Genomic DNA, 57,671 nt, shown 5'->3' with positions numbered 1-57,671 from the left:
CGCACGTCGATGGAGCCCCCGCCAAACAGCTCGCCCGGGAGACGGGCCTGCCGCTGCCCACCGCCTATCACCTGTTGCGCACCCTCACCCACGAGGGCTATCTCCGCCGTGAGAAGGGCGTGTTCGTCTACGGCGAGGCCGCCGAACGACTGACGCACGGCGGCACGGCGCAGAATCGTCGCAGCAAGATCGAGGAGTCCCTGGCGCACTGGCGCGATGTGATCGGCGCCCCCGTGTACTTCGCGGTCTACCGCGACGGCGAGATCGAGCTCGTCGCGGTCGCGGACACCCCTACGGCCCCGCCCGTCGACGAGTGGGACGACTTCCGCGCGACCGGCCACGCCCACGCGATCGGGCAGTGTCTCCTCAGCCAGCTCGACGAACAGGGCCGCCGTGACCACCTGGCCCGCTACCCGGTCCGACCGGTCACGCCGAACACGGTGCGTGACGATCGTGCACTTCTGGAGCGGCTGTCAACGGTGGGACGCATGGAACCGCTCATCGAGCGGGAAGAATACGCATTGGGTACGGTCTGCGCCGCCATCCCCATCACCGTGGGTTCCACAGCCGCGGCGATGGGCATTTCCGTACCGCTTCACCAGCAGGAAAGGCTGGTTCCGGCGGTCGAGCGGCTGCGTGCCGAAGTCGGGCGACTCGTGGGCTCCCTGGCGTTCTCTATCAGTATCTGAAAAATCACTCCTTGTGATCCTGTAGTCCGTACGGGACGATTCCGTCAAGAGGGCCAGTAGGGATCAATATTGGCCGTTTTTCACCTGTCGGCCTTCAACAGCCGTTGTTCATAACTGCTTCATCTACTGCGGAGTACATGATGCGTGAGTCGGTTCAGGCCGAGGTCTTGATGAGCTTCGTCGTCTCGGAGGAACTCTCCTTCAGGATCCCGGTCGAGCTCGGGTACCAGACGAAAGACCCTTACGCGGTCCGGATGACGTTCCACCTGCCGGGCGACGCTCCGGTGACGTGGACCTTCGGCCGTGAGCTGCTGCTGGACGGGATCAGCGCGCCCACCGGTGACGGTGATGTGCGCATCGGGCCCGTCGGCTCCGACGAACTGTCGGACGTCACCATCGTGCTGCAGGTCGGAGGCGACCGGGCGTACTTCCGGGCCAGCGCCCCGCCGCTGGTGGCGTTCCTCGACCGGACCGACAGACTGGTGCCCGTGGGGCAGGAGCGCTCGCTCGCGGACTTCGAGGAGGATCTGGAACAGGCACTCGGCCGCATTCTGGCCGAGGAGGCCGCGGGCTGAGACCACCCCGTCATCCGGCCCGCAGCCCAGCGCGTACAGCGCCGCAGGGCTATTTTTTGCGTCGTCGGCCCCGCCCGCCACGTGCCGCCCCGGAAGCCGCGGCGGCCTGCGCCGGGCGGTCGGCCGACACGACAAGGGCGGCCAGGACGGTGGTCACCGGAACCGAGGCGACGAGGCCGATCGAGCCCACCAGGGTCCGAACGATCTCCTCCGCCACGAGCTCGCTGGTGGCCACCATCCCCACGCTGCTGCGGGCGATCGAGAAGAGCAGCAACAGGGGGAGCGCGGCGCCCGCATACGCCAGCACCAGGGTGTTGACCACCGAGGCGATGTGGTCCCGGCCGATGCGGATACCGGCCCGGTACAGAGCACGCGGGCCCATACGCGGGTCCGCCTGGTGCAGCTCCCACACGGCCGAGGTCTGGGTGACCGTCACATCGTCCAGCACGCCGAGGGAACCGATGATGACACCGGCCAGCAGCAGACCGGACATGTCGATGTTCGGGTAGAGACCGTGGATCAGTCCCGTGTTGTCGTCCGTGTTCCCGGACAGTGACGCCCAGCCGATGAAGAGCGAACCGAGCAGCCCGATCAACAGCAGCGAGATCAACGTGCCGATCACCGCCACCGAGGTGCGCGCGGTCAGGCCGTGGCACATGTACAGCCCGATCAGCATGATCGCACTCGCCCCCACCACGGCCACGACCAGCGGATTCGATCCCTGGAGGATGGCGGGGAGGATGAAGAGCGTCAGCACGGCGAAGCTCACCGCCAGCGCGATGAGCGCCATCACCCCCTTCATCCTGCCCACCGCGACCACGGCGAGCGCGAAGATGAGGGCGAGCAGCGCGATCGGCTGTTTGCGGTCGACATCGGTGACCGAGTACTGAAGGTCATGGGGAGCGTCCGGGGCGTAGGCCACCACCACCCCCTGATCCTGCTTCAGTTGACGCGGTGCGTCCGGCTGCACGATCTCGATGAAGCGGCGTCCCTTGTCCTTGCCGCTGGTGACCTCGATCGTCGCCTTCGCGCATTTCCCCTGCTGGGCGTTGAGCGCCTCGCGCCCCTCGGGGGTCGTCGGGTTGTCGGTCGGGGGAACCTGCGCGGCATTGACGTCCCTGCAGTCCACTCGCTCGACGAGGACGACCTTGCCCTGCTCGGTCTGCCGGTCGAATCCGACACCCGTGCGCTCGTGAGCCGGCGCCCCTCCTGGCCACAGGACGGCGAGACCGACCAAAACCGCCGTGGCGAACGGAATCAACACCGCCGCGATGACCTTGCGGAGGTGCTTCGAGACGGGTGCCGCGGGGCCGTGACTGTGCGAATGGCCGTGGCTGTGTCCGTCGGGTCCGGGGGGCTGCTGGGAGGAAGTCACCGACTGATCATCGCAAGAACGGCAGGGGCCCTCTGTTCAGCGCGGCCGGGATGGCGCTAGCGTGGTGGCACCTTTGCACACGCGGGAGCTCGGAGCACCGGGCTGAGAGGGCGCTGACATCCGTACGGGCCGTACGGAGAAGGCTGCGTCGACCGCCGAACCTGTTACCGGGTAATGCCGGCGTAGGGAGTAGGTCACCATGACCGTTCAGGACGCACGCACGCCTGCCTCCAACCAGAACGACGAGGCCGGGAAGTCCATCGGATGGCACAAGGGATACGTCGAGGGCTCCCGCCCCGACCTCCGCGTGCCGGTCCGCAAGGTGCACCTCACCAACGGCAAGGACGTGACGCTCTACGACACATCGGGGCCGTACACCGACCCGAACGTCGAGACGGACGTACGCCGCGGGCTCGCGCCACTGCGCGAGAACTGGATCATCGGACGCGGCGACACCGAGGAGTACGCCGGGCGCCCGGCGCGCCCCGAGGACGACGGGATCAAGCACACGGCGCCCCGCGGCGGCCTGCGCAACCTGGACGCGGTCTTCCCCGGCCGCCCCCGTCAGCCCCGCCGTGGCCGCGCCGGCCAGGCGGTGACCCAGCTCGCGTACGCCCGTCGTGGCGAGATCACGCCCGAGATGGAGTACGTGGCGATTCGCGAGAACGTCTCGCCCGAGGTCGTACGCGAGGAGATCGCGGCAGGCCGCGCCGTTCTCCCCGCCAACGTCAACCACCCGGAGATCGAGCCGATGATCATCGGCAAGCGGTTCCTGGTGAAGGTCAACGCGAACATCGGCAACTCGGCTGTCACCTCCTCCATCGAGGAGGAGGTGGAGAAGATGACCTGGGCGACCCGTTGGGGCGCCGACACCGTCATGGATCTCTCCACCGGTCGCAACATCCACACCACCCGTGAATGGGTACTGCGCAACTCCCCCGTGCCGATCGGCACCGTGCCGCTCTACCAGGCGCTTGAGAAGGTGGACGGCAAGGCCGAGGAGCTGACCTGGGAGATCTACAAGGACACGGTCATCGAGCAGGCCGAGCAGGGCGTCGACTACATGACGGTCCACGCGGGGGTACTCCTGCGGTACGTCCCCCTGACGGCCCGCCGCAAGACCGGCATCGTCTCGCGCGGCGGCTCGATCATGGCCGCGTGGTGCCTGGCGCACCACAAGGAGTCCTTCCTGTACGAGAACTTCGAGGAGCTCTGCGAGATCCTCGCCGCCTACGACGTGACGTACTCCCTCGGCGACGGGCTGCGGCCCGGTTCGATCGCGGACGCCAACGACGAGGCGCAGTTCGCCGAGCTCAGGACGCTGGGAGAGCTCAACACGATCGCCAAGCGCCACAACGTGCAGACCATGATCGAGGGTCCCGGACACGTCCCGATGCACAAGATCAAGGAGAACATCGACCTTCAGCAGGAGATCTGCGAGGAGGCGCCGTTCTACACCCTCGGGCCGCTGACGACCGACATCGCCCCGGCGTACGACCACATCACGTCCGGCATCGGCGCTGCGATGATCGCCTGGTGGGGTACCGCGATGCTCTGCTACGTCACGCCCAAGGAGCACCTCGGGCTGCCGAACCGGGATGACGTGAAGACGGGCGTCATCACGTACAAGATCGCCGCGCATGCCGCCGATCTGGCCAAGGGGCACCCCGGTGCTCAGGACTGGGACGACGCACTGTCGGACGCCCGCTTCGAGTTCCGCTGGGAGGACCAGTTCAACCTGGCCCTCGACCCTGATACGGCACGGGAGTTCCACGATGAGACACTGCCCGCGGAGCCGGCCAAGACCGCGCACTTCTGCTCGATGTGCGGCCCCAAGTTCTGTTCGATGAAGATCTCTCAGGACATCCGGCGTGAGCACGGTGGTGCTCAGCAGGAGATCGAGGAGGGCATGGCGGAGAAGTCCAAGGAGTTCGCCGCCTCCGGCAACCGGGTCTATCTGCCGCTCGCGGAGTGATGGATCCGAACCGTTGTTTCACGTGAAACAACGCATCGCTCACCCGGGACGCAAGGCCCAGGCCGCAGGGCATGACGCTGCGGCCTGGGCCTGGCGGTAGGCGTGGGGGACCTGGTCCCGACCCGCCGAGCGTGGCCCTGGGCCCGGACGTGCACCTGGTCCGGGCCCGCACGGCCTGGGGCGGACGGGCCGCACGCCGGTCAGTCCGGCTGGTGCTCGGGGCCGCCGAAGTCCGGGCTGGTGAAGTCGGGGCTGCTGAACGTGGGGCGGGAGCTCGCGCCGCCCGCGCTCGGGCTGGAGAAGTCAGGTCCGCTGTAACCCACTTTGGGCATGCGGCCGCTCGGCAGCGGTGGTGTGCCGGAGACGGGGGGCGCGCCGGGGTCGGCCAGTGCCTCCCGCAGGAACGGCACGATGCCCCGCTCCAGCAGGGCGTGCCGCCAGGCTTCCCTGGCACGCGAGATCTCGTCGGGCAGCTCGCCTCCTGGTTCCTCGGCCGTGACCTGCGTCGAGCTGTTGCGCAGGGCGGTGATCAGCAATCCGATCGCGGCCGCCAGGATGCCGGCCGCCGTGACGGCGGTGAAGAACCAGCCTGCGGTGAGCAGAGGATCGGCGAAGGACGGCGGCGGGTCGAGCACCTTGAGGATGGATCCGACCAGAAGGAAGATCACCGCTGCGGTGCCGGCGAGGACCGGTGCGAGCACGGTGACCATCACGCCGAATCCGGCCCCGGACTCCGCTGCGGCCTCGTCGCCGCCCAGCACGGAGCTGAGGACGGAGGTGGCGGTGGGAGCCCGCGATTCCTCACGCACACGCACGAAGTAGTCGTACTCCGTGGCGGCGGCCGCGGTGATGAGCGCCGACGCGTTCAGGGCCATGGTGCGCAGTTGCTCAGGGTTGAGTCGCTGTCCGATTCCGGCGAGTTCCGGACGGTCGTGCGCGGAGCGCAGTGCATCGTCGAGGATGCGCTCGTACTCGGAGCGATCCTCGGTCAGCAGGTGCGGAGCGCTGTTCATGTGCATCCCCCGATGCTCCGTAGGGCCTGTTTGCCCGCGTACAGCGGGCAGTTGGGCAGAAACGGAGGAGAGCCTGCTACGGATAAGCCGATGGTAGAGCCGTAGAGGCAAGGGGTGACAGGGGGTTTCCGGAAATCGCCTGCCGCGGCTCCGCTCAGTGAGGCAGCGGGAGCTGGACGACCAGCAGCTTTCCGGCCATGGTCACTCCGCCGTCCATGGCGATCGCGAGTCCGTCCGCATAGACGTGCGGTCCCTCCACCGACGGCCCGGCGCTGTCCTCGCCCTCCTCGGACCCCACTTCCCCCAGCAGGTAGGGGATGGGGCTGTGGCCGTGGACGACGCGCTGCCCGCCATAGGCCGCGAGCAGCTCCTGGACGGCCTGGGAGCCGCCCTCGTCACGGAAGGCGAACCGCTTGGTGAGTTTGCGGAACAGGTCCCAGCACTCGTCCGCGTCGTTGCGGGTGAGGATCTCGTGGACGGTGTCGTTGACGTCCTCGATGGTGGAGCCGTACTCCAGGTACGCGGTGGTGTCGGAGTGCAGGAGGAGATGCCCGTCCTGCTCCACCACCGCGTCGAGCCGGGACATCCACTGGAGGTGGACGTCCTGGAGGCGGTCCATGTCGTTCTTCTGGCCGCCGTTGAGGAGCCAGGCGGCCTGGAAGGTGGCGGTGCCGGCCCCCGAGTTGACGGGGGTGTCGGCGAAGCGCTTGGCGCCGAGCAGGAGGAGCTCGTGGTTGCCCATGAGGGCCTTGCAGTAGCCGCCGGCGGCGGCCGCCTCGGCGGAGAGCCGCATCACGAGGTCGATGACCCCGATGCCGTCGGGGCCGCGGTCGGTGAAGTCGCCCAGGAACCAGAGCCGGGCGTTGCCGGCCGACCAGTTCCCGTCCGCGTCGATGAGCCCCTGCTCGCGCAGGGCGACGAGGAGCTCGTCGAGGTAGCCGTGGACGTCGCCGACCACGTACAGGGGGCCGGGCCCGTCGTCGGTCGTGACGACGGGTTCGGGTGCCTCGGACGGGGTGACGGCCACTTGGAGGGTGTCGCCCCTGTTGATCACCGGCAGGTCGCGCTCGGTGGGTGTGTAGCCCTCCGGCGGCTCCCCGTCCGGGAAGGCGTTTCCGGGGTGCGCGGCATGGTTCTGCACGGGCACCTGGGCGTACGGAGGTACGCGGAAGTCGCGCAACGTCGCCGTCCGCACCACGGGTCCTTGACCGGCCCCCTGAGTCATCGACCCCTCCACCACCGTCGCGACGCCCTACACCTCGCAGACCGGCCTGGTCGGGGCGGCCCGCGGTGTCGTGCGCCCATCATAGGAATGAGGTCGCGGCTCTGTGACGCACCAGGGGTGGTGAATCGGGGTGCACCCCAGGTTCATCGACCGTTTCGTCCGGAATGGGAAGGTCTGGGACCGGTCCGCGATCCTTGTCATTCCGGAGAGGGAGAGCGTGGAGCGCTGACGGTCGTGCGTGGCGAGCGTCGCTGGGACGACGCGCGCACGATCAGTTCCGTCGGTATCACCTGCTCGACCGGCCGGTCACCGTCGATGCCCTCGATGGCGTCGATGAGCAACTGGACGACGGCGGTCCCGATCCGGCGGGGCTTGAGCGAGAGCGTGGTGACGGGCGGTTCGGTGGCGGCGTAGACGGTCGATTCGCTGCAGCAGACCAGGAGGAGATCGTCCGGTACGCGCAGTCCGTACCGTCTGGCCGCGGCGAGCAGGTCGGTGCCGTTGGGGTCGAAGAGGCCGTAGACGGCGTCGGGCCGGTCGGGGCGGGCGAGGAGCCGGTCGGCGGCGACGGCGCCGGCGCACGGGTCGTGGGCCGGGTACGCCTCGTAGACCGGGTCCTGGCCGACGCGCTCGCACCAGTCGAGGTAGGCGGTGGTGGACAGACGGGTGTAGGTGTCGGTGCTGGTGCCGGTGAGGAGGCCGATCCGGCGGGCGCCGGCGGCGGCGAGATGGTCGAGCAGATCGAGTACGGCGGCCTCGTGGTCGTTGTCGACCCAGGCGGTGACCGGAAGCGTGCCGGCGGGGCGTCCGTCGGAGACGACGGGCAGCCCTTGGCGGACCAGCTCGGTCACCACCGGGTCATGGTCGGACGGGTCGATGACGACGGTGCCGTCGAGGGCGACGTTCGACCAGACGTCATGGCGGGAGGTGGCGGGCAGGATGACCAGGGCGTAGCCGCGGGCGAGCGCGGCGGAGGTGGCAGCCCTGGCCATCTCGGCGAAGTACGCGAATTCGGTGAAGGTGAAAGGTTCATCCCCGTAGGTCGTCACCGTCAGGCCGATGAGGCCGGACTTGCCGGTACGGAGCGTGCGGGCCGCGGCGGAAGGGCGGTAGCCCAGCCGGTCGGCGACCTCGCGGACATGGCGGCGGGTGGCGTCCGGGAGCCGGCCCTTGCCGTTGAGCGCGTCGGAGACAGTCGTGATGGAGACCCCGGCTGCGGCGGCCACGTCCCGGATGCCCGCTCGACCTTGCCGGCTTCCCCGGGTCTGTGCCCGGCTCACCTGGTGCTTCCCTGCTGCTGTCATGGCGAGCCGATAGTAGGGCGAGGGCGGGCGGTTGAGCCGTTCGCATATTCACTCGTTGACAGGCACGTTTCTGCAAGGGCGCCACCCCCTAACCGCCTTGTAATGCAAGGTAGTTGCATCAATTCGACTCGTCCCGGCGCTTGTCCTTCCCCGTGGGTCTGCCAACTGGCCGATGTCTCGTGAGGGTCTCAACTCACCTCTATGGGGGATGCGCGCCACGGCGCGAGCCACCGGCGCGCGCCGCTCGTAACAGCGCTCCCCCCTTTCTCGTCCTCCACCATTCGCAGCGGCCGGGAATCCTCATAAGGTGAGCAGTATTGGTGGTACGGACGGTCGAGGAGGACCACAGTGAGCGAGACGAGCGGGACCAGCCCCAGGCTGCGCGCCGTGCTGGACGGCATCCCCACCTACAAGCCGGGCAAGCCCGCGGCGGCCGCGGTGGAAGGCCCGGTCGCGTACAAGCTGTCCTCCAACGAGAACCCGTACCCTCCGCTTCCGGGTGTGATGGAGAGTGCCCTCGCGGCGGCGGCCCATTTCAACCGATACCCGGACATGGCGTGCACCGGCCTGATGGAGGAGCTGGCGGATCGCTTCGGCGTGCCGGTCACACATCTGGCCACGGGCACCGGCTCCGTCGGTGTCGCGCAGTCGCTCATCCAGTCCACGGCGGGCCCCGGTGACGAGGTGATGTACGCCTGGCGGTCCTTCGAGGCCTACCCGATCATCACCCAGATCAGCGGCGCCACATCGGTGCAGGTGCCGTTGACCGCGGGCGATGTGCACGATCTGGACGCGATGGCCGACGCGGTCACCGACCGGACCCGGCTGATCTTCGTATGCAACCCCAACAACCCGACCGGCACGGTGGTGCGCCGGGGCGAGCTGGAACGATTCCTGGACCGGGTGCCGTCCGACGTGCTGGTGGTGCTGGACGAGGCGTACCGCGAGTTCATCCGCGACGTCGAGGTGCCGGACGGCATCGAGATCTACCGTGAGCGTCCCAATGTGGCCGTGCTGCGCACGTTCTCCAAGGCGTACGGGCTGGCGGGGCTGCGGGTCGGCTTCGCGATCGCCCACGAGCCGGTGGCCGCGGCCCTGCGCAAGACGGCGGTCCCCTTCGGGGTCAGCCAGCTGGCGCAGGACGCGGCGGTGGCCTCGCTGCGTGCCGAGGACGAGCTCCTCGGGCGCGTCGGCTCCTTGGTGTGCGAGCGCACGAGGGTGTACGAGGGGCTCGTGGCCCAGGGCTGGACGGTGCCCGAGACGCAGGCCAACTTCGTCTGGCTCCGGCTCGGTGAGCGCACCCTCGACTTCGCTGCCGCCTGCGAGAAGGCGGGAGTGGTCGTGCGTCCGTTCCCGGGGGAGGGTGTGCGGATCACGATCGGCGAGTCGGAGGCGAACGACATCCTCCTGCGGGTGACGGAGTCGTTCCGCGAGGAAGGGATCTGAAGGAAGGGATCTCGGGGGCGTCCGGGAAGTCCCGCCTGGACCGCGACCTCCAGGTGGGCGCCGACACTTTCCGGACACTCCCCAGCGTCTCTCGTTTCGGATCGTGCCGGATCGCCGGCCTGATCCCGGGAGGGGCGATCGACCCCCATGAGCGCTCGCTCGTGGGGGTTTCTCCATGGCCATGATCGGCCGGCCGGCAGCCGGGGGGAGGAGCGGCCGCGTGGCCGGTTTCAACAGGTTGTTGAATTTTCAGGAAAGAGGGCCCCCGGCTTCCCGTGCGTATTTCATGTAGTACATAATGCTTGTGAATGTGAACGCTTTCACAAGCGCGCCTGGTTCCTCCTGCGATGCACCGGAATCGGCGGCGCGGTAAGGAGCAGATGTCGTGGACCTGGCTTTGGCGCCAGAGACGCTGGCGCGGTGGCAGTTCGGTATCACCACCGTGTACCACTTCCTCTTCGTGCCCCTGACGATCTCCCTCGCCGCGCTCACCGCCGGTCTGCAGACCGCATGGGTGCGAACGGAGAAGGAGAAGTACCTCAGGGCCACCAAATTCTGGGGAAAGCTCTTCCTGATCAACATCGCGATGGGTGTCGTCACCGGCATCGTCCAGGAGTTCCAGTTCGGCATGAACTGGTCCGACTACTCACGCTTCGTCGGTGACGTCTTCGGGGCGCCGCTCGCCTTCGAGGCGCTGATCGCCTTCTTCTTCGAGTCCACCTTCATCGGCCTGTGGATCTTCGGCTGGGACAAGCTGCCGAAGAGGATCCACCTGGCCTGCATATGGATGGTCTCGATCGGCACGATCCTCTCCGCCTACTTCATCCTGGCCGCCAACTCCTGGATGCAGCACCCCGTCGGCTACCGGATCAACCCCGGCAACGGCCGGGCCGAGCTCACCGACATCTGGGCGGTGCTCACCCAGAACACCACCCTCACCCAGGTCTTCCACACCATGTCGGCGGCCTTCCTCACCGGTGGCGCGTTCATGGTCGGCATCGCCGCCTTCCACCTGGCGCGCAAGAAGCACATCACGGTGATGAAGACCTCCCTGCGCCTCGGCCTGGTCACCGTGGTGATCGGCGGCATGCTGACCGCGGTCAGCGGTGACTTCCTCGGCAAGGTCATGTTCAAGCAGCAGCCGATGAAGATGGCCGCGGCCGAGGCGCTGTGGGAGGGCGAAGGGCCGGCGCCTTTCTCCATCTTCGCCATCGGCGATGTGGACAAGGGCCACAACAAGGTCGCCATCGAGATTCCGGGGCTGCTGTCCTTCCTGGCCAACGACGACTTCACGTCGTACGTCCCCGGCATCAACGACACCAACAAGGCCGAGCAGGAGAAGTACGGCCCGGGCGACTACCGGCCGAACATCCCCGTCGCCTACTGGGGCTTCCGCTGGATGATCGGCTTCGGTATGGCCTCCTTCTCGCTGGGCCTGCTGGGTCTCTGGCTGACCCGGAAGAAGTTCCTGCTGCCACAGGCGATGAGGGTGGGGGATGACGAGGTGCCGAACCTCGTGCTCTTCAGGAAGGCGCTGAGCCCGAAGTTCACCAAGCTGTACTGGCTCGTGGCGCTGTGGACCCTGGCCTTCCCCCTGATAGCCAACTCGTGGGGATGGATCTTCACCGAGATGGGCCGACAGCCCTGGGTCGTGTACGGCGTGCTGCGTACCCGGGACGCGGTCTCCCCCGGTGTGTCGCAGGCCGAAGTGCTCATCTCGATGATCGTCTTCACGACGCTCTACGCCGTGCTCGCCGTGATCGAGGTCAAGCTGCTCGTGAAGTACGTCAAGGCCGGCCCGCCCGAGCTCACCGAGGCGGATCTCAACCCGCCCACCAGGATCGGTGGGCACCACAGGGACCCCGACAGCCCGGACGCCGCCGACCGGCCGATGGCCTTCTCGTACTGAGGACTGGGAGCTGAGGCATGGAACTCCACGACGTCTGGTTCGTACTCATCGCCGTCCTGTGGACGGGCTACTTCTTCCTCGAGGGCTTCGACTTCGGAATCGGAGTGCTCACCAAGCTGCTCGCCCGCAACCGCGTCGAGAAGCGGGTGCTGATCAACACCATCGGACCGGTGTGGGACGGCAACGAGGTGTGGTTGCTGACAGCGGGCGGGGCGACCTTCGCCGCGTTCCCGGACTGGTACGCCACACTCTTCTCCGGCTTCTACCTGCCGCTGCTGCTGATCCTGGTCTGCCTCATCCTGCGCGGTGTGGCCTTCGAGTACCGGGCCAAGCGGCCCGAGGAGAGCTGGCAGCGCAACTGGGAGCAGACGATCTTCTGGACCTCGCTGATCCCGGCGTTCATGTGGGGAGTGGCCTTCGGCAACATGGTCCGGGGGCTGAAGATCGACGCGTCCAAGGACTACGTCGGCAGCCTCTTCGACCTGCTCAACCCCTACTCCCTGCTGGGCGGGCTGGTCACTCTCACCTTGTTCACCTTCCACGGTGCGGTGTTCGCCGCGCTCAAGACGGTGGGGGACATCCGGGGAAGGGCGCGGAAGCTGGCGCTTCGGCTCGGGCTCGTCGCGGGTGCGCCGGCGCTGGGATTCCTGCTCTGGACCCAGGTCTCCCGCGGTGACTCCTTGAGTCTGGTCGCGATGGCCGTCGCGGTGCTCGCCCTCGTCGGTGCGGTCGGGGCCATCAAGGCCGGTCGTGAGGGGTGGTCGTTCGCGCTGTCGGGAATCACGATCGCCGCTGTGGTGGCGATGCTCTTCCTGACGCTCTTCCCGAACGTCCTGCCCTCGTCCCTGGACCCGGCCTGGAGTCTGACCGTCACCAACGCGGCCTCCAGCCCGTACACGCTCAAGATCATGACCTGGTGTGCCGTGGTGGCGACGCCCATCGTGATGCTCTACCAGGGCTGGACGTACTGGGTGTTCCGCAAGCGGATCGGTACGCAGCACATCGCCGACGCCCACTAGTGGGGGATGTTTCACGTGAAACCGATTGACCCGCGTCTGCTCCGGTACGCCCGCGCCACCCGTCTCTTCCTGGCGGCGTTGGTGGCCCTCGGCCTGGTCGGGGCGGCGCTGGTCGTCGCGCAGGCGATGCTCATCGCCGAGGTGGTGGTGGGCGGGTTCGAGGAGGATCTGTCCGTCGAGAACCTGGCCACGCCCCTGGGCCTGCTGGTGGCCGTCGCGGCCGGCCGGTGCGCCGTGTCCTGGCTGACCGAGCTGGCCGCCCACCGGGCGAGTGCCGCGGTGAAGTCCGAACTGCGAGGCAGGCTGCTGGAGCGCGCGGCAGCGCTGGGCCCGGGTTGGCTCAGTGGGCAGCGGACCGGATCGCTGGTCGCCCTCGCCACGCGGGGTGTGGACGCGCTCGACGACTACTTCTCCCGCTACCTGCCGCAGCTCGGACTCGCGGTGGTGGTGCCGGTAGCGGTGCTGGCGAGGATCGTCACCGAGGACTGGGTCTCGGCGGCGATCATCGTGGGCACGCTGCCGCTCATCCCGATCTTCATGGTGCTGATCGGCTGGGCCACCCAGTCGCGTATGGACCGGCAGTGGAAGCTGCTGTCCCGGCTGTCCGGGCACTTCCTGGACGTGGTGGCGGGGCTGCCGACGCTGAAGGTCTTCGGGCGGGCGAAGGCGCAGGCGGAGTCGATCCGCTCGATCACCGCGGAGTACCGGCAGGCGACGGTGCGGACGCTGCGCGTCGCGTTCCTGTCGTCGTTCGCGCTGGAACTGCTGTCGACGCTCTCGGTGGCGCTGGTGGCGGTCGGTGTCGGTATGCGGCTGGTCCACGGGGACCTGGATCTGTACACGGGGCTGGTCATCCTGATCCTGGCGCCCGAGGCGTATCTGCCGCTCCGGCAGGTCGGGGCGCAGTACCACGCGGCGGCCGAAGGACTGTCGGCCGCGGAGGAGATCTTCACCGTCCTGGAGACCCCGGTACGTCCGGCAGGCACCGGGGCGCTGCCCTCCGGCCCGGTGCGCATCGAGCTGGACTCGGTGACGGTACGCCACGCGGGACGTACCGAACCGTCGCTGGACGCGGCGTCGCTGGTGGTGGAACCGGGCGAGACGGTCGCCCTGGTGGGGCCGAGCGGAGTCGGGAAGTCGACCCTGCTGGACGTGGTGCTCGGATTCGCCCGGCCCGAGGAGGGCGGCCGGATCCGGATCACGGCGATGGACCGTGCGCCGGCGGTGGACGGTTCGGCGGTGGACGGGCCGTCGGTGGTGGACGGTTCGGCGGGGCCCTCCTGGGATCTTTCGTCGCTGGACCTGGAGCGGTGGCGCGAGCGGATCGCGTGGGTGCCGCAGCGGCCGTACCTGTTCGCGGGCACCATCGCGGAGAACGTACGGATGGCGCGGCCCGAAGCGGACGACGACGCGGTGTGCGACGCCCTGCGGGACGCGGGGGCGCTCGACTTCGTGAGCGCGCTGCCGGCCGGGGCGGGGACACTGCTCGGCGAGGACGGCGCGGGCCTGTCGGCGGGCCAGCGTCAACGGCTCGCACTGGCCCGGGCCTTCCTCGCCGACCGGCCGCTGCTGCTGCTGGACGAGCCGACCGCGGCTCTGGACGGCGAGACCGAGGCGGGTGTGGTGGCCGCGGTACGCCGGCTCGCCGAGGGCCGGACGGTGCTCCTCGTCGTCCACCGTCCCGCGCTCCTCGGCATCGCGGACCGGGTGGTCACCCTGAGCCCTTCGCGAACCGGGACCACGGCCTCTCGGCCGTCGGCGGACAGCTCCGCGGCCGGAGCACACACCGACGCGGCCCTGACCTCGGCGGGTGAGCTCGACGAGACCTTCGGCCTGGTCGGTGGTCTGCGTACGGCTTCCGCGCCCGGCCTCGCCGGTGCGTGGGCCGAGGGAGCCGACGGGGCCGAGGGAACCGACGGCGCGGACGGGGCCGAGGGGGGAGACGCACGTCGCGGAGGACGCGGACGGGGTGTGCTCGGCCGGGTCCGGGACATCGCGGGGGAGCTGCGTGGCCGGCTCGCCCTCGCGCTGCTGCTGGGCAGCCTGGCGGTGGCGTCGGCGGTGGGGCTCATGGCCGTGTCCGGGTTCCTCATCTCGCGGGCGTCCGAGCAGCCGCCCGTCCTCCACCTGATGGTGGCCGTCACGGCGACGCGCGCCTTCGGGATCGGCCGGGCCGTGTTCCGGTACGCGGAACGGCTGGTGTCGCACGACACCGTGCTGCGGATGCTCGCGGAGCTGCGGGTCGGCGTCTACCGCAGGCTGGAACGGATCACCCCGGCAGGGCTGCGGCGGGTGCGGCGCGGCGACCTGCTGTCGCGGCTCGTGTCCGATGTGGACGCGCTCCAGGACTACTGGCTGCGCTGGCTGCTGCCCGTCACGACCGCCGCGCTCGTCGGCGCGGGGGCCGTCGGGTTCACCGCCTGGCTGGTGCCAGGTGCCGGTCTCGTCCTGGCGGCCGGGCTCCTGCTCGCCGGGGTCGTCGTTCCTCTGGTGAGCGGTGCGACCGCCCGCCGTGCCGAGAACCGGCTCTCCCCGGCGCGCGGCGTGCTCGCCGCCCGGGTCGTCGATCTGCTGCGCGGCTGCGCCGAGCTCACCGTCGCCGGAGCCCTGCGGGACCGCGAGGACCGCGCCCGCGCGGCGGACGCCGCGCTGACCCGCATCGCCTCGCGGCAGGCGTCCGCGGCCGCTCTGGGCGCCGGACTCTCCGCGCTGGTCTGCGGGGCGACCGTGGCCGGGGCCGCGTTCATGGGTATCCAGGCCGTGCGCGACGGACGGCTCGACGGGGTGGCGCTCGCGGTCGTCGTCCTGACTCCGCTGGCCGCGTTCGAAACGGTCGCCGGCCTGCCCCTGGCCGTCCAGTACCGTCAGCGCGTCAAGCGGAGTGCGGAGCGGGTTCACGAGGTCCTCGACGCTCCCGTGCCCGTACGGGAGCCGCGGTGTCCGGCGCCCGCACCGGACAGCGCCTTCCCGCTGGAGCTGCACGGGATCACCGCCCGGTACGCCGGTCAGGAACGCGACGCCCTCGCGGGGTTCGGCCTGCGGCTGGAGGCCGGCCGACGGATCGCCGTCGTCGGCGCGTCCGGCTCGGGCAAGACCACACTCGCCCAGGTGCTGCTGCGGTTCCTCGACAGCAGTGCGGGGACGTACCGGATCGGCGGGGCGGACGCTGCCTCGCTCGACGGCGACGACGTGCGCCGCCTCGTCGGGCTCTGCGCCCAGGACGCCCACATCTTCGACAGCTCCATCCGGGAGAACCTGCGCCTGGCCCGCCCCGGCGCGGACGACGACGCCCTGCTCAGGGTCCTCGAAAGGGCGCGGCTGCTGGAGTGGGCCGAAGCCCTGCCCGATGGGCTGGACACCCTCGTCGGCGAGCACGGCGCCCAGCTGTCCGGCGGCCAGAGGCAGCGGCTCGCGCTCGCCCGCGCGCTCCTCGCCGACTTCCCCGTGCTCGTCCTGGACGAGCCGGCCGAGCACCTCGACCTGGCCACGGCCGACGCGCTCACCGACGACCTGCTCGGGGCGACCGAGGGCCGTACGACCGTGTTGATCACGCATCGGCTGCGCGGGCTGGACGCCGTCGACGAGGTCGTCGTGCTGGAGGAGGGCCGGACGGTGCAGCAGGGCCCCTACGCCGAACTGGCCGCCGTCGACGGTCCTCTGCGCCGCATGCTGGAGCGGGAGCGGGCCGCCGATCTCGTACAGGCGGCTCCCGCGAATCGGTGAGGACGAGTGAGCGCGAGTGAGGACGGGTGAGGACGGGTGAGGACGGGTGACGGTCGGCGAGAGCCGACTTTCCCCCGTAAACGGGACTAACTAGGCTCAGGGCTATGACGGTGCCCGAACCGAAGGACGGCCTGGCCGCGGCGGGTCCCCGGGAGCCGGCGGACGGTCCGGACACAGGGCACTCCCCGGAACCGATGGAGGAGCCGGAGGCGGCGGCGCGGGCGCCCCGCGGTTTCGAGGGCCTGTCCACCGAGCTGACCGCCCGTGTGCCGCAACTGCTGGAGGCCATGCGGTCCGTCGGCAGCGGGCTCGAACTCGATTCCACCCTCGATCGCATCTGCGAGACCGCCGCCGAGCTGGCCGGCGCACGCTACGCCGCCATCGGCGTCGTCGACGAAGACGGGGACGGACTGTCCGCCTTCGTGACGCACGGTGTTCCCGAGGAGCTCGAACAGCGGATCGGCCGCCGCCCCGACGGGCACACCGGGCTGCTCGGCGCTCTCCTCGGCCAGCCGCAGCCGATCCGGCTGGCCGATCTGACCGCCGATCCGCGCGCTGCGGGGTTCCCCCCGGGGCATCCCCCCATGGGTACGTTCCTGGGCGTTCCCATCCGGGTGCAGGGCGAGGTCTTCGGCAACCTGTACCTGGCGGAGAAGACCGGTGGGACGGAGTTCACCGACCAGGACCTGCACATGGTCCGGGTGCTCGCGACCGAGGCGGGCATCGCCATCGGCAACGCCCGGTTGTACGAGGCCGCCCGTCAGCGCGAGCGGTGGATCGACGGTTCGGTGGCCGTGACGACCGCACTGCTGTCCGGCGGCGACGCGGACGACGCCCTCTCGATCGTCGCCGAACAGGCGCGCCGGCTCGCCGGCTCGGCAGCGGGGATCGTGCTGCTGGTGGCCGAGGAGGGCGGCCTGGAGATCGTCGCCGTCTCCTCCGACGCGCCGGCCTCTTCGCTCGGCCTGGTCGTCCCGCCGGACAATCCGGTCGTCACGCGTCTGCTGGACGGTGAGGCGGTGTTCGTGACGGACCCGGCCGCCGACGCACGGCTGCTCACCAACCTGTCGCAGGGATACGGGCCCTGCATGCTGCTGCCGTTGCAGAGCGGCGGCCGGGTGCTCGGCGCGCTCGCCACTCCCCGGACGCCGGGGGCCCGCCGGTTCAGCGCGATGGAACGCACCCTGGCCACGCAGTTCGCCTCCCAGGCCGCGCTGGCGCTGATGATGGCGGAGACGCAGCGGGACCGCGAACGATTGGCGGTGTACGAGGACCGCGACCGTATCGCCCGTGACCTGCACGATCTGGTCATCCAGCGGCTCTTCGCCACCGGCATGATGCTGGAGAGCGCCCAGCGGGGATCGGGCGTGCCCGCGGTGAGGGAGGGCGTCGGCAAGGCCGTGGACGAGCTGGACGTGACCATCCAGGAGATCCGTACCGCCATTTTCGCGCTCCAGCAAGGGCCGGCCGAGGCGCCGTCGAGCCTGCGTACCCGCGTACTCAGGGAGATCAACACGGCGGCCGTACCGCTCGGCTTCAAGCCGTCCCACCGCTTCGTCGGCCCGGTCGACACGGCGGTCGGCGAGCTCACCGGCAAGAACCTGGTCGCCGCGCTGCGCGAGGCGCTCTCCAATGCCTTCCGGCACGCGGGAGCGCACCGGATGGAGGTCGTGGTGGACGCGACCGCCGAGCTCTCGCGGGGCGTCGAGGGGGTGCGGCTGACGGTCGCCGACGACGGGGTCGGCATCCCGGAGGGGGGACGGCGCAGCGGTCTGCGCAATCTGGCCCGCCGGGCGGAGTCCCTGGGCGGAGCGAGCTGGTGCGGGCCGGGGCTCGGCGAGGGCGGTGGCGGTACGACGGTCGTATGGGAGGCGCCGCTGTAGCCGCGAGGCGGCCGCCCGCCCACTGGTACCCGCGGCAGGATCGGAACGCCCGCGCGGGCCCCGGCGAGTCGACGGAGCCGTAGGGGTGGCTCCGGACCGGCCGGGGGTGGCGCCGGTCGTGCGGGTGGTTCCGGCGCCGTGCCGGACGGTGCGCGTCCGGCCGGTCGGGTGGGTGGTCCTACCGGCTGTTCCGGAGGATGTCCTCGATGACCAGAGCCACGCCGTCCTCGTTGTTCGCGACGGTGCGCCCGGAAGCGGCGGCGATCACGTCCGGGTGGGCGTTGCCCATGGCGTACGACCTGCCCGCCCACGACAGCATCTCGATGTCGTTCGGCATGTCCCCGAAGGCGACGACCTCGTCGGCGGAGATCCCCCGTTCCGCGCAGCACAGGGCGAGCGTGCTCGCCTTCGAGACGCCCAGGCCGCTGACCTCCAGCAACGCCGTCGGGCTGGAGCGGGTGATCGTGGCGCGGTCACCGGCTGCCGTACGGGCCAGGGCCAGAAAATCGTCCGGGGACAGCTCCCGGTGCAGGGCGAGCAGCTTCAGCACGGGATCGCCGCTGCCGGGTTCGTCCTCGTGGAGCAGCTTCTCCGCGGCCGCGACGCTCGCGCCGACGTCCAGGTAGAACGGCGGGTAGTCCGGTTCGTAGTGGACGCCGGTGGTCATGTCGACGGCGAAGGTGGTGCCGGGCGCTTCGCGCCGCAGCAGCCGTACGACGTCGAGCGCGACCTCCCGCTCCAGGGGGCGGCTCTCCAGCAGCTGCCCGCCGGCGTGCAGGTCGACCACCGCGGCGCCGTTGGCACAGATCGCCAGCCCGTGGCCGTGGACGTGCTCGCTGACGATCCCCATCCAGCGGGCGGGCCGGCCGGTGACGAAGAAGACCTCGATGCCGGCTTCCTCCGCGGCGGCGAGTGCCGCGATCGTGCGTTCCGAGACCGTTTTGTCGTCGCGCAGCAGCGTGCCGTCCAGGTCGGTCGCGATCAGCCGGGGAGTGCGGTGAGCAGTCGGCTGCGGTCGGGGAGAGGTCGCTGAGGTCACGCTTCCATTCTCCCGTACGAGCCTGCACGGGCGTGCGGACAGGTGCACATTTGAGCCGCATGGGTTTGTCACCCGGTCGGCGTAGGGTCGGGTGCATGCGTCTGAGTACCGTGATTCTCCCCATCCGCCGCTGGCACGAGGGCGGCCGTGACGAATGGCTCCGGGCCGAGCAGCTCGGTTTCCACTCCGCATACACCTACGACCACCTGTCGTGGCGGACCTTCCGCGACGGCCCATGGTTCGGCGCGATCCCGACGCTGACGGCTGCGGCCTCGGCAACCGAGCGGCTGCGTCTGGGCACCCTCGTCACCTCTCCGAACTTCCGTCACCCGGTCACGCTCGCCAAGGAGCTGATCTCGCTGGACGACATCTCCGGTGGCCGGTTCGTCCTGGGCATCGGGGCGGGCGGCAACGGGTTCGACGCGACGGCGCTGGGGCAGGAGGCGTGGACGCCGCGCGAGCGGGCCGACCGCTTCGCCGAGTTCGTGCCCCTGCTCGACCGGCTGCTGACGGAGGACTCCGTCAGCCATGAGGGGACGTTCTACTCGGCGGACGAGGCACGCAACATCCCCGGGTGCGCCCAGCGGCCGCGGCTGCCGTTCGCCGTCGCCGCGACCGGTCCGCGGGGCCTGAAGCTCGCGGCCCGGCACGGTCAGGCGTGGGTGACCACGGGCGACCCGAAGCTCTTCGAGACGGGCACGCCGGAGGAGTCCCGCGAGGCGATCCGCGGCCAGATCGACAAGCTCGGAAAGGCGTGCGCGGACGTCGGCCGGAACGTCGGCGAGCTCGACAAGATCCTTCTGACGGGATTCACCCCCGACCGGCCGCTGGAGTCCTTCGACGCCTTCGTGGACTTCGCGGGACGGCATTTCGAGCTCGGCTTCACCGAGATCGTGCTCCACGCGCCGATCGCCGACTCGATGTTCGCCGCGGACCAGGCGGTCTACGAGCGGATCGCGACCGAGGGGCTCGCACAGCTCGGGCAGCTCGGGCAGTCGGATCAGGGCGCTTGCGCGAAGTAGTTCCGTCCCGTCGATCCCCGTGTCGCTGACATCTCCGCTGCCCTGCTGTCCCGCCGTCCCGCCGTCCCGCCGTCCCGCAGCCCCGTACGGGCGCTCTCCGCCGGCCGTTCAGGCCGTCCGTGCGGGGGGTGGGCGCGTGCGGGCAGCGGGGTAGCGGGCGGCCTGAACGGCCGGGTGCCGGAGAGCGCGGGGATCAGGTGGGGAAGCGCAGGTAGGCAGGCGGTACGGCGTCGGTCAGCCAGACCCCGTTGGCCGTCACGTGGAACACATGGCCGTCCCGGTGCATCGCCCCCGCGTCCACGGACAGCACCACCGGTCGTCCTCGGCGGGCACCGACGCGTGTCGCCGTCTCCCGGTCGGGCGACAGATGCACGTGGTGGCGGGCCATGGGGCGCAGGCCCTCGCCGCGGATCGACGCCAGACTGCCGGCCACGGTGCCGTGGTAGAGGTACGCGGGCGGGGTCGCGGGCGGCAGGTCGAGATCGACCTCGACGGTGTGTCCCTGGTTGGCGCGGATCCGGTCGCCGTCGATCGTGAAGCGCCGCTTGTCGTTGACGGCGACGACGTGCTCCAGCTCGGCCCGGCTGATCGCGAAGCCGTGTGCGGCGGTCGCGCGCAGCAGGTCGTCGATCCCGGTCCAGCCGTTCGCGTCGAGGGCCAGACCGATGCGCTCGGGCTGGTGGCGCAGGTGCTTCGAGAGGTACTTCGACACCTTGACGGTGCGTCTGTCGTCCATGCGGTCAGCGTGTCAGGCATCACGTGCCGGACGCCATACAAATGGTGGCTTACAGGTTTGATCCACAGCCAACTCATGTTATCCACAAGTAAATTGACAGGTCTGTGGACAACGGCTTTGTCATTTAAGCCAATTTAGATAACTCGTTCTTGTTTGCCATTATTCGCGGCAAGAGTGTCCAATGTCCTTGCGTGCAGCTCCCGTTCCGTGGCGGCGGTGATGAACGCCGAGGCGTTCTCCGGGCCGACCAGCGCGTCCACCGCGTTGACCGTCGAAGCGGGCAGGGGGACGGCTCTCGGCTCTCCGCCCGCCGGGGGCGGACCGTCCGGCGACAGGTGCAGCTGGAGGTGCCGGGTGGCGAACGTGCGCATGGCCCGGGCGAGTTCGGCATCCACCGTCTGCTGGGCGAGCGGCCTCAGGCGCCGTACCAGTGTGGCGGCTTCGGCCGCGTCCGCGTCCGTCGGCGGCCGGTGCCCGAGATAGCGGGCGAACACATGCTCCGTGGTGAACTCGAGGAATCGCGAGGCGATGTGCTCCACCTGCCCGCGAAGCTCCCGCAGATGACCGGAGATGGCGAGGAGCGGGACGCCCGCCGCGTACAACTCGGCGGCAACCGCCAGCTCCTGAGGACTCGGAACGAGGTATTCGCCTTCCCGTCCGGGGACGCGTTCCAGTACGCCGAGCTCGATGGCCTCCTCGACGGCCCGCTCGTCCGGGGTGCCCCCGAACGTGGCGTCGAGCTCCGCGCGGGATATCCGGTCGGGCTCCTCGTCCGTCCAGGGGCCGTGCACCTCGGCGACGAGCCCCAGCACCCCGCCGAGGCCACGGCCCGTGTCCCACGCCTCCAGGAGCTCCTTGATCGAGGCCAGGGTGTAACCCCGCTCCAGCAGGTCGGCGATCCGGTGCAGCCGGGACAGATGGGCGTCCCCGTACACGTTGGAACGCCCGCGGCGCTCGGGCTTCGGCAGGAGCCCACGGTCCTGGTAGGCGCGGATCGTGCGGACCGTGGTGCCGCTGTGATGGGCCAGGTCCTCGATCCGGTACTCGGCCGAGGCCGTCTGTCCGCTCTGCGCCGTCTGTCCGCTCTGCGTCACGTGTCCGGACCGTGCCCCGTGGCCCGTCGTCGGCCGCGGCTCCGCTTCCGGCCGGCCCGTACGTACCGACGGCACCTGACGCGACGCCGGTACTGGCTGCTCGTCCACACCCGCTCCCTACCCCGAACCCTCCTGCGAGGGATCGTACGACCGTCGCGAGCGCCGGCGCATGGCCGGGCGGCCGGTCACAGCGGCGGCTCCAGCCGGGCGAGGGCACGCAGCGCCCGGGGCGACAAGCGGGACAGCAGGTGGGCGCCCCGGGCCTCCGGGGTCACGGGCACCACCGCCTCGTTCCTCACGACGGCCCTCAGGATCGCGTCGGCGACCTTCTCCGGCGGGTAGTTGCGCATCCCGTACAGCCGGGCCGTCCTCTTCTGCCGACGCTTCTCCTCGTCCTCCGACACCCCGGCGAAGCGTGCCGTGGCGGTGATGTTGGTGTTCACGATCCCCGGGCAGATCGCCGAGACCCCGATGCCCTGCCCCGCCAGCTCGGCCCGCAGGCATTCGCTCAGCATCAGCACCGCCGCCTTGGAGGTGCTGTACGCGGGCAGTGCCCTGGACGGCTGGAACGCCGCGGCCGACGCCGTATTGACGATGTGCCCGCCCTGACCCCGATCCGCCATCTGCCGGCCGAAGATGCGGCAGCCGTGAATGACACCCCACAGATTGACGTCGAGGACCTTCTTCCAGTCGTCGCTCGTCGTCTCGAAGAAGGAGCCCGACAACCCGATACCGGCGTTGTTCACCAGTACGTCCACGATGCCGTACTCGTGGGCGACCTTCTCCGCCAGCTTCTCCATCGCCTGCTCGTCGCTGACGTCGACCGTCTCGCCCCATGCCCCCGGCGCCCCGATCAGCCGCGCCATCGAGGCCGTGCGGGCGGCTCCCGGCCCGTCCCGGTCCACCGCCACCACCCGTGCGCCCGCCTCGGCGAACGCGAACGCGGTGGCCCGTCCGATGCCGCTGGCCGCCCCGGTGACCAGCACCAGCTGGCCGCCGAACCGGTCGGCGTGGGGCTTGCCCGAGGCGACCGGGGCGGGCATCTCGGCGCCCTGCTCCTCGTGCGCGGACGCGAACTCGGAGATCCACGTGGCCAGCTGGTCCGGGCGGGTGCGCGGCACCCAGTGCTTGGCGGGCAGCGTGCGGCGCACCAGGTCCGGCGCCCAGTGCGCCAGGTCGTCGTAGAGGCGCTCCGATAGGAAGGCGTCACCGGTGGGGGTGATCAGCTGCACGGGCGCGTGGGCGTAGGCGTCGGGGCGCGGGTGACGCAGGCGTGTGCGGATGTTGTCCCGGTAGAGCCAGGCTCCGTGCGCCGCGTCCGAGGGGAGCGACGACGTCGGATAGTCGCCGGACGGCACCTTCTCCACGCGACTGAGGATCTTCGGCCACTGCTTGCCCAGTGGCCCGCGCCAGGCGAGCTCCGGCAGGGCGGGCGTGTGCAGCAGGTAGACGTACCAGGACTTGGCGCCCTGCCCGAGCAGCTGGCCGACCCGGCGCGGGGTGGGCCGGGTCATCCGCTTCTTGATCCAGTGCCCGAAGTGGTCCAGTGAGGGTCCGGACAGGGAGGTGAAGGAGGCGATCCGGCCCTGCGTGCGCGGCACGGTGACGAACTCCCACGACTGCACGGAGCCCCAGTCGTGCCCGACCAGATGGACCGGCCTGTCCGGGCTGACCGCGTCCACGACGGCCAGGAAGTCGTCCGTCAGCTTCTCCAGGGTGAACCCGCCCCGAAGCGGCCGCGGTGCCGTGGAACGGCCGTGGCCGCGTACGTCGTACAGCACGACGTGGAAGTCCCCGGCGAGCCGTGTCGCGACTTCGGACCAGACCTCCTTGGAGTCGGGATACCCGTGCACCAGCAGGACGGTCGGCCGTGAGGCGTCCCCCAGCTCGGCGACGCACAACTCGATCCCACCCGTGTGAACCCAGCGCTCCCGCGCGTCCCGCAGCACCATCACAGACCTCTCTCCGTCGTGTCGCCGTCGTCCCGCCGGGCCCGCCCTGCCCGCGCTCCCCACGGAGCCGGCATCCCGGCGGCCCCGGCGCGCGTCCCGCTCGTCTCGCGCATCCCGCTTCTCCCGCGCGTCCCGCTCGTCACGTGGTTCCTGACCCCCACATGACTGCCGACCCTCGTGCCCCTCGGGCCCCCGCGTCCGTCACATCCGTCAGGCCGTCACATCCATCACATCCGTTATGCCTGTCACGTCCCCCGCGGTCGCCACATCCCGCGTCTCCCATGACTCGGCCCCCCGCGTTCTTCATGACTCGGCCCAGCGCCGTACATGCGGCAGGTCGTCGTCCAGCCAGAAGGCGCTCTCCTCGGGATCCGCGGAGTCGGTGACCACCAGGATCTCCTCGAACTTGGCGCCCGTCCCCCGGAAGCCGAGGTGCGGTTCGACCGCCCACAGTCCGGGCTGCGGCGGATGGTCGGAGAAGCGGTACGGAGACCACAGGGGCGACCATCCGTCCCGGTGCCCGTGGAGCGCGTCACTCGCCAGGCCCTTCAGGGACTGCGTACCGAACCCGAAGACCGTCGGGGCCCAGCGGCGCTCCCTGACCCGGTCGACCTTGTGGGCGATGACGCCGAAGGGGTAGGCGCGGTGCCGGTTGGCGTACCCCTGCCGGACCATCAGGCGGTCCACGTCCTCGTAGATCTCCCGCAACGGGCGCCGCTCCCGCACCTCGCGCAGGATCAGCCCGCGGTGTTCCTCCAGGTCCGCCATCAGCCTGTTCTGCAGCGGGTTGAGGCCCAGCGAGCCCGAGTACCCGATGTCGGCCGTGCAGCCGCGGTACACCGGAGCCATGTCGAGGATGAACGGCATCCCCGCCTCCAGCCGCCGGTCGGTCGGGAAGAACTGGAGCGGTATGCGGAAGCCCGCGAACGCCGTGCGGTCGCCGAACCAGGCGAACGGCAGATGGAACCAGTCCCGCACGCCCCGCTCGCGCAGCCAGTCGCGCTGCATCCGTGCCGCCTCGCGCTCGGTCACACCCGGCTTGAGCAGCGCGGCGACGGCTTCCGCGCACGCGTAGGCGAGGCGCTGCACTTCCCTGAACCCGCGCAGTTCCGCGCCGAGTTCCGTCGTCACCGATGAGACCGCTGAGGCCATGCCACCCGTCCGTCCCGTGTGTGCGGTACGTGCCCGTAACTTGACACTGATGAATGTGACAATGCTCAGCGGCTACGTCAAGGGCCCTGCCGCGCCTGTGGAGAACGCCCCTCGGCGAACGGGCGCGCACGCCCCTTGAGGAGGGCTCCCCTACGGGCCCGTACGCCTGGAGTCGGACATGGATCCAGCCGCCTGGGCTGACGTCCTCTGTGGTCTGCGCCACTACCTTCGAAACGTGACTGTGATCGCGACCGAAAGCCTCAGCAAGCGGTTCCCCAGGGTGACCGCTCTCGACCGGCTCTCCCTGGACATCGGGCCCGGTGTGACCGGACTGGTGGGTGCCAACGGAGCCGGCAAGTCCACCATGATCAAGATCCTGCTGGGTCTCTCCCCCGCTACCGAGGGCAGGGCCGAGGTCCTCGGGCTCGACGTCTCCACCAGCGGCGCCGCCATCCGTGAGCGGGTCGGTTACATGCCCGAGCACGACTGTCTGCCGCCCGACGTCTCGGCCACCGAGTTCGTCGTCCACATGGCGCGGATGTCCGGCCTGCCGCCGACGGCGGCGCGCGAGCGCACCGCCGACACCCTGCGCCACGTCGGTCTGTACGAGGAGCGCTACCGGCCCATCGGCGGCTACTCGACGGGCATGAAGCAGCGGGTCAAGCTCGCGCAGGCCCTGGTGCACGACCCGAAGCTGGTCCTCCTCGACGAGCCGACCAACGGTCTCGACCCCGTCGGCCGCGACGAGATGCTCGGCCTGATCCGCCGCGTGTACACCGACTTCGGCATCTCGGTACTGGTCACGTCCCATCTGCTCGGCGAGCTCGAACGCACCTGTGACCACGTCGTCGTCATCGACGGCGGCCGGCTGCTGCGCTCCAGCTCCACCAGCGACTTCACCCAGACCACCGCCACCGTGGCGGTGGAGGTCACCGACACCGACGCCCATCCCGACGGCACGGCGGTCCTCCGCGAGGCGCTCACGGCCGCCGGAGTGACCCTCCACGCGGGCGTGGAGGACGGTCTGCCGGGCGCAGGCCACATCCTGCTGATCGAGACCACCGGCGAGGAGACGTACGACCAGGTCCGCGACATCGTCGCCGACCTGGGTCTCGGCCTCGTCCGCATGGAACAGCGCCGTCACCACATCGCCGAGGTCTTCCGCCCGGAGGCGGGGACAGCGGCCCAGGCCGCCACGGAGGTGCAGGCCCGGTGAGCATCGACACCACCCGGATCCACAACATCGGCTACCGGAACTACGACGGGCCCCGCCTCGGCCGTGCCTACGCGCGCCGCTCGCTGTTCTCGCAGTCCCTGCGCGGCGCCTACGGACTCGGCCGCAGCGCCAAGTCCAAGGTCCTGCCGATGATCCTCTTCGCGGTCATGTGCGTTCCGGCGCTGATCGTGGTGGCCGTGGCCGTGGCCACCAAGATGGAGAGCCTGCCGCTGGACTACACGCGGTACGCGATCTTCACCCAGGCGGTCATCGGGCTGTACCTGGCCGCCCAGGCCCCCCAGGCCGTCTCCAGGGACCTGCGCTTCAAGACGGTACCGCTCTACTTCTCCCGTCCGATCGAGCGCGTCGACTACGTACTCGCCAAGTACGGAGCGATGTCCTCGGCGCTCCTCATCCTCACCGGCGCGCCGCTGATCATCCTGTACATCGGCTCGCTGCTGGCGAAGATGGACTTCGCCGACCAGACCAAGGCGTTCGCACAGGGGATGGTCTCCGTGGTGCTGCTGTCCCTGCTGTTCGGCGGCGTCGGCCTGGTCATGGCCGCGCTGACCCCGCGCCGGGGCTTCGGCGTCGCCGCCGTGATCGCCACGCTGACCATCTCGTACGGCGCGGTCTCCACCGTTCAGGCGATCGCCTGGGGGACCGGTTCGCTGGGCGCGGTGAAGTGGCTGGGGCTCTTCTCGCCGATCACCCTGATCGACGGTGTGCAGACCGCCTTCCTGGGCGCCTCCTCGTCGTTCCCGGGCGAGGCGGGACCCGGCGCCGGACCCGGTGTGGTCTACCTGCTGGTCGTCCTCGCGCTCATCGTCGGCTCGTACGCCGTTCTGATGCGCCGCTACCGGAAGGTCGGCCTGTGACCGGCACGCCGTCGACCGCCGCCCCCCGGGCCACGACCGCCCTTCAGGCCACCGCTGCCCCTCAGGCCACTGCCGCCGTTGAGGCCACCGCCCTTCGGACCAGCGCCCTTCGGACCACCACCCTTCTAAGGAATGGGCCGCGCCCATGAGCACTCTCCACATCGACCACACGTCACGGTGGTTCGGCAACGTCGTGGCCGTCAACGACGTCACCATGAGCATCGGCCCGGGTGTGACCGGCCTGCTCGGCCCCAACGGAGCCGGGAAGTCGACCCTCATCAACATGATGGGCGGCTTCCTCGCCCCCTCCAACGGCTCGGTCACCCTCGACGGGCAGCAGATCTGGCGCAACGAATCCGTCTACCGGCAGATCGGCGTCGTGCCGGAGCGGGAAGCGATGTACGACTTCCTCACGGGCCGCGAATTCGTGGTGGCCAACGCCGAGTTGCACGGCCTGGGCGGAACGGAGGCGCGACGGGCCCTCGCCACGGTCGAGATGGAATACGCCCAGGACCGCAAGATCGCGACCTACAGCAAGGGCATGCGGCAGCGCGTGAAGATGGCCTCGGCCCTCGTCCACGAGCCCTCCGTGCTGCTGCTCGACGAGCCGTTCAACGGCATGGACCCGCGTCAGCGGATGCAGCTGATGGATCTGCTGCGGCGGATGGGAGCCGAGGGCCGTACGGTCCTGTTCTCCTCCCACATCCTGGAGGAGGTCGAACAGCTCGCGTCCCACATCGAGGTGATCGTCGCCGGGCGGCACGCCGCGAGCGGTGACTTCCGCCGGATCCGCCGGCTGATGACGGACCGCCCGCACCGCTATCTGGTCCGCTCCAGCGACGACCGCGCCCTGGCGGCCGCGCTGATCGCGGACCCGTCGACGGCCGGCATCGAGGTGGACGTCACCGAGGGCGCCCTGCGCATCCAGGCGGTGGACTTCGGGCGCTTCACGGAGCTGCTGCCGCGCGTCGCCCGCGCGCACTCCATCCGGCTGCTGACGGTCTCGCCCTCGGACGAGTCCCTCGAATCGGTCTTCTCGTACCTCGTCGCGGCCTGAAGGGAGCCCTTGACCATGTACAACCCCACCGTCGCCCGGCTCACCTACCGGGCCCTGCTCGGCCGCCGCCGGGCCGCGATCCTCTTCGTACTGCCCGGTCTGCTGCTGCTCATCGCGGCCGCCATCCGCGGCTTCAACGGCGCCGACGACCAGGTCGCCGCGGACGTGCTGGGCGGGTTCGCCCTCGCCACGATGGTGCCGCTGATCGGTGTCATCGCCGGAACCGGCGCGATCGGCCCGGAGATCGACGACGGCTCGATCGTCTATCTGCTGGCCAAGCCGGTGAAGCGGCCGACGATCATCTTCACCAAACTGATCGTGGCGATCGCCGTGACGATGGTCTTCTCGGCGGTGCCGACCTTCATCGCCGGGATGATCCTCAACGGCAACGGCCAGCAGGTGGCGGTGGCGTACACCGTCGCGGCGCTGGTGGCCTCGATCGCGTACAGCGCCCTCTTCCTCCTCCTCGGCACGGTCAGCCGGCACGCGGTCGTCATCGGACTCGTCTACGCGCTCGTCTGGGAGGCCGTGTTCGGCAGCCTCATCTCCGGCGCCCGCACGCTGAGCGTGCAGCAGTGGGCCCTGTCCGTGGCACAGAAGGTCAGCGGCGAGGGGCTCATCACCTCGGACGTGGGGCTGCCGCTCGCGGTGGTGCTGCTCGCGGCGGTGACGGTGGCGGCCACCTGGTTCGCGGGCCGGAAGCTGCGCACGCTGACGCTGGCGGGCGACGAGTAGCCCGCGGGCGGACGCCGTGCCGAAGGTGCCCTCCACGCGCGCGTGGAGGGCACCTTCGGCCATCGGGGGCGTTCATGCCCGGCTCTGTGCTGTGCCCCGGGGCGGCTACACCTTGCGATCGCGGGCGGCGAGCAGGCCCACGACCAGCGCCGCCGCGCACACGCACAGCACCAACGCGATGGGGACGGTCCAGCCGCCCGTCGCCTCGTGGACCGCGCCCGCCGCGAGCGGCCCCACCGCGGCCAGCAGGTAGCCGACCGTCTGCGCCATCCCCGACAGCCGCGACGCCGTCAGCGCGTCCCCGCTGCGCAGCACGATCAGCGTCAGGGCGAGTCCGACCGCGCCGCCCTGTCCGACGCCCAGCACCGCCGACCAGAGCCACGCGCCCGACACCGGCGAGATCATCAGGCCCATGTATCCGGCGGCGACCAGGGAGGTGACCAGCGCCACCAGCGGGCGCTGGCCGCGCATACGGCCGGCCAGCAGCGGCACGGCGAAGGCGCCCGCGACCTGGATGAGGTTGTTGAAGGCGAAGACGACACCGGCCGTCGAGCGGCTCATGCCGCCGTCGGTGAAGATCGTCGGCATCCAGGCGATCAGTACGTACGACCAGAGGGACTGCAGGCCCATGAAGAGCGTGACCTGCCAAGCCAGGGCCGAGCGCCAGACACCGCGCCCGGAAACCGCGGGGCCGGGGACCCGGCGCACCTCGTGGCCGGTGCGGCCCCGGGCGATCAGCACCTGCGGCAGCCAGGCCACCGCCGCCACCACGGCGAGCAGCGACCAGAACGCCAGGGACGCCTCCCAGCTGTCCCCGAACGCCTTCTCCAGGGGCACGGACGAGGCCGCCACCAGCGTCGCCCCAGCGATCATCGAGCCCGTGTAGACCGAGGTCATGGACGCGGCCCGGTCCGGGAAGTCACGCTTGATCAGGCCGGGCATCAGTACGTTGAGCAGGGCGATCGCGGTACCGACCAGGACGCCGCCGCCGTACAGCGCGTAGACCGACGGCAGCACCCGGACCAGGATCCCGGCGCCGAGCAGCAACAACGCGCACAGCAGCACCGGTTCCGTACCGAACCGCCGTGCCAGCCACGGCGCCACCAGCGCGCCCAGTCCGAGGAAGAGCACCGGCACGGACGTCACCAGCGACATCGCCGTGGACGACAGCCCGAAGCTCTCGCCGATCTCGCCCACCAGCGGCGATACGCTCGCCAGCGCCGCCCGCATGTTGAGCGAGGCCAGCACGATCCCGACGAGCAGCACCACCGGATGCGCCAGCAACGCCCTCCGGGCGGCGGCGCCCTGCGGCGAGGGCCGGACATCGGCCTCCGCGTCCAGGAGCAATCGGTCAGTATCCGGGCGTGACAAGACGAACACCTTTCACAGAACGAACCTCGACAAGCGAATCCCCCGACGCGTCCGGCAGGACGGCCCCTTGGCCCCCGGCCTCCCGGCCCCCGAAATCCCCGGCCCCCGGATTCCTCCCGCCGAATCCCGGGCCCGATAGCCCGGCCCCCGAATCCCCGCCCCCCGGCCTCCGAATCCCCGCCCCCGGCCTCCGGGGCCCTTGGGCCCCCGGTCTTTCACCGGCGCCCGGTCCACAGGTCGGCCGTCGGCGCCCGCCGCACGGCCGTCGGCGGCCGGCGAGTGGTCGGCACCGGCCGGCGACGGGTGGTCGGCACCGGCCGGCGAGTGGTCGGCACCGGCCGGCGGGCGCCGGTGGAAGACCGGGGGCGGATCACCGCCCGACGATCGCTCTGACCGTCTCCAGGGGCGCGCGCAGCAGCTCCCGCACCGCGTCCTCCGCCGTGTCCGGCTCCCCGGACTCGATCGCGGCGACCAGCGCCTCGTGCGCGTCCAGGTCGATCGCGGGCATCTCGTGGTCGCCCAGCGACTCCACGAGGCTCTCGTGCACCTGGACCGAGAAGAAGCGGTACACCTCGGTGAAAGCGGCGTTGTGGGTGGCCTCGACGACGGCACGGTGGAAGGCCAGGTCCGCGTCCGCGTCCCGGTCGCCCTCCGCGCGCAGGGTCGCCAGCGCCGCCCGCAGCCGCAGCAGGTCGTGCGTGTCCCGCCGGGCCGCCGCGAGCCGTGCGGCCTCGGCCTCCAGCGCCACCCGCAGTTCCAGTACATCGAGGGCTCCGGCGGCCCGCACCGTGCGCAGGACGGCGGCGGGATCCGCGGTGGAGCGGACGTATGTGCCGTCGCCCTGCCGGGATTCGAGCAGACCGGCGTGGACCAGGACCCGGACCGCCTCCCGGACCGTGTTGCGGCCGACTCCGAGCTGCTCGGCCAGCTCGTGCTCGGTGGGAACGCGGTCGCCGACGGCCCACTCGCCATCGGTGAGCTGTGCGCGCAACTGGTCCACGACCGTGTCCACCAGCGATGTCCGGCCCGCGGCTTTCAGCGCCATGCCGGCCCCACCTCCCGTTCACCTTTCCGGCAACCGGATTCATCCGGTTGCCCAGTCATCCTACAACTTGCCGCCGGGATTACTGTGGCCTCGTGTGCGACCACGCGCACATCGGCGCTCAGCACGTTCACAACCTGGGGAGTAAGCCATGTCAGACCGCTTCGACGTCGTCGTACTCGGAGCAGGCCCCGGCGGCTACGTCGCCGCCATCCGCGCCGCCCAGCTGGGCAAGCGGGTCGCGGTCGTGGAGGAGAAGTACTGGGGCGGTGTCTGCCTGAACGTCGGCTGCATCCCCACCAAGGCGCTGCTGCGCAACGCCGAGCTGGCGCACCTCTTCACGCACGAGGCGAAGACGTACGGCATCAAGGTCGACGGCCAGGTCTCCTTCGACTACGGCGAGGCGTTCCGGCGCAGCCGCCGGGTCGCGGACGGCCGCGTCAAGGGTGTCCACTTCCTCATGAAGAAGAACGGGATCACCGAGTTCAACGGCCGGGGCACCTTCCTGGACGCGAACACCCTCCAGGTGGCCTCCTCCGACGGCACCAGCACCACCCTCTCCTTCGACAACTGCATCATCGCGACCGGGGCCACGCCGAAGCTGCTGCCGGGCACCAGCCGCAGCGAGCGCGTCGTCACCTACGAGGAGCAGATCCTCGCCGAGGACGTGCCGCAGTCCGTCGTGATCGCCGGTGCGGGCGCGATCGGCATCGAGTTCGCGTACGTCCTGCACAACTACGGCGTGAAGGTCACCATCGTCGAGTTCCTGGACCGGATCGCCCCCCTGGAGGACGCGGACGTCTCCGCCGAGCTGGCGAAGCAGTACCGCAAGCTCGGCATCGACGTACTGACCTCCACGCGGGTCGAGACGATCGACGAGTCGGGCCCGCGGGTCCGGGTGACGGTGACCGCCAAGGACGGCTCCCAGCAGGTCCTGGAGGCGGACAAGGTGCTCCAGGCGATCGGCTTCGCGCCGAACGTCACGGGGTACGGCCTGGAGGCCACGGGCGTACGGGTGACCGAGCGGGGCGCCATCGACATCGACGGCCGCGGCCGTACGTCGGTCCCGCACATCTTCGCCATCGGTGACGTGACCGCGAAGCTGATGCTCGCGCACACGGCCGAGTCGATGGGCGTCGTCGCCGCCGAGACCATCGCGGGCGCCGAGACGATGGAGCTCGACTACCCGATGATCCCGCGCGCCACGTACTCGCAGCCCCAGATCGCCAGCTTCGGCTGGACCGAGGCGCAGGCGAAGGAGAAGGGTTTCGACGTCAAGGTCGCCAAGTTCCCCTTCATGGCGAACGGCAAGGCCCACGGCCTCGGCGACACCACCGGCTTCGTGAAGATCATCAGCGATGCGAAGTACGGCGAGATCATCGGTGCGCACCTGATCGGCCCGGACGTCACCGAGCTGCTGCCCGAACTGACGCTGGCGCAGCAGTGGGACCTGACCGTCCACGAGGTGGCGCGGAACGTCCACGCGCACCCGACGCTGGGCGAAGCGGTGAAGGAGGCCGTGCACGGTCTCGCGGGTCACATGATCAACTTCTGATCGGGGTCACGAGCAGCGGGCCGGTACGGAAACGTGCCGGCCCGTTCTTCATGACCGGGGCAAGGCCGGGTGCCGGGGCCGGACCGGGGCCGGGGTTATTCGGTGGCGCCGGAACAGGGCCCGGGGGCACAGTGGTCGAGGCGCCGGAAACGGGCGCCGAACGCCATCGGACCGGGGAGGAGCGCGACGATGACCGAGGAGAGTACGAGTCCGTCGGGCTCCCGGCAGGGCAGCGCGCGGCAGGCACCGGAGTGGTCACCGACCAGTCCGTGAACCCGCTCGCAGGCAGCTGCCCGGGGGCGACCGCTTCGAGCGCGCGTCAGCGCGGGTCGCCCCTCCCGGAGGATTGGCCGAGTGGAAAGGCACCGGCTTGCTAAGCCGTGGTCGGGGTCACCCCCGCGCGCGTTCGATCCGCGCATCCTCCGCGTGACGCTTCAGCCCGCAGCACCCATCGGCACCCGCAGCACCGGCACCGTCCTCAGCACCCATCGGCACCCGCAGCACCGGCAGCATCCGGTCGGCGCCCGCAGCACCCATCGGCGTCCGTCCCACCGGCCGGCGCGTCCGCGGAACCCTTCAGCCCGCGCCGCCAGGGCCGCCAGGTCGCCAAGCCGTTGGGTTGCCGGGCCGTTGGGGGCCGCCGGGTCGTCGGGCCGCCCGGTTCCCGCCGCGCCGTATCGACTCGACGCCGCGGGGAACCGTCAGCGGGAGAGGAGCTCCTCCAGGACGACCGCGATGCCGTCCGCCTCGTTCGAGGCGGTGATCTCGTGGGCGACCGCCTTCAGGTCGTCGTGGGCGTTGGCCATCGCGACGCCGTGCTCCGCCCAGGCGAACATCGGGATGTCGTTGGGCATGTCGCCGAACGCGATCGTCTCCCTCGCCTTCACCCCGAGACGGCGGGCCGCCAGTGACAGGCCGGTCGCCTTGCTGAGACCCAGCGGGAGGATCTCGACGACACCGGCCCCCGCCATGACCACGTCGACCAGGCTGCCCACCGTCTCGCGGGCGGCCTGCGCCAGGGCGTCGTCGCTCAGGCTCGGGTGCTGTATGTAGACCTTGTTGAGCGGGGCCGACCACAGTTCGGCCGGGTCGTCGAAGGCGACGACCGGCAGGGGGCCCTCCTGGACCCGGTAACCGGCGCCGACCAGGACCTCGCCGTCCAGGCCGTCGCGGCTGGCGGCGAGCGCCAGCGGGCCCACCTCGGCCTCGATCTTGGAGAGGGCCAGGCCCGCCAGCTGCCGGTCCAGGGTCACGGACGTCAGCAGCCGGCGTTCACCGGCGTGGTAGACCTGTGCGCCCTGGCCGCACACCGCGAGACCGTCGTAGCCGAGGTCGTCGAGGATGTGACGGGTCCAGGGCACGGCCCGGCCGGTGACGATGATGTGCGCGGCGCCCGCCGCCGTGGCGGCGGCGAGGGCGTCACGCGTGCGCTGCGAGACCGTGTCGTCGGAGCGCAGCAGCGTCCCGTCGAGGTCGGTCGCGACGAGCTTGTACGGGAACGGGGCGGAGCTCACTTGGCCAGGGGCTCCAGGATCTCCCGGCCGCCGAGGTAGGGCCTCAGGACCTCGGGGACCCGCACGGAGCCGTCCGCGAGCTGGTGGTTCTCCAGGATCGCCACGATCGTGCGCGGGACGGCGCACAGGGTGCCGTTGAGCGTCGACAGCGGCTGCACCTTCTTGCCCTCGCGCATCCGCACGGACAGACGGCGGGCCTGGAAGCTGTCGCAGTTCGAGGCGGACGTCAGCTCGCGGTACTTGCCCTGCGTCGGGATCCACGCCTCGCAGTCGAACTTGCGCGACGCCGACGAGCCCAGGTCACCCGTGGCCACGTCGATCACCTGGAACGGCAGCTCCAGGCTGGTCAGCCACTGCTTCTCCCAGTCCAGCAGCCGCTTGTGCTCGGCCTCGGCGTCCTCCGGCGCGACGTACGAGAACATCTCGACCTTGTCGAACTGGTGCACCCGGAAGATGCCCCGCGTGTCCTTGCCGTACGTGCCGGCCTCGCGGCGGAAGCACGGCGAGAAGCCCGCGTACCGCATGGGCAGCTTGTCCGCGTCGAGGATCTCGTCCATGTGGTACGCGGCGAGCGGCACCTCCGAGGTGCCGACCAGGTAGTAGTCGTCCTTCTCCAGGTGGTACACGTTCTCCGCGGCCTGGCCGAGGAAGCCCGTGCCCTCCATGGCGCGCGGGCGGACCAGCGCCGGGGTCAGCATCGGCGTGAAGCCGGCCTCGGTGGCCTGCGCGATCGCGGCGTTGACCAGGGCGAGCTCCAGCAGCGCGCCGACGCCCGTCAGGTAGTAGAAGCGCGAGCCCGACACCTTCGCGCCGCGCTCGACGTCGATGGCGCCCAGCGCCTCGCCCAGCTCCAGGTGGTCCTTCGGCTCGAAGCCCTCCGCGCCGAAGTCGCGGATGGTGCCGTGCGTCTCCAGGACGACGAAGTCCTCCTCGCCGCCGACGGGCACGTCGGGGTGGACCAGGTTGCCCAGCTGCAGCAGCAGCCGCTTGGTCTCCTCGTCGGCCTCGTGCTGCGCGGCGTCGGCGGCCTTGACGTCGGACTTGAGCTGCTCCGCCTTCTGCAGGAGCTCGGCCCGCTCCTCGGGGGAGGCCTTGGGGATCAGCTTGCCGAGCGACTTCTGCTCGGAGCGGAGCTCGTCGAAGCGGACGCCGGACGACCTGCGCCGCTCATCGGCGGAGAGCAGGGCGTCGACGAGGCCGACGTCCTCTCCACGGGCGCGCTGGGAGGCGCGAACACGGTCGGGGTCCTCACGGAGCAGGCGAAGGTCAATCACCCCACCAGGCTACCGGTGTGCACTCGGCCCACCCCACCGGATATCGCTCGCGTGTCACTTTGCCCTAATTGTCGGCCTTGGGGAAAAGTGGATGTGTTCTGTGCGCCCTCTGTCGGCGAGAGCATTTCATTCCCCGGGAATCCCCGGGAAGGGGAAGCGGCCGGGCGGCGCCTTGACCCGGGTTTCTTGATCGTCGCAGTCTTCGGTGAGTGTTGTCCACAGCGAAGCCGAACCCCCAGATGTTATCCACAGGCTGTGTGGAAAGTCTGTGGACTTCGGAATGAATCCTTCCGAAAGCCGCGTCCGGACCATGGGATTCCCTGATCAAACCCCTCTCGGGCACTCATTCGGGTGGGAATTCCCTCCCCTGGGGCGGTGATCGATGGAATTGGGTGGCAGCGGTCGACGTGCCGCCCCGTGGGGCAAGTGGGGTGAGTGGAGGTATTTGTCGACCTTGCCACCTTGTGTTGTCGACTTGTCCCCAGGTCGAGAAGCCCCCCTGTGGATAACTTCTGTGGATCATAGGAAATAGGCAGGTAGGACCGGCCGGGAACCTTCCCCCGTACGGTCCACAGGCCGTTTCCGTCCGTGTCACAGCCCGGCCCTCCCCGCCGCGCGGTCCGCTCCACGACCCGGCCCCGGCGCCTTGTCCGGCCCGGGCCCCGGCGCCTTGTTTCCCGCCGCGGCACGTCGTCCGTAAGCCCGCGCACGGAAAGCGGAAACGGAAGCGGAAACGGAAGCGGAAGCGGGCCGCAGGAATCAGCCGTCAGGCATGAGCCGGCATGTACCCGCGTGCCGGCGCGCGTCCGCGAGGAGAGCACGTGAGGTGGACGAGGTGCATGAGGCGTGCAGAGGGCCGGGAATGCTCAGGAACGCGTACGCGTCAGGCGCGGCCGTCCTGGCAGCGCGCCAGCCAGTCCGACGCCGAGGTGAAGTCGGCGTCCGATGTTCCGGCGCGCAGGGCGCGGACGTCCTCCGGCGCCACCCCGGCCCGAGGATAGGAACCGAGGAACCGCACCTTCGGGCAGATCCGCTTCAATCCCATGAGGGCCTCGCCGACCCGCCGGTCCGAAATGTGTCCCTCGGCGTCCACGGCGAAGCAGTAATTGCCGATACCCGCACCGGTCGGCCGTGACTGGATCAGCATCAGGTTCACGCCCCGTACGGCGAACTCCTGGAGCAATTCGAGGAGCGCGCCGGGGTGGTCGTCACCCAGCCAGATGACCACCGAGGTCTTGTCCGCGCCGGTCGGCGCGGCGGGCCGGGCCGGGCGGCCCACCAGGACGAACCGGGTCTCGGCGTTCTCGGCGTCATGGATCTCGGTGACCAGCGCTTCGAGCCCGTACGTCGCCGCCGCGAACTCGCCCGCGAAGGCGGCGTCGAACCGCCCCTCCTGCACCAGCCGCGCACCGTCCGCGTTGGAGGCGGCCGACTCCCACACCGCCTCGGGCAGATGCGCCCGCAGCCAGTTGCGCACCTGGGGCTGGGCCACCGGGTGACCGGTCACCGTCTTGATGTCCGACAGCTTCGTCCCGGGCCGGACCAGCAGGGCGAACGCGATCGGCAGCAGCACCTCGCGGTAGATCATCAACGGCTGGCCGGACGCCAGCTCGTCCAGGGTCGCGGTGACCCCGCCCTCCACCGAGTTCTCGATCGGTACGAGGGCGGCGGCGGCCTCCCCGTTCCGTACGGCGTCCAGCGCCGCGGGCACCGAGACCATCGGCACGAGCTCCCGCGTCGCGGCTTCGGGCAGCGTGCGCAGGGCCGCCTCGGTGAACGTGCCTTCGGGACCGAGATAGGTGTATCGCGTGGCCGACATACCGGTCACCCTAATGCGCCGGGCGGCGGTGGTGGTCCCGAAGACCGGCCCTCAGGACTCCAGCAGCCGCTGCCCCACGTACTCGCCCGCCGCGGGCCCGCCCGGAACGGCGAACAGGCCGCTCGACTCGTGCCGGATGAAGGGGGACAGCGCGTCCCCGCGGTCCAGTTTGCGCTGCACGGGCACGAAGCCCTTGAGCGGATCGGCCTGCCAGCAGATGAAGAGCAGCCCCGCGTCCGGGGTTCCGTCCGCGCCGATGCCGTCGTGGAAGGAGAAGGGGCGCCGCAGCATCGCCGCCCCGCCGTTCTGCTCGGGCGCGGAGATCCGGGCATGGGCGTTGTCGGGGACGATCAGCTTGCCGTCCGGACCCGTCCGGTCCAGATCGATCTCCGAGGTCTCGGCCCCGCCCGTCAGGGGCGCGCCGTCCGACTTCCGCCGCCCTATGACCAGCTCCTGCCTCTCCCGCGTCAGCTTCTCCCAGTCGTCCAGCAGCATCCGGATACGGCGGACGACGGCGTACGAGCCGCCCGCCATCCACGGCTGAGCGCCGCCGGCGGGCACGAAGATCCGCCGGTCGAAGTCCGGCTCGGACGGCTTCGGATTGCGCGAGCCGTCGACCTGGCCCATCAGGTTGCGGGTCGTCATCGGGCGGGCGGTGGCTCCCGGTGAACGGTTGAAGCCGTTCATCTGCCAGCGCACCTTCGCCGCCGCGCCCGCCTCCCGCTGGATCGCGCGCAGCGCGTGGAAGGCCACCAGCGCGTCGTCGGCGCCGATCTGCACCCACAGATCGCCGTTCGACCGCTTGGCGTCGAGCTGGTCCGACGAGAAAGCGGGCAGCGGGTCGAGCTCCACCGGCCGCCGCGCCACCAGGCCCGTACGGTCGAAGAAGGAGGCGCCGAAGCCGAAGGTGACGGTCAACGAGGAGGGCCCGGCGTCCAGCGCCACACCGGAGTCACCGCCGTCGAGCGGTTCGCCCGCCATCAGCGTCTCCGCCACCGCCGACCAGCGGCGCATCAGCGCGCTCGCCTCCCGGCGGCCCGCACCGGCCGCCAGGTCGAACGCCACCAGATGCCCGCGCGCCTGCAGCGGCTCGGTGATGCCCGCCTGGTGCGCGCCGCGGAACGCCACGCCCGTCGAACCGACGCTGGCCAGAGCCGTGCCGGGCTCGCCGGCGGCGGCCGCGTATCCGGCCGCGCCCCCGGTCGCGCCCAGCACCAGCCCGCTGGCGCCCGCCGCGCCCACGGTGCCCAGGAGGCGGCGCCTCGAAATGTCCACGTCGTTGCCCACGGTCAGTTCAGCCGATCTTCACGGTCTTGTCGATGGTCGTCTGGTCGATGTCGGAGGTGCGGACGGTCACCTGGAGCCGCCACTCGCCCGGCATGGGGATCTGCACGGCCTCGGCGCTCCAGTGTCCGGCCGCCACCCGGTCCGGGGTGATCGGCAGCGGGCCGATCGCCTTGGCGTCGAGGGTGAAGGAGACCTTCAGCTCCGGTGCGTCCAGGGGCCGTCCGTCCGCGCCGTCCAGGAAGACGTGCAGGGCGTTCGCGCCGGAGCGGCCGGGGTCGAGGCTGAGCCGGACGGTGCCCTTGCCGTTGGTGCCGCCGGTGTCGAACGGCAGGCTCAGGCCGATGGGCCGGTCCGGCACGGTGGTCGAGGACGAGGCCTTCGTCCGGTCGGCCTCCTCCTGTGTACGGCCGGGCTCGGTCGTCGTCAGCACGGTGGTGACGGCGAGCAGCACCACCGCGACCCCGGCCTCGGCCAGTACGGAACGGCGCAGCCCCGCCCGGTCGGCGTCGGCGTCCCGGACGCGCTTCTCGCGGGCGGTCGCCACGGCGGCCCGCTGCCGCGCGAGCTGGGCGGCACGCTCGGGATCGACGGGTGCCTCACCGGTCGCGGCACGCTCGGGTGCCCCACCGGTCGGCTCGGGTGCCTCGGCGGGCTCGGATGCCTCGCGCGCCGCCTCCCGTTCCTCCGCCGCCTCCGGCGCCTCTCCGGCCCCAGGAGCCTCGGCGTCAGCCGCCGGGAGGGGCGCCGACGGCTGCGTGGTCGTCTCCGCCAGCCGTCCCGTCCAGCGCCGTGAGATCCACGCCAGGCCGACCAGTACGGCGACCAGCGCCACCTTGACCAGCAGCAGCCGTCCGTACGGCGTGCCCGTCAGCGCGGACCACGAACCGACCTGCCGCCAGGACTGGTAGATCCCGGTCGCGGCGAGCACCAGCACCGAGCCGAACGCCAGCTGGGAGAACCGCCGTACCGCCGCCCGTTCGATGGACGGCTCCCGGTAGAGCGCGACGAGCAGCGACGTCAGGCCGCCCAGCCACGCGGCCATCGCCAGCAGATGCAGGATGTCGACCGGCATCGCGATGCCCGGCTGGAGACCGGCCGACGCGTGCTCGGACAGTGCCCAGGTCCCGGCCAGCCCGGCCGCGACGACGGTGCCGCCGGCCGCCAGCCCGAAGGTCAGGTCCTTCTTCTCGCCCGTCTCCTCGCGCCGCGCGTACGCCCCGAAGAGCACGGCGACGAAGAGCGCCGCCGCGCCGAGCAGCAGCAGCCGCGAGATGAGCGCGGCGCCCGTCCTGGTCTCCAGGACCGCCCCGAGTCCGCCCAGGTCGAAGGCGTCGGCGAGCCTGCCCGAGCCGGTGTACGGGCTCCGCAGCAGCAACAGGACCAGCGTGGCCGCCGTCAGCGTCAGCCAGCCCCGGACGACGAGCCGCTGCATCGGCCGTACGCTCGCGCCGCGCGGCCAGCACGCCAGGACGAAGGCCACGCCGCCCACCAGCAGGATGAAGCCGGCGTACGAGAGGTAGCGGGTGATGTCGTACAGGAGGCCGACGAGGCCGCCGCCCGCCTCCTGCGCGGGCAGGGCGACGGTCGTCTTCGACGGGGCGCCGATGGAGAAGGTGTACGCGCCGGCGATCGGGTGGCTGTCGGCGGAGACGGCCTGCCAGGCCACCGTGTAGGTGCCGTCCGGCAGGCCGGCGTGCAGGTCCACGCCGTACTTGACGACGGATCCGCTGCACAGGTCGCGCAGTTCACCGGTGTCGGCGCGCTTGCCGCTCGGTTCGAGCACCCGGATCGAGTCGTCGCCCATGGCGACCTGCTCGGAGAAGGTGAGCGTGATCCCCTTGGGCGCGGTGGCGACCACCGCCCCGTCCTTCGGGTCGCTCCCGGTCAGCGCGGCGTGCGCCGACGCGGGGGCCGCGCCGGCGAGCAGGGCGCCGAGCAGCGTGGCCGCGACGAGCAGCAGCCGGGCGAGGGTGGTTCCGAAGCGCGGGGCGGTGGCCGTCATGGTGTGTCAGTCCCCCAGTGCCTGGTGCTTCTTCGGGTTGTGGTTGGGTGCCTCGACGGGAAGCTCGACCTTGACCGGGTCGGACTTCTCGAAGCGCAGCTCGATGCTCACCTTGTCGCCCTGCGCGGGCTTCTCCTTGATGGCCATGAACATGATGTGGCTGCCGCCTCGTTCGAGGTTCAGCTCACCACCGGCGGGGATGTCGAAGGACTTCACCTGCCGCATCTTCTGGTCCTTCGTCTCGTGGATCTGGACGTCGTCCGAGAGGGGACTGGTGACGGAGGTGAGCCTGTCCGCGCTGTCGCCGGTGTTCTCGATGGTGAGGAAGCCGGCGGCCATGTCCGTGGCCGGCTGCGGCATGAACGCGCCGCTGACCTTCAGCTCCGGCTCGGACCCGGAGGAACAGCCGCCCAGCGCCATGGCACCGGCGAGGGCTATGGCGGCGGTCAGGGCGGTGGTGGTGCGGCGGGTCACGGGTTCTCCCCCTTGATGATCTTCGGCAGGTCCTTGGCGTAGTCCTCGGCGGTGGTGTCCTCGCCGTACAGGACGTAGCCCTGGTCCGTCTTGGGGGAGAAGGCGATCACCTGTGCGCCGTGCATGGAGACGACGGAGCCGTCCTTCTCCTTCACCGGCGCGTCGATGCCGATGCCGATCTGCCGGGCGCCCGCCTGGATGGTCGGGAAGTCGCCGGTCAGCCCGGTGAACGAGGGGTCGCCCGCCGAGGGCAGCCACTTGGCGAGCTCGGCGGGGGTGTCCCGTTCGGGGTCGGTGGTGACGAAGACGACCTGGAGCTTGTCCTGGTCGGCCTTGGGGAGCTTCTTCTTGGCGATGGCGATGTTGCTCATCGTCAGCGGGCAGACGTCGGGGCAGTGGGTGTAACCGAAGTAGATCAGCGTCGGCCTGCCCTTGGTCCGCTCGCGGAAGTCGTACTTCTTGCCCTGGGTGTCCGTGAGGACGAGGTTGGGCTTCTCGTACGGCCGGTCGAGCACCGTCCCGGGCCTGGAGGAGTCCGTGCCGGTGGACACCTCGGCGAGGGGGCTGCCCGCCTCGTCGGTGCCGTCGCCGTCGCAGGCGGACAGGGTGAGCGCCGCCGCGGCGACGAGCGCCGTGGCGATCAGCGGGGTACGCCGGGCGCGGCGGGGCCGCGCGGCGCGGTGGGGGTTGCGCATGAGGTTCTCTCTCGGAGTTCTCTGGGAGTTCTCTCGTGGGGACGGCGGGCCGTCGGGCCCGCCGTCCCCACGCGGGTCATCAGGCCTGCCGGCGACGTCCCGCGAGCACGCCGAAGGCGACACCGGCGGCACCGACCAGGATGCCGACGACGCCGAGGACGCGGGCGGTGGTGTCGCTGCCGGACGTCTCCGCCGCGGTCTTCTTCTCGTCGTGGCCCTTGGCGTCGGCCTTGTCGTCGGCCTTGGTGCCGGCCGCCGCGGAGGCGCCCCCGTGGTGATCGTCCGACGCGGCGGACAGCTTGAGCACGGGCGCCGGCGTCTGCGGCTCCGGGGCGCCGTCCTTCGGCTCCTCGATCCAGCGGACGACCTCGTTGTTGTCGTACGTCTGGAGGGCCTTGAAGACGAGCTTGTCGGCGTCCTCGGGCAGCTGGCCCATGGAGACCGTGAACTGCTGGAACTGGCCGGGCGCGATCTTCGACCCGGCGGCGGTCCAGGTGATCTTGGTGGCCGCCTCGGTGATCTGCTTGCCGTGGACCTCAAGGGGCTTGGCCAGCTTGGCCTTGGTGACCTCGGCCTTCCAGCCGGGGACCGGCTGGGTCGAGACCGACGCCAGCGGGTGGTCGGCGGGGAGGGAGACCTCGACCTTGACCGTGGAGGCGTTGTCGCGCTCGTTGGGGACCTTGAAGTCGACGGTCGCGTAGCCGCCCTTGGCGGCCTCGCCCTGCGGCTGGACGCTGACGTGCGCGGACGCCGTACCCGAGAGCAGGGCGAGGGAGGAGACGGCGAGGCCGCCGACAAGGGCGATACGTGAAACCTTCATGGCAGGACACACTCCATGGAGAGCAGGAAGAGGTGCGTGCACCGGCGTACGCCGGCGGGCGGACGCGGGAGCACCGCGACGCCACTCCCGTGAGTGCGTCGCGTCAGGCTGCGAGGAGGAATACGGCCGGCGGGCCGCGCCTGATCACCGTGTGCTGAAGTGCGCCCGCCGCGGCCGGCGGCGGGAAGTCCTGGTCGTCGCGGGCCGGCCGGGGCCCGGCCGAGGGCAGCGAGGGCAGTCCGGCCACCAGGGCGCGTACGAGAACGAGGGCGGCGCGCAGGGAGCGTACGAGCGCCGCTTCGGCGATCCCGGTGACGCCCGCGGCGCCTTCGGCGGACAGCGCGGCGAGCCGCGTCAGCGCCAGGTCGCCGCGGCGCAGCAGCCAGCCGGTCACGAGGGCGGCCATCAGGTGCCCGAGGACCATGGGCAGGCTGGGCCACAGCCCGGCCGACCCGGCCGCCCCGCCCGCCGGGTGGAGGTGAGCGGTCGCCGTCGCCGGGTCGAGCCCGGCCGTGGTGACGATCCGGTGCGCGTCCGTGGGGCTGAGCGACGAGGCGCCCGCTCCGCACACCAGCTTGGCGGCCATCCGGATCAGCGCGTCGTCCGCCTGGGGGCCGACCGCGAGACGCTGGTGCTGTCCGACCCCGAACAGCGTGTGCAGGGCCAGTTGTCCGCCCGTCAGGGCCGTGGCGATCACCGGCAGCGAGCGGTCGCGTCCCGTGAACGGGAAGGTCGCCCCGAGGATCCCCAGGAAGCCGAGGGCCAGGGTCCACCAGGGAACGGTGGCGCACGCGGCGAGCACATGGCCCAGCGCGGACAGCACGACGCAGACCGCGGCGAACACCGCGGCCCTCAGAAGCCGCAGACCGGCTCCGGCGCGTACGACCGGCGTAGGGGCAGACATGGCCGGGCCATCATCGCACTGCCCTCACACCCTCCATACGGCAGGTCCGGAAGGTCGTCTTTGCCACACGGGGTCCGGCACCGTCCGCCGTACCCGACACCGCCCGACACGGCCCGACACGGCCCCACACCGCCTGGCGTCGTCCGGGAACACCCGGATTATCGGCTGTCGTTCAGAAACCCGCCCGGATGTCCTGGTACCTGGTGGGACGGTCGAGGACGGCACCGCATACACCGGCGTCCGGGGCACGCGCGTCCGCCGAATGAGCGTTCCGAGCGCGATGGCGTGCTTACGGAACGGAAGGCGAGGCAATACGTAACGGTATGTCGAGCCGCAGCCAGGAGGCTGGAGCATGAGCATCTGGTGGTCCCTCCATTTGCGGCGCGAGGCTGCGAGCGTTCCGCTCGCCCGTCGCCTTCTCCTCGGCACCATGGAGACCGCCGGGGTCGACCCGGACATCTCGTACGATCTGTCGCTCGCTCTCAGCGAGGCCTGCGCGAACGCGGTCGAGCACGGCGGGCTGACGGCGTCGGGCGAAGCCTCGACGGAGTTCCGGGTGACCGCGTACCTGGATGGCGAGAAGTGCCGCATCGAAGTGGCGGACTCCGGGCCGGGCTTCCCGGCGGGCCCGGTCCGTACCGTGCGCAGGCCCGCGCCGGAGGCGGAGGACGGACGGGGGCTGCGGCTCATCGAGGAGCTGGCCGACCACGTCCACTTCGGCAACCGATCGGGCCGGGGCGGCGCGGTGGTGAGCTTCGACAAGATCGTCAAGTGGCGCACGGACGCACCTCTCGTCGCCATGTGACGCCCCGCCCCCTCCCGGGGCGGAGGCCCCTCGCGGGCGGAACCCCGCGCGCCCGCGCGAGCACAAGCCCCGCGCACACGGCGGGTCCCCCGCCGGAACACCCCGGCGGGGGACCCTCGTCCGCGACCGGCTCACGCCAGGCTCGCCGCTCACCCGGGACCCACCCGGGCTCATCCAGGACCCACCCGGGCTCACCCGGGCTCATCCGGGGAACGCCCCGCCCGCGGAGAGACCGGACAGGGGCTCTCGCGTCAGCCCTTCAGCGCGGCCATCCACGCCTCGACCTCGTCCGACCGGCGCGGCAGCGCTGCGGAGAGGTTCCGGTTGCCGTCCTCGGTGACCAGGATGTCGTCCTCGATCCGGACCCCGATGCCCCGGTACTCCTCCGGAACCGTCATGTCGTCGGCCTGGAAGTACAGTCCCGGCTCGACCGTCAGGCACATGCCCGGCTCCAGCGTGCCCTCGACGTACGTCTCGGTCCGCGCGGCCGCGCAGTCGTGGACGTCCATGCCGAGCATGTGGCCGGTGCCGTGCAGGGTCCAGCGACGCTGGAGGCCCAGCTCCAGGACCCGCTCCACCGGGCCCTCGACCAGGCCCCACTCGACGAGCTTCTCGGCGAGCACGCGCTGCGAGGCGTCGTGGAAGTCGCGGTACCCGGCACCCGGCTTGACCGCGGCGATGCCCGCCTCCTGCGCCTCGTACACCGCGTCGTAGATCTTGCGCTGGAGGTCGGAGTAGCGGCCGTTGACCGGCAGCGTGCGGGTGACGTCGGCGGTGTAGAGGGTGGTGGTCTCGACGCCGGCGTCGAGCAGCAGCAGATCGCCGGAGCGGACGGGGCCGTCGTTGCGCACCCAGTGCAGCGTGGTGGCGTGCGGGCCGGCGGCGCAGATGGAGCCGTAGCCGATGTCGTTGCCCTCGACGCGGGCGCGCAGGAAGAAGGTGCCCTCGATGTAGCGCTCGCTGGTCGCCTCGGCCTTGTCCAGGACGCGGACGACGTCCTCGAAGCCGCGGGCGGTCGAGTCGCAGGCGCGCTGGAGCTCGCCGATCTCGAACGCGTCCTTCACCAGGCGCGCCTCGGAGAGGTACACCCGCAGTTCCTCGTCGCGCTCGGCGGTGACCTTGTCCGTCAGGGCCTTCTCGACGCCGGCGTCGTGGCCGCGGACGACGCGGACCGGGCCGGTGGCCCCGGCGAGGTGCGCGGGCAGTTCGCGGACGTCCTTCGCCGGGATGCCGAGGAGCTGCTCGGCCTCGGTGAGGGAGTGCCGCCGGCCGACCCACAGCTCGCCCTGGCCGTCCAGCCAGAACTCGCCGTTCTCCCGGTTGGAGCGGGGCAGCAGGTAGACCGTCGCCCGGTGGCCGCCGTCCTTCTCCGGCTCCAGCACCAGGACGCCGTCCTGGGTGTGGTCACCGGTGAGGTACGCGTACTCGGTGGACGGCCGGAAGGCGTACTCGGTGTCGTTCGAGCGGGTCTTCAGGTTGCCCGCGGGAATGACCAGACGCTCGCCGGGGAAGCGCCGGGAGAGCGCGGCACGGCGGTCGGCGGTGTGGGCGGCCTGGGGGATCGGCTCCAGACCGTGCAGCTCCGTATCGGCCCAGCCGGACTTCATGTTCTCGGCGAGCTCGTCGGACACGCCCGGGTACAGGCCGTTCTTGCGCTGCTTGATCGGCTCTTCGTCCGCTGCGTCAGCAGCCTGGTCCGACACAGTTTCCGGGGTCTCCGGCAGGAGCTCTTCGGCCACGGGTCCGCCTCCTTCTGGTACGTCACTGAACCCCCTCCATCGTACGGTCGTACGGAAGGGGGCCCAGGGCCGGAAGACCCGTTACACAGAGCGGCCGGATGTCACGCGAACCGGGCGGCGAGCAGCATCACGTCCTCGCCGCTCCCGGTCCGGTCCGGGCCGTCGGGCAGCATCGTCCGCAGCACGTGGTCGGCGATCGCCCCGGGGTCGTCCCGGTCGGCCCCGGGTACGGTCACGGCCGCCGTGTGCAGCCGGGCGAAGGCACGGTCCATGGGTTCTCCGGTGCGCCGCAGCAGCCCGTCCGTGTAGAGCAGCACCGTTTCTCCGGGTTCCGGCGCGAGCTCCACGCTCGGCGCCTCCCAGCAGGCGAGCATGCCCAGGGGCGCCGACAGGGAGGTCTCCACGTACTCGGTGCGCCGCGTGCCGATGACGAGCGGCGGGGCGTGCCCGGCGCCGGCCAGCACGATCTTGCGGGCGGCGGGCTCGCAGTACGCGAAGAGCGCCGTGGCGGACCGGGCGGGTTCGGTCAGGCGCAGCAGCAGTTCGAGATCGGAGAGCACGGCGACCGGGTCCTCGCCCTCCATGACGGCGTAGGCCCGCAGGGAGGCGCGCAGCCTTCCCATCGCGGCCAGCGCGCTCGGCCCGGAGCCGGAGACCGAGCCGACGGCCAGTCCGAGCGCGCCCTCGGGCAGCGGCAGGGCGTCGTACCAGTCGCCGCCCCCGTGCGGTCCCCTGCGGTGCCGGGCGGCGAGCTGGACCCCCGGGACCCGGGGGAGGCGGCTGGGCAGGAGCTCCTCGGCGATGGTGGCCAGGGTGGCGCGGCCGCGCTCCAGCTCCAGGAGGCGGGCCAGGTGTTCGGAGGCGTACTGCCCGTAGAGGCCCACCAGGTAGCGCCGGCGCTCGGCCGGTTCGGCGGGCTCGTCGTACAGCCATACGGCGGCGCCCAGCTTCCCGGCGGTCCCGGTGGCGAGCGGCACGGCGTAACTGGCGGCGTAGCCGAGGCGTGCGGCGACCTCGCGGTGGCGGGGGTCGAGCCCTTCGTCCCCGAGCAGGTCGGGCACGGCGACCGGGTCGGGAATCCCGGCCGCGCTGTCCATGAGCCGCCCGTAGGAGGTGGCGCCGCGCGGCACCGTCTCGATGTGGCCGATCTCCGCGCGGGCGAGGCCGAGCCCGATGGTCCTGGCGGGCCCGAGCCCGTCGGCGGGTTCGAGGACGGCCATACCGCGACGAGCGCCCACCAGGGCGGCACCGGCGCGCAGCAGTTCGTGCAGTGCGTCGTCGAGGGTGCCGGTGCGGGCGAGGCGCTCGGTGAGTTCGTGGAGGGTGGTGAGGTCGGAGACCCAGCCTGCCAGCCGGTCCTGGATCAGCGCACCGGGGGCGGACGCCGCGACCGGGATGCCCGCATGGGGCGTCGCAGTGTGCGCGGGGGCCGGGACCGTTGGATCGATTCCGGCCACTTTCGGCAGGTGAGGGGCGCTCATGACAGCCGGCTTTCCGGCTGGTGCGTATCGCTGAATAGCATCGCAAACCCCCATGTCATTCTGCGCCGCTATCTCTGTATCCACATGTACACGCAGAAGTAAGGGGATGTCCAGCATTGTCCCAGTGGGGCGTGGGGTGTTTGTGGGATCCACAACTTGGCCAAAAAATGCTCCCTATGGGTGGGGTTCACGATCGACTGAGGCCGTTCGAATGGGGGCACCCCCCAGGGCGGAGCCACCCGGCGAAGTCCCAGGAGGGAGCGTCATTCCGAGCATGCTGGGTACGTAAACGGTGTTGGTCAGGGGTAGTTGGGGCAGACCCGGAACCCTGCGGTGGGCCCTGGCGTCCTCACCACCGAAGGCCACGCCCCATCCCCGAGTGGCGGGGAAAGTTCAGCGGGACAGCAAGCGCCATGGGCGCGCCACCCCTCGCCACACGTTTAATGGACTTACAGCCCACGCTCGGCCCCCGTCACCGCCGACCGGCGGTGTTGCTCACCGCAGGCGAAGAGGGCCGACCCATGCCGAAGGCAGGGGCGGTGATGCGCCGGCTTGTACGCACAGCGAAGTAGCACACACATGGTGTGATGTGGACCCTCGGCGTTCAACGGAAAGGAACGAGCGCTCATGCGCGAGATCCTCGGAAGGCGACGCAGGCTCCGGTTCCGGCGCAGGGATAGGGCCGCCGCCCAGCTCGACGCGGCGCTCGTCTGCGCCACCGAGTGGGACTGGCCCGTTCTGCCCGGTGCCGGTCTCAAGGCGGCCGGTGGCCGCGGCGACCGGCCGCGCGGTTGTGCCTGCCCCGATCCCGACTGCGTCGTACCCGGCGCACACCCCTTCGACCCGGGGCTGCTGGCGGCCTCCACCGACGAGCGCATGGTGCGCTGGTGGTGGGGCAACCGGCCGGACGCCCCGATCGTCCTCGCCACCGGTGGCCGTGCGCCGTGCGCGGTGAGCCTGCCCGCCGTCGCGGGGGCGCGCGCGCTGGCCGCCCTGGACCGGACGGGCCTGCGGACCGGACCTGTGGTGGCGACACCGACCCGCTGGTCGATCCTGGTCGCCCCCTACACCCTCGAACAGCTCGGCGAACTGCTGTACGTGAAGGACTGCGTGCCCAGTTCGCTGCGCTTCCACGGCGAAGGCGGCTATCTGATGCTGCCGCCGTCCGGGACCGGGACGGGGCAGGTCCGCTGGGAGCGCGCCCCGCTCGCCGGTTCCGCCGCCCCCTGGCTGCCGGATGTCGAGGCGGTGGTGGACGCGCTGGTGGAGGCGAGCACGAGCGCCCCGGACGGGGGCAGCCGGCTCCGGTACTGACGGGCCGGCGGACCCCGCTCCCCGAGGACGCCGGGACGTCCCGCGGGCCTCGGGGGAGCGAGGGTGGCCCGCCGGGGGCGGCTTGTCACTCGTACGGGTGCGAGCCGGGCCGAGTTGCGGGGGAATCGGGCGCGCGGCCGCCGGGTGCCCCTCGTCCGCCGATATCTTCGGCCCACCGTCAGGAACTCCCGTACCAGCCGTCAGGTGGGCACCCTCATGAATCTCCGTGTGTTCGGGCTGGGAGCCGCCGTGGCGCTCACCGCGCTGCTGCCGCTGGTGGCGGTCGCGGGCCCCGCCGACGGCCCCGACCCGCTCGCGCTGTCCACGGGCGAAGGCCACGACGACGGCGACGACAGCGGGGCCCGGGCGGCCGGCGCGGGAGACGGCGGCGACGCCCGGAGCGCCCGGACGGGTGCGGGCGCGAACCGTACAGCAGCCGGTGACTCCGCGACGACCGGTTCCGCCAAGGGGCTTCTGGCCGGAATCGATACGGCGGGCGCCCCATCTGCCCGCTCTGTGCCCTCGGGCCCCTCGGCGCCCCCGGCACCGGCGGGAGCCGGGCGCGTCGTGCGCTGCGGTCCCGAGCTGGCCTCGCCCCACGGGGTCGAGGCGCAGACCTGTGTCCTGACCGAGGGCGCCGGGACCTGGGCGCGTACCTACTACCGCAACGCGACGGGCGACGAGCTGGCCGCCGTACTTTCCTTGATGGGCCCCGGCGGGCGCACCGTACAAACGCATTGCGCGGTTCCTGCGGAGGACGAGCCGGGCTCCTGCGAGACGCCGAAGGAACGCACGCGCGGTAAGTCCGGGGAATACACGGCGGTGTCGGAGTTCGCGAAGTTCACCGGAAGCGGCGACATCACGGAAAGTCCGCTGCTGCTGCGCTCGGGGAGCAACTCGCCAGGCCCTGCGGCCAGTTGAGGCGTCCGAGCGGAAGGGTGCATTCCGTGGAAAGTGAAGGGCCCGGTCGCTGGCGACGGGGGATGCACCAGCGACCGGGCTTCTAGAACCGTAACAAGAGATCGGCAGTTCGCAAATTCGATCTCTCTTATTCGGACAGGGATTTACCCGCGGGTACAGCGTTTGTGGCGGAAGTCACCGGCCGGCCGGGAGAGCGCTCCCGGGCCGGTGCGTGTGACCGGGGCCACATGTCCCGTCACCCGCACGGCGCCGGTGCGGGACCGGCCCCGGCGCGGAGCCGGGGCCCCGTCCCCGGCCCACCACCGGCCGGCCCGCGTCCCCGGCTCAATCGCCGACCGGCCCGCGGCCCCGTCACAGGGCCGGGGGCCACGGCCCGGCACGGGATCAGCTGAGCGTCACCTGGCGGTTGGTGAGTCCGCCGCGCGCCCGGCGCTCCTCGGCCGTCAGCGGCGTGTCCACGGCGAGAGCCGCCGCCAGCCGCTCCGCGAACTCGGCGGCCGGCTTCTCGCACTCCTCGGCGCCCATCGCGCTCGGCAGGTCCCAGACCGGGACCATCAGCCCGTGTGCGCGGAACGAACCGACCAGGCGGGTGCCCTCGCCGAGTGAGGAGGTCCCGGCCGCGTGCAGCCGGGCGAGCGCGTCCAGGAGCTGCTCCTCGGCGTGCGGCATGACCCAGCGCAGGTGGTTCTTGTCGGGCACCTCGCACCAGTACGCGGAGTCCACGCCCGCCAGCCGGACGGTGGGGATCGCGGCGGCGTTGGCCCGCTCCAGGGACGCGGCCACTTCGGGGGTGGAGTTCTCGGCGGAGTCCGGCACCCAGAACTCGAAGCCCGAGTGGACGACCGGCTCGAAGGAGGCGTCCGCGTCGAGCAGGTCCTGCAGGCGCGGGCCGTCCGCGGGCACCCGGTGGGCGGCGACCGGCGTGCCGGGCTCCGCGGCCAGCGCGCGCTGGAGCGTGTCGGCCAGGTCGCGGCTGAGGTCGCCGGACGAGGTGTCGTTCTGCAGAGCGAGCAGGACGGAGCCGTCGTCGCGGCGGAGCGCCGGCCAGGCCATCGGCAGGACCGTCGCGAGCGTCACCGACGGCACGCCCTCGGGCAGTCCGCCCTTCAGGCTCAGTGCCACGGTCGCCGCGGGGACCAGTTCGCGCAGGGCGACCCAGTCGCACTCGCCCGGCAGGCCCTCGAAGGGGCGCTGGACCAGCTCGGTCACGGCGTGCGCGGCCGCGCGGCCGTGACACGCCTTGTAGCGGCGGCCCGAACCACAGGGGCAGGGCTCGCGGGCGCCGACCACCGGTACCGGCTCCTCACGGCCCGCGCTGCGGGCCCCGCTCGTCACCTGCGGCTTGGTGGCCTTGGACTGGGGGCGCTTCTTGGCCATGGTGTGGCTTCTCCCGGTACGGCGGTGCTGTCTCGGGCGCGAGCCTAGCCGTACCGGGCCACCACGCGGTCCGGACCGCGTCGGCCGGGGTCAGTCCATGTCCTCGTACGCGTCGAGGAATTCGAATCCGGTTCCGGTCGACGGACCGGTGACACGCAGGGCGAAGTCGTCGCGCCGATGCCCTTCGCTGACGACCACCCAGACCGTGACCTCGCCGGACGCGCTGTCGCGTACGCCCCAGTCCCGGGCGAGGGCGTTGATGATGTTGAGCCCTCGGCCGCCGCGCGCGGTGACCGAGGGGGTGGCCGGTACAGGACGGGTCGGCCCGCCGCCGTCCGTCACCTCGACCGTCAGTGCCCCGCGCCCGTCGAGGCGCCAGGCGGCACGGACGTCCCCGTCGCCCACCTCCGCGTGCCCCAGCGGTCTGCCGTGCCGGCAGGAGTTGCTGAGCAGCTCCGAAAGGATCAGTACGGCATCGTCGACGACCGATTCGGCCACACCGCTGCGATGGAGCTGCTCCCGCATACGATGCCGCGCCTCACCCACGCCCGCAGGGCCATGGGGTACGGCCATGCTCGACGACGTGGGCACCTCTTGTGCCACCACAAACGCCACCCCCGAGACCTCCTTCGCCCCACGCCACGGAGTGAATGCCCCACGGGGCTGGGCCGGAAACCGGCCAGTCCGCATGTGGTGACGCACTCAACACGCCCGCAACGGATCGAACGCGCCGGGGCACTCCCCGTAACGGCCGCTAGGGACGTCCCAGTTGCGACAGGACCTGCTTCGGGCGGTTCGTGATGATTGCGTCCACTCCGAGCCGGGCACACAGCTCCACGTCCTCGGGGGCGTCGACCGTCCACACGTGCACCCGGTTGCCCGCCCGGTGGAGGCGCTCGACGTAGCCGGGGTGGTTGCGGATGATCCGGATGGAGGGGCCGGCGATGCGGGCACCCGCCGGCAGGCGCCCGTCCCGTATGCGCGGGGAGATGAACTGCGTCAGGTACACGGTCGGAATGCCCGGCGCGGCCGAGGCCACCCGGTGCAGCGAACGCGCGGAGAAGCTCATGATCCTTACGGGAGGCGCGGTGCCGGGCTGCGGCTCCGCCAGTCCGAACCGTTTGAGCAGCTGGATCAGCCGCTCCTCCACCTGGCCGGCCCAGCGGGTCGGGTGCTTGGTCTCGATGGCGAGCTCGGTGCGCCGCCCGGCGTCGGCCACCAGCTCCAGCAGCCGTTCCAGGGTCAGTACGGAGGTGAACTCGCGGTCGCCCCAGTCGGGGCTCTCGTCCGGGTCCTTCCAGGAGCCGAAGTCCAGCGCGGCGAGATCCGAGAGCTCCAGGGCGGAGACGGCGCCCCGGCCGTTGGAGGTGCGGTTGACCCGGCGGTCATGGACACAGACGAGGTGGCCGTCCGCGGTGAGCCGTACATCGCATTCGAGGGCGTCGGCGCCGGCCTCGATGGCCTTCACATACGCGGCGAGGGTGTGCTCCGGGGCCTCCTGCGAGGCGCCTCGGTGGGCGACGACCTGGATCGTGTGCTGGCGTGCGTGGGTCACCGCGTCATGGTGCCACCGCGACGGGGTACGCGGGTGCAGGACGGCTGATCGCGCTTCTCCGGCAGACTCGGCAGACATGGAGGGGCGTCCGTTTCGTCGGAAGTAAAGAACAGGCCGAAGACACACAGCTCCCGCTTACAGTGGCCTGACGGGCTGTGGGAAAAGCTGTCGGCGGAAGCTGCGCAGTGCACTCCCGTCGACGAGAAGGACCCCGAAGCACCTCAGAGACCGCACCGGCGAATCCCCAAGACCAGAGAAAAGACACAGAAGGCCCCCAGAAGGCCGAAAAAGAGACGTGGAAACCGAGGAGATCGAGCTGTGAGCACCGAGAACGAGGGCACTGCGGTTCCGTCCGCCCCTTCCGCACCTCCCGTGCCGGTCGCCGCTCCTGAGGGGACCCCCGCGTCGGCACCGGCCGCCCACGAACCGGGGACGGCGCCGGAACCCGGACCCGGGTACTCCCCCCGGCCCGCGGCCGGAGCGGCTCCGCTGCCCGAGCCTCCCCCGGCCGCGCCGTCCGCCCCGCAGCCCGGCCACGCGCCGGCGGCCCCGACGCACGCGCCCGCCGCACCCCCGCACGCCCCCGCTCCCGTGACCGCACGGACGGACGGGGGCGCCGGATGGCCGCCGGCCCCGCCGACGCTCCCCTCGTACGGCGGCGGCCACGGTGACGGCAGCGGCGGCGGAGCCTGGGGAGCGCCCGTGCCCACGCCCGGACCGGCGCAGCACAAACGTTCCGGCGGCGGTCTCGTCGCGGCGGTTCTGGTGGCCGCACTGGTCGCGGGCGGCATCGGAGGCGGCGTCGGCTACTGGGCGGCCCAGCGGGAGGACGACCCGGTCAGTTCGACCACCGTCTCGGCGGGCGAGACGCGGGCCGACTTCAAGCGGGACCCCGGCACGGTCGCGGCGGTGGCGAACAACGCGCTGCCCAGCGTCGTCACCATCGAGGCGAAGTCCGGCGGCTCGGAGAGCGAGGGCGGTACGGGCACCGGCTTCGTCTACGACAAGGAAGGCCACATCCTCACCAACAACCACGTGGTGGCCTCCGCGGCGGAGGGCGGCACGCTCTCCGCGACCTTCTCCGACGGGAAGAAGTACGACGCCGAGGTCGTCGGCCGGGCGCAGGGCTACGACGTCGCCGTACTCAAGCTGAAGAAGGCCCCGGCGGGCCTCAAGCCCCTCGCGCTCGGCAACTCCGACCAGGTCGTGGTGGGCGACTCGACGATCGCGATCGGCGCGCCCTTCGGCCTGTCCAACACCGTCACCACCGGCATCATCAGCGCCAAGAACCGCCCGGTGGCCTCCGGTGACGGCTCCAGCGGCAAGAACTCGTACATGAGCGCGCTGCAGACCGACGCGTCCATCAACCCGGGCAACTCCGGCGGCCCCCTGCTGGACGCGCGCGGCGCGGTGATCGGGATCAACTCCGCCATCCAGTCGGCCGGCAGCGGCCTCGGCCAGTCGCAGGCGGGCTCGATCGGCCTCGGCTTCGCGATCCCGATCAACCAGGCGAAGAGCGTCGCCGAGCAGCTGATCAGGACGGGGCAGCCGGTCTATTCGGTGATCGGCGCGACGGTGAACATGACGGAGGAGGGCGCGGGCGCCACGATCGCCGGCCAGGGCGCGGGCGGCACCCCGGCCGTCACCCCGGACGGCCCGGCGGCGAAGGCCGGCCTGAAGCCGGGCGACGTCATCACCAAGTTCGGCGACCGGACGATCGACAGCGGCCCGACCCTGATCAGTGAGATCTGGACCCACGAGCCGGGCGACAAGGTGGCACTCACCTACCAGCGCGGCGGCAAGGAGACCACGGTCGAAGTCACCCTGGGCGAACGCAAGGGCGACAGCTGACCGGCTAGGCTGTCCCCCGCGCGACCCCGACAGGGCCGCGCGGGGTGGGTTGCCCGAGCGGCCTAAGGGAACGGTCTTGAAAACCGTCGTGGCAGCGATGTCACCGTGGGTTCAAATCCCACACCCACCGCAGATGAACGGCCCCTGACCAGGTGAATCGGTCGGGGGCCGTTCTCTTGTGCGCTGTCCGTTGAGCGCTGCGGTTCCCCGTCAGTTCCCGGTAGATCGGGCACGGCCAGGGGCACGGCACCTTCTGATCCGTAGCTCTAGCGGGATCGGTCAGCCACGGCCAGGGACAAGGCGCTGTACCTGTCGTGGCTGGCAGCGGCGTACCTGGACGCGGGAGAGGTCGAGCACTCGACCGCGATCACGGCGCGGGTGTTCGACCTCTCCGAGGGCCTGGCGTCGATCAGACCGATGGCGCGGACCCGCCTGATGGTCAAGCGGTTGGAGCCCCACCGTTCCCTCGCCCCGGTCGGCGCGTTACTGGAGCGTGCGAAGGGCTAGCGGGTTGCCCGGGTGATCCAGTCCAGGTACTCAGCGCGGCCGGCGTCGATGGTGAACGCGATGACCTCTGGCGAGTCGTAGGAGGTGGTTGTCCACCAGGTGCTTCTCCAGTGCCTCGCGCCGGTCACCGGTCGTGCGGAACGCCACCTGGTACTCGGTGCCATTGGAGACTTCGCCGAGGTGTCGGTATGTCGTCTCGATGGGTCCGGTCACCTGCCCGGAAGCGGCTAGGCTCGCTTCCACCGCCGAGTGCGACAGCTTCCGCGCGGCGTCCTGCCCCGGATTGCGGGGCCCGCCCTCCGTGCTCACCCTGTCCCACCTTGATGCACCCGTATCCCGCTGTTGGCCGGCGCGTATGGGCCATCTGTGGGCCAGGATCATGGCGAGACCTGCGCACTCCTGGCGTCGCGCCGCCGCGCCAGGTAGCGGAGCAGGGCCCAGATCGCCGCGGCGTTCACCAGGGCGCTGACCAGGACCGCGCCGTAGAAGCCGAATTCGGACCCCATGTCGAGCTTGGTGTCGATGGATGTGTCCGGTGCCACCCAGTCCGAGGGGCGCGGGGCGGACTCCGGCGAAAACTCCGGGGGCAGCGGCTCGGGAGGTGGCTGCGAGCCTTCGTAGGTGGGCCCCACGACCGGGGCCGACTCGTCCAGGGCGTCCGCGGCGGGTCCGAAGGTGCTCAGCAGGAGGAGGCTGACCGGCGCGGTGGCGAGGATCGGCCAGACTGCGAAGAGTCCGATGTCGCCCGTCCGGCTGCCGACCGCGACGTAGAACACCATCGCGAACACCAGGGCCAGGTATCCCCCGGGCACCCACATCTCAGGCTTCGACCAGCGCCGCACCATGACGTTCCCCGTTCCGTTTCGTTTCGTTCGACCTGCGCCCAGTCTCGAAGCTGCCGAGGGCTGCCACCTGAGTACGCCTACTCATCCTGCTCGGCCCTGAGTACCTGGTCAGAGCCGTGCACGGCAAGCACGCCGGGGACACCGCGCAACGTATCCCCCGCGTCCGGCACACGGCGCCGGAGGATTCCGCGACCAGCCGCCGTTGAGGCCCCGCTCGATCAGCTCGTTCGCCCGGGACTGCTGACCCTTGACGCTGCTCGAACGACTTCCCGTCGTTGGTCCAGCCCGATCCCACCTCGGGGCGGCTCCCCGCGAGGATCAGCTCGCCCCGCCCGGCCTCGGGCAGGGGGCGGTCCTCGGCACGTAGGGCCGCGATCTCCGACGGGCGCATGGCGGCGTAGTACAGGCACTTGAAGAAGGCAGCCAGGTGCTCACCCCGGGAGCTGAGCCGCCGCACCGCGTCGATCAGGGCGGCGGCGGCCTGGTGCGGGTTGGGGACGTAGCGGAATCGACCTCGTCGTCCGTGACTCGGGCCGGGGCGGTCGGGGCAGGTACCCGGGCGGGGGCGGGGGCGGGGTGCGCGGCGTCGTGAGGAGTGCCGGTTTGATGGAGACACGCACGATCGAGCGGGTCCGGACCGCGGACGGGGCTCCGGGGCAGGTCTGGTACACCTCGTACGGGTCCAACATGCATCTGGACCGCCTCATGCACTACATCGAGGGCGGCCGGGCTCCCGGGGCGGCCCTGGCACATCCGGGGTGCCGCGACAAGCGGCCGCCGACGGCCTCCGTCGCCGTCGAGCTGCCGGGTGTCCTGTACTTCGCCACCGAGTCCCGGCTGTGGTCGGGCGGCCGGGCCTTCTACGACCCGGACGCGGACGGGCGCGTCTACGGGCGGGCCCACCTGGTGACGGCCGGGCAGTTCTCGGACATCGCGGCGCAGGAGATGTACCGGGCGCCCGGCGCCGATCTGGATCTCGTCCGGGCCGTGCGCCACGGGCGGGCGGTGCTGGGCGACGGACGGTACGAGACGCTCGTGTCCCCCGGCTGTCTCGACGGCCTCCCGGCGCTCACCGTCACCGCCCCCTGGTCGGTGGGCCGGGTCGAGTGGAACGCGCCCTCGGCCGCCTACCTCCGCTACCTCTCCACCGGCCTCCTGGAGGCGGGCGCGCGGGACGTGCGGGAGATCGCCGCCTACCTGGCGGCCTGCCCGGGCGCCGCCGGGCACTGGACCGTCCAGCGGGTCGTCGACCTGATCGCGGCACCGGCCACGGGCTGACGCCGCGGGACCGTGCCCCCCGTCGGATGTCCCGGCTGGCGGAGGGCCGCACGGCGGGTGACCATCGCAGCAGGCGTCGGCTCCCGCACGGGGCGTACGCGCCCGGGGCTCCGGCCGGAGTGCTCCCCGGCGGCCGCAGAGTTCCCGCCCTTTCCTGCCCTTCCTGGAGGTACGCGTCATGGCAGGCTTCTCGCTCGACTCCGTCGAAGCCGTCGTCGGCAGCG

Annotated in this window: 48 protein-coding genes and 2 tRNA genes (2 of these 50 only partly in view); 23 read left to right on the top strand and 27 right to left on the bottom strand. The window is 71.1% G+C overall.

Annotation, left to right across the window (positions count from 1 at the left end; genetic code table 11):
- Both PUR26_RS18060 and PUR26_RS18055 read left to right on the top strand, forming a co-directional pair.
- Window positions 1–689 carry the 3' portion of an IclR family transcriptional regulator gene (locus tag PUR26_RS18060; RefSeq protein ID WP_329873416.1) on the top strand. The gene continues 76 nt to the left of window position 1, outside the view, so 689 of the gene's 765 nt are visible here — the last part of the coding sequence; the start codon falls outside the window, past its left edge; its stop codon occupies window positions 687–689.
- A 140-nt stretch (window positions 690–829) separates the two neighbouring features.
- A complete protein-coding gene (locus PUR26_RS18055) occupies window positions 830–1,264 on the top strand; it encodes an SsgA family sporulation/cell division regulator (RefSeq protein WP_329873415.1) in 435 nt (144 codons plus the stop codon).
- A 49-nt stretch (window positions 1,265–1,313) separates the two neighbouring features.
- Here PUR26_RS18055 and PUR26_RS18050 read toward each other — a convergent pair whose 3' ends face one another.
- Window positions 1,314–2,639, bottom strand: a complete 1,326-nt coding sequence (locus PUR26_RS18050) for a YibE/F family protein (RefSeq protein ID WP_329873414.1) — start codon at window positions 2,637–2,639, stop codon at window positions 1,314–1,316.
- 199 nt (window positions 2,640–2,838) lie between these two features.
- Here PUR26_RS18050 and thiC point away from each other — a divergent pair, with 199 nt between their 5' ends.
- Window positions 2,839–4,614: a phosphomethylpyrimidine synthase ThiC gene (thiC, locus tag PUR26_RS18045; RefSeq protein WP_329873413.1), complete on the top strand. Its 1,776-nt coding sequence runs from the start codon at window positions 2,839–2,841 to the stop codon at window positions 4,612–4,614.
- 200 nt (window positions 4,615–4,814) lie between these two features.
- Here thiC and PUR26_RS18040 read toward each other — a convergent pair whose 3' ends face one another.
- The 3 genes from PUR26_RS18040 to PUR26_RS18030 all read right to left on the bottom strand — a co-directional run bounded on the left by PUR26_RS18040 (window position 4,815) and on the right by PUR26_RS18030 (window position 8,156).
- On the bottom strand, window positions 4,815–5,633 hold the full coding sequence (locus PUR26_RS18040) for a hypothetical protein (RefSeq protein ID WP_329873412.1): 819 nt from the start codon (window positions 5,631–5,633) through the stop codon (window positions 4,815–4,817).
- A 148-nt stretch (window positions 5,634–5,781) separates the two neighbouring features.
- Window positions 5,782–6,867 (bottom strand): metallophosphoesterase, encoded by a 1,086-nt coding sequence (locus tag PUR26_RS18035; RefSeq protein ID WP_443077099.1) that lies wholly within the window; start codon window positions 6,865–6,867, stop codon window positions 5,782–5,784.
- A 182-nt stretch (window positions 6,868–7,049) separates the two neighbouring features.
- Window positions 7,050–8,156, bottom strand: coding sequence for a LacI family DNA-binding transcriptional regulator (locus PUR26_RS18030; protein ID WP_329873410.1), 1,107 nt, complete (start codon window positions 8,154–8,156; stop codon window positions 7,050–7,052).
- Window positions 8,157–8,504: 348 nt separating this feature from the next.
- Between PUR26_RS18030 and hisC the strand changes: the two genes are divergently transcribed.
- The 5 genes from hisC to PUR26_RS18005 all read left to right on the top strand — a co-directional run bounded on the left by hisC (window position 8,505) and on the right by PUR26_RS18005 (window position 18,136).
- On the top strand, window positions 8,505–9,602 hold the full coding sequence (hisC, locus tag PUR26_RS18025; RefSeq protein WP_329873409.1) for a histidinol-phosphate transaminase: 1,098 nt from the start codon (window positions 8,505–8,507) through the stop codon (window positions 9,600–9,602).
- Between the two features lie 385 nt (window positions 9,603–9,987).
- Window positions 9,988–11,511 (top strand): cytochrome ubiquinol oxidase subunit I, encoded by a 1,524-nt coding sequence (locus tag PUR26_RS18020; protein ID WP_329873408.1) that lies wholly within the window; start codon window positions 9,988–9,990, stop codon window positions 11,509–11,511.
- Window positions 11,512–11,528: 17 nt separating this feature from the next.
- Complete coding sequence (gene cydB / locus PUR26_RS18015; RefSeq protein ID WP_329873407.1) at window positions 11,529–12,530, top strand: cytochrome d ubiquinol oxidase subunit II; 1,002 nt, start codon at window positions 11,529–11,531, stop codon at window positions 12,528–12,530.
- Window positions 12,531–12,536: 6 nt separating this feature from the next.
- Window positions 12,537–16,253 carry a thiol reductant ABC exporter subunit CydD gene (gene cydD / locus PUR26_RS18010; protein ID WP_443077098.1) on the top strand — a complete coding sequence of 1,239 codons (3,717 nt, stop codon included), beginning with the start codon at window positions 12,537–12,539 and terminating at the stop codon, window positions 16,251–16,253.
- Window positions 16,254–16,447: 194 nt separating this feature from the next.
- Window positions 16,448–18,136: a sensor histidine kinase gene (locus tag PUR26_RS18005; protein WP_329873522.1), complete on the top strand. Its 1,689-nt coding sequence runs from the start codon at window positions 16,448–16,450 to the stop codon at window positions 18,134–18,136.
- A gap of 178 nt (window positions 18,137–18,314) precedes the next feature.
- Here the strand turns inward: PUR26_RS18005 and PUR26_RS18000 are convergent, their stop codons facing one another.
- Window positions 18,315–19,175 (bottom strand): Cof-type HAD-IIB family hydrolase, encoded by an 861-nt coding sequence (locus PUR26_RS18000; RefSeq protein WP_329873405.1) that lies wholly within the window; start codon window positions 19,173–19,175, stop codon window positions 18,315–18,317.
- Window positions 19,176–19,270: 95 nt separating this feature from the next.
- Here PUR26_RS18000 and PUR26_RS17995 point away from each other — a divergent pair, with 95 nt between their 5' ends.
- Complete coding sequence (locus tag PUR26_RS17995) at window positions 19,271–20,197, top strand: LLM class flavin-dependent oxidoreductase (RefSeq protein WP_329873404.1); 927 nt, start codon at window positions 19,271–19,273, stop codon at window positions 20,195–20,197.
- Window positions 20,198–20,390: 193 nt separating this feature from the next.
- Here the strand turns inward: PUR26_RS17995 and PUR26_RS17990 are convergent, their stop codons facing one another.
- From PUR26_RS17990 to PUR26_RS17975, 4 genes are all read right to left on the bottom strand, one after another.
- Window positions 20,391–20,933, bottom strand: a complete 543-nt coding sequence (locus PUR26_RS17990; RefSeq protein WP_329873403.1) for an RNA 2'-phosphotransferase — start codon at window positions 20,931–20,933, stop codon at window positions 20,391–20,393.
- A gap of 134 nt (window positions 20,934–21,067) precedes the next feature.
- On the bottom strand, window positions 21,068–22,027 hold the full coding sequence (locus PUR26_RS17985) for a MerR family transcriptional regulator (protein ID WP_329873402.1): 960 nt from the start codon (window positions 22,025–22,027) through the stop codon (window positions 21,068–21,070).
- 185 nt (window positions 22,028–22,212) lie between these two features.
- Window positions 22,213–23,979 (bottom strand): SDR family oxidoreductase, encoded by a 1,767-nt coding sequence (locus PUR26_RS17980; protein WP_329873521.1) that lies wholly within the window; start codon window positions 23,977–23,979, stop codon window positions 22,213–22,215.
- A gap of 303 nt (window positions 23,980–24,282) precedes the next feature.
- Window positions 24,283–25,131 carry a M24 family metallopeptidase gene (locus tag PUR26_RS17975; RefSeq protein ID WP_329873401.1) on the bottom strand — a complete coding sequence of 283 codons (849 nt, stop codon included), beginning with the start codon at window positions 25,129–25,131 and terminating at the stop codon, window positions 24,283–24,285.
- A gap of 241 nt (window positions 25,132–25,372) precedes the next feature.
- Here PUR26_RS17975 and PUR26_RS17970 point away from each other — a divergent pair, with 241 nt between their 5' ends.
- The 4 genes from PUR26_RS17970 to PUR26_RS17955 all read left to right on the top strand — a co-directional run bounded on the left by PUR26_RS17970 (window position 25,373) and on the right by PUR26_RS17955 (window position 29,017).
- Window positions 25,373–26,347 (top strand): ABC transporter ATP-binding protein, encoded by a 975-nt coding sequence (locus PUR26_RS17970; RefSeq protein WP_329873520.1) that lies wholly within the window; start codon window positions 25,373–25,375, stop codon window positions 26,345–26,347.
- A complete protein-coding gene (locus PUR26_RS17965; RefSeq protein WP_329873400.1) occupies window positions 26,344–27,225 on the top strand; it encodes an ABC transporter permease in 882 nt (293 codons plus the stop codon). The genes PUR26_RS17970 and PUR26_RS17965 overlap by 4 nt, the downstream gene beginning before the upstream one ends.
- Before the next feature lie 145 nt (window positions 27,226–27,370).
- Window positions 27,371–28,282, top strand: a complete 912-nt coding sequence (locus PUR26_RS17960; protein ID WP_329873399.1) for an ABC transporter ATP-binding protein — start codon at window positions 27,371–27,373, stop codon at window positions 28,280–28,282.
- 15 nt (window positions 28,283–28,297) lie between these two features.
- On the top strand, window positions 28,298–29,017 hold the full coding sequence (locus PUR26_RS17955; RefSeq protein WP_329873398.1) for an ABC transporter permease: 720 nt from the start codon (window positions 28,298–28,300) through the stop codon (window positions 29,015–29,017).
- A 105-nt stretch (window positions 29,018–29,122) separates the two neighbouring features.
- Here the strand turns inward: PUR26_RS17955 and PUR26_RS17950 are convergent, their stop codons facing one another.
- Window positions 29,123–30,364, bottom strand: a complete 1,242-nt coding sequence (locus PUR26_RS17950; protein ID WP_329873397.1) for a CynX/NimT family MFS transporter — start codon at window positions 30,362–30,364, stop codon at window positions 29,123–29,125.
- A gap of 394 nt (window positions 30,365–30,758) precedes the next feature.
- Window positions 30,759–31,433, bottom strand: coding sequence for a FadR/GntR family transcriptional regulator (locus tag PUR26_RS17945; protein WP_329873396.1), 675 nt, complete (start codon window positions 31,431–31,433; stop codon window positions 30,759–30,761).
- 148 nt (window positions 31,434–31,581) lie between these two features.
- Here PUR26_RS17945 and lpdA point away from each other — a divergent pair, with 148 nt between their 5' ends.
- Window positions 31,582–32,985: a dihydrolipoyl dehydrogenase gene (gene lpdA, locus PUR26_RS17940; RefSeq protein WP_329873395.1), complete on the top strand. Its 1,404-nt coding sequence runs from the start codon at window positions 31,582–31,584 to the stop codon at window positions 32,983–32,985.
- Window positions 32,986–33,325: 340 nt separating this feature from the next.
- Window positions 33,326–33,410, top strand: a tRNA-Ser gene (locus tag PUR26_RS17935).
- A 276-nt stretch (window positions 33,411–33,686) separates the two neighbouring features.
- Here PUR26_RS17935 and PUR26_RS17930 read toward each other — a convergent pair.
- The 9 genes from PUR26_RS17930 to PUR26_RS17890 form a co-directional block, all read right to left on the bottom strand.
- The gene (locus tag PUR26_RS17930) at window positions 33,687–34,499 is read right to left on the bottom strand and encodes an HAD family hydrolase (protein ID WP_329873394.1); all 813 of its coding nucleotides are present in this window, start codon (window positions 34,497–34,499) and stop codon (window positions 33,687–33,689) included.
- The gene (serS, locus tag PUR26_RS17925) at window positions 34,496–35,773 is read right to left on the bottom strand and encodes a serine--tRNA ligase (RefSeq protein ID WP_329873393.1); all 1,278 of its coding nucleotides are present in this window, start codon (window positions 35,771–35,773) and stop codon (window positions 34,496–34,498) included. Before serS ends, PUR26_RS17930 begins: the two co-directional genes overlap by 4 nt.
- Window positions 35,774–36,656: 883 nt before the next feature.
- Window positions 36,657–37,592, bottom strand: a complete 936-nt coding sequence (gene pheA, locus PUR26_RS17920) for a prephenate dehydratase (protein ID WP_329873392.1) — start codon at window positions 37,590–37,592, stop codon at window positions 36,657–36,659.
- Between the two features lie 51 nt (window positions 37,593–37,643).
- Entirely contained in the window at window positions 37,644–38,867 is a 1,224-nt protein-coding gene (efeB, locus tag PUR26_RS17915) for an iron uptake transporter deferrochelatase/peroxidase subunit (RefSeq protein ID WP_443077097.1), read from the bottom strand.
- Window positions 38,868–38,886: 19 nt separating this feature from the next.
- Entirely contained in the window at window positions 38,887–40,881 is a 1,995-nt protein-coding gene (locus PUR26_RS17910) for a copper resistance CopC/CopD family protein (RefSeq protein WP_329873391.1), read from the bottom strand.
- 6 nt (window positions 40,882–40,887) lie between these two features.
- Complete coding sequence (locus tag PUR26_RS17905; protein ID WP_329873518.1) at window positions 40,888–41,301, bottom strand: copper chaperone PCu(A)C; 414 nt, start codon at window positions 41,299–41,301, stop codon at window positions 40,888–40,890.
- Window positions 41,302–41,351: 50 nt separating this feature from the next.
- Window positions 41,352–42,050 (bottom strand): SCO family protein, encoded by a 699-nt coding sequence (locus PUR26_RS17900; protein WP_329873390.1) that lies wholly within the window; start codon window positions 42,048–42,050, stop codon window positions 41,352–41,354.
- A 79-nt stretch (window positions 42,051–42,129) separates the two neighbouring features.
- Window positions 42,130–42,870, bottom strand: a complete 741-nt coding sequence (locus PUR26_RS17895; RefSeq protein ID WP_329873389.1) for a YcnI family copper-binding membrane protein — start codon at window positions 42,868–42,870, stop codon at window positions 42,130–42,132.
- 103 nt (window positions 42,871–42,973) lie between these two features.
- On the bottom strand, window positions 42,974–43,774 hold the full coding sequence (locus PUR26_RS17890; protein WP_329873388.1) for a hypothetical protein: 801 nt from the start codon (window positions 43,772–43,774) through the stop codon (window positions 42,974–42,976).
- Window positions 43,775–44,126: 352 nt separating this feature from the next.
- Here PUR26_RS17890 and PUR26_RS17885 point away from each other — a divergent pair, with 352 nt between their 5' ends.
- Window positions 44,127–44,579: an ATP-binding protein gene (locus PUR26_RS17885; protein WP_329873387.1), complete on the top strand. Its 453-nt coding sequence runs from the start codon at window positions 44,127–44,129 to the stop codon at window positions 44,577–44,579.
- Between the two features lie 251 nt (window positions 44,580–44,830).
- Here PUR26_RS17885 and PUR26_RS17880 read toward each other — a convergent pair whose 3' ends face one another.
- Window positions 44,831–46,318 (bottom strand): aminopeptidase P family protein, encoded by a 1,488-nt coding sequence (locus tag PUR26_RS17880; RefSeq protein WP_329873386.1) that lies wholly within the window; start codon window positions 46,316–46,318, stop codon window positions 44,831–44,833.
- A gap of 101 nt (window positions 46,319–46,419) precedes the next feature.
- Window positions 46,420–47,916 carry a PP2C family protein-serine/threonine phosphatase gene (locus PUR26_RS17875; protein ID WP_329873385.1) on the bottom strand — a complete coding sequence of 499 codons (1,497 nt, stop codon included), beginning with the start codon at window positions 47,914–47,916 and terminating at the stop codon, window positions 46,420–46,422.
- A 510-nt stretch (window positions 47,917–48,426) separates the two neighbouring features.
- Between PUR26_RS17875 and PUR26_RS17870 the strand changes: the two genes are divergently transcribed.
- Entirely contained in the window at window positions 48,427–49,113 is a 687-nt protein-coding gene (locus PUR26_RS17870; protein WP_329873384.1) for a bifunctional DNA primase/polymerase, read from the top strand.
- Window positions 49,114–49,329: 216 nt separating this feature from the next.
- Window positions 49,330–50,034 carry a hypothetical protein gene (locus PUR26_RS17865; RefSeq protein WP_329873383.1) on the top strand — a complete coding sequence of 235 codons (705 nt, stop codon included), beginning with the start codon at window positions 49,330–49,332 and terminating at the stop codon, window positions 50,032–50,034.
- Window positions 50,035–50,418: 384 nt separating this feature from the next.
- Here the strand turns inward: PUR26_RS17865 and PUR26_RS17860 are convergent, their stop codons facing one another.
- The 3 genes from PUR26_RS17860 to PUR26_RS17850 form a co-directional block, all read right to left on the bottom strand.
- Window positions 50,419–51,411: a DUF5926 family protein gene (locus PUR26_RS17860; RefSeq protein WP_329873382.1), complete on the bottom strand. Its 993-nt coding sequence runs from the start codon at window positions 51,409–51,411 to the stop codon at window positions 50,419–50,421.
- Window positions 51,412–51,501: 90 nt separating this feature from the next.
- Window positions 51,502–52,101, bottom strand: coding sequence for an ATP-binding protein (locus PUR26_RS17855; RefSeq protein ID WP_329873381.1), 600 nt, complete (start codon window positions 52,099–52,101; stop codon window positions 51,502–51,504).
- A gap of 64 nt (window positions 52,102–52,165) precedes the next feature.
- A complete protein-coding gene (locus PUR26_RS17850; RefSeq protein WP_329873380.1) occupies window positions 52,166–52,966 on the bottom strand; it encodes a glycerophosphodiester phosphodiesterase in 801 nt (266 codons plus the stop codon).
- Window positions 52,967–53,284: 318 nt separating this feature from the next.
- On the opposite strand from PUR26_RS17850, the gene PUR26_RS17845 reads away from it, so the two are divergent.
- The 3 genes from PUR26_RS17845 (at window position 53,285) to PUR26_RS17835 (ending at window position 55,324) form a co-directional block, all read left to right on the top strand.
- The gene (locus PUR26_RS17845; protein ID WP_329873379.1) at window positions 53,285–54,817 is read left to right on the top strand and encodes a S1C family serine protease; all 1,533 of its coding nucleotides are present in this window, start codon (window positions 53,285–53,287) and stop codon (window positions 54,815–54,817) included.
- A gap of 43 nt (window positions 54,818–54,860) precedes the next feature.
- Window positions 54,861–54,947: transfer RNA gene (locus tag PUR26_RS17840), tRNA-Ser, on the top strand.
- Window positions 54,948–55,195: 248 nt separating this feature from the next.
- A complete protein-coding gene (locus tag PUR26_RS17835) occupies window positions 55,196–55,324 on the top strand; it encodes a hypothetical protein (RefSeq protein WP_329873378.1) in 129 nt (42 codons plus the stop codon).
- A 30-nt stretch (window positions 55,325–55,354) separates the two neighbouring features.
- Here the strand turns inward: PUR26_RS17835 and cutA are convergent, their stop codons facing one another.
- Together cutA and PUR26_RS17825 are read right to left on the bottom strand one after the other, a co-directional pair.
- Window positions 55,355–55,633: a divalent cation tolerance protein CutA gene (cutA, locus tag PUR26_RS17830; protein WP_329873377.1), complete on the bottom strand. Its 279-nt coding sequence runs from the start codon at window positions 55,631–55,633 to the stop codon at window positions 55,355–55,357.
- Window positions 55,634–55,701: 68 nt separating this feature from the next.
- On the bottom strand, window positions 55,702–56,136 hold the full coding sequence (locus tag PUR26_RS17825; protein WP_329873376.1) for an SCO4225 family membrane protein: 435 nt from the start codon (window positions 56,134–56,136) through the stop codon (window positions 55,702–55,704).
- 639 nt (window positions 56,137–56,775) lie between these two features.
- Between PUR26_RS17825 and PUR26_RS17820 the strand changes: the two genes are divergently transcribed.
- On the top strand, window positions 56,776–57,447 hold the full coding sequence (locus PUR26_RS17820) for a histone deacetylase (RefSeq protein ID WP_329873375.1): 672 nt from the start codon (window positions 56,776–56,778) through the stop codon (window positions 57,445–57,447).
- Window positions 57,448–57,625: 178 nt separating this feature from the next.
- A protein-coding gene (locus PUR26_RS17815; RefSeq protein ID WP_329873374.1) for a hypothetical protein crosses the window boundary here: on the top strand, window positions 57,626–57,671 show its 5' portion. It continues 473 nt past the right edge of the window; the window shows 46 of its 519 coding nt (coding positions 1–46); the start codon lies at window positions 57,626–57,628; its stop codon lies off the right edge, out of view.

The organism is Streptomyces sp. SP18CS02, assembly GCF_036322365.1.
In the GTDB taxonomy this organism is placed as follows: Bacteria; Actinomycetota; Actinomycetes; order Streptomycetales; family Streptomycetaceae; genus Streptomyces.
This window is presented reverse-complemented; position numbering and strand designations above follow the sequence as displayed.

Excerpts from the sequence above, each read along its gene's own strand:
- PUR26_RS17910 (WP_329873391.1), bottom strand. The coding sequence starts at position 40,881 with ATGACGGCCACCGCCCCGCGCTTCGGAACCACCCTCGCCCGGCTGCTG.
- PUR26_RS17980 (WP_329873521.1), bottom strand. The coding sequence starts at position 23,979 with ATGGTGCTGCGGGACGCGCGGGAGCGCTGGGTTCACACGGGTGGGATC.
- PUR26_RS17995 (WP_329873404.1), top strand. The coding sequence starts at position 19,271 with ATGCGTCTGAGTACCGTGATTCTCCCCATCCGCCGCTGGCACGAGGGC.
- PUR26_RS17960 (WP_329873399.1), top strand. The coding sequence starts at position 27,371 with ATGAGCACTCTCCACATCGACCACACGTCACGGTGGTTCGGCAACGTC.
- PUR26_RS17860 (WP_329873382.1), bottom strand. The coding sequence starts at position 51,411 with ATGGCCAAGAAGCGCCCCCAGTCCAAGGCCACCAAGCCGCAGGTGACG.
- lpdA (WP_329873395.1), top strand. The coding sequence starts at position 31,582 with ATGTCAGACCGCTTCGACGTCGTCGTACTCGGAGCAGGCCCCGGCGGC.
- PUR26_RS17870 (WP_329873384.1), top strand. The coding sequence starts at position 48,427 with ATGCGCGAGATCCTCGGAAGGCGACGCAGGCTCCGGTTCCGGCGCAGG.
- PUR26_RS17990 (WP_329873403.1), bottom strand. The coding sequence starts at position 20,933 with ATGGACGACAGACGCACCGTCAAGGTGTCGAAGTACCTCTCGAAGCAC.
- thiC (WP_329873413.1), top strand. The coding sequence starts at position 2,839 with ATGACCGTTCAGGACGCACGCACGCCTGCCTCCAACCAGAACGACGAG.
- pheA (WP_329873392.1), bottom strand. The coding sequence starts at position 37,592 with ATGTCGGCCACGCGATACACCTATCTCGGTCCCGAAGGCACGTTCACC.
- PUR26_RS17875 (WP_329873385.1), bottom strand. The coding sequence starts at position 47,916 with ATGCTGGACATCCCCTTACTTCTGCGTGTACATGTGGATACAGAGATA.
- PUR26_RS17820 (WP_329873375.1), top strand. The coding sequence starts at position 56,776 with ATGGAGACACGCACGATCGAGCGGGTCCGGACCGCGGACGGGGCTCCG.
- PUR26_RS17855 (WP_329873381.1), bottom strand. The coding sequence starts at position 52,101 with ATGCGGACTGGCCGGTTTCCGGCCCAGCCCCGTGGGGCATTCACTCCG.
- PUR26_RS17975 (WP_329873401.1), bottom strand. The coding sequence starts at position 25,131 with ATGGCCTCAGCGGTCTCATCGGTGACGACGGAACTCGGCGCGGAACTG.
- PUR26_RS17865 (WP_329873383.1), top strand. The coding sequence starts at position 49,330 with ATGAATCTCCGTGTGTTCGGGCTGGGAGCCGCCGTGGCGCTCACCGCG.
- PUR26_RS17885 (WP_329873387.1), top strand. The coding sequence starts at position 44,127 with ATGAGCATCTGGTGGTCCCTCCATTTGCGGCGCGAGGCTGCGAGCGTT.
- PUR26_RS17900 (WP_329873390.1), bottom strand. The coding sequence starts at position 42,050 with ATGCGCAACCCCCACCGCGCCGCGCGGCCCCGCCGCGCCCGGCGTACC.
- PUR26_RS18040 (WP_329873412.1), bottom strand. The coding sequence starts at position 5,633 with ATGCACATGAACAGCGCTCCGCACCTGCTGACCGAGGATCGCTCCGAG.
- PUR26_RS17945 (WP_329873396.1), bottom strand. The coding sequence starts at position 31,433 with ATGGCGCTGAAAGCCGCGGGCCGGACATCGCTGGTGGACACGGTCGTG.
- PUR26_RS17905 (WP_329873518.1), bottom strand. The coding sequence starts at position 41,301 with ATGGCGCTGGGCGGCTGTTCCTCCGGGTCCGAGCCGGAGCTGAAGGTC.
- PUR26_RS18055 (WP_329873415.1), top strand. The coding sequence starts at position 830 with ATGCGTGAGTCGGTTCAGGCCGAGGTCTTGATGAGCTTCGTCGTCTCG.
- cydD (WP_443077098.1), top strand. The coding sequence starts at position 12,537 with ATGTTTCACGTGAAACCGATTGACCCGCGTCTGCTCCGGTACGCCCGC.
- PUR26_RS18030 (WP_329873410.1), bottom strand. The coding sequence starts at position 8,156 with ATGACAGCAGCAGGGAAGCACCAGGTGAGCCGGGCACAGACCCGGGGA.
- PUR26_RS18005 (WP_329873522.1), top strand. The coding sequence starts at position 16,448 with ATGGAGGAGCCGGAGGCGGCGGCGCGGGCGCCCCGCGGTTTCGAGGGC.
- PUR26_RS17890 (WP_329873388.1), bottom strand. The coding sequence starts at position 43,774 with ATGTCTGCCCCTACGCCGGTCGTACGCGCCGGAGCCGGTCTGCGGCTT.
- PUR26_RS17895 (WP_329873389.1), bottom strand. The coding sequence starts at position 42,870 with ATGAAGGTTTCACGTATCGCCCTTGTCGGCGGCCTCGCCGTCTCCTCC.
- cydB (WP_329873407.1), top strand. The coding sequence starts at position 11,529 with ATGGAACTCCACGACGTCTGGTTCGTACTCATCGCCGTCCTGTGGACG.
- PUR26_RS17955 (WP_329873398.1), top strand. The coding sequence starts at position 28,298 with ATGTACAACCCCACCGTCGCCCGGCTCACCTACCGGGCCCTGCTCGGC.